Here is a 57,671-nt window from a genome sequence, read left to right as displayed (position 1 = left end):
GTAGCCGTTTGAATATTGTTGCTACCCGCACTGCTTTGGTTGTTCGCCGTATTACCAGTCAGCGCAGGCAATCGACGCAATGCAGAACTAACATCACTAATACCCAAATTGGTCAGTGCTTCTTTGCTCACAACTGTGATTGGCGAAGTAGATTCGACTTCGGCACGGGCGATTCTCGAACCGGTTACCATAATTTTTTCAACTTCTTTTAAGTTGTCGTCTGCCGCATGGACATTTGCGCTAATGCTGCTAACTGAAGAGATCACTGCCAGTGAAAGCGCAGAGAATTTGAAGGTTAACTTAGTTGTCATTATAAGCCTCTATTGTTGATGTTATTGTTCAGATTGCTGCACCTCACGCGCTAGCGACATAGCGCTCACTAACGACGCCTATCAGCGTGTGCCGACATACGAAAGCCCCCAGAACTTCGCGTAAGCTGTGCATTGTCCGTAAAATGCACAGTCAACATACGATATATTGCATACAATATACAATAATAGTTACCCAAAATCAGTAATTTTATTTTCCTTCGTGGTTTTCAACCGAACTTTTGCAGATTGTTGATTATGGGAATACGCCTTGGAGATTTAATTAACTTATTGAAGTTGTAGCTTATTTAATATTTTTGTTGAGTCTGAGCAACTCAGAAGTGAAAAAACTAATTTTTAGCGTTTGTAAAATTTTAATACATAGTACAAAATTCAAATCACTGTATATTTATCCAGTTAAATTTATATGAGCTTACTTAATCACTTAAACACTCATTTTTATCGTACAGAAGAACTTTGCCAGGCGCTTAAGGTTGATACTGAGCAGCTCACTCATTGGCAAGAAAGTGGTCTGTTCCCTAAGCCCAGCTACAGTATTCAAAATCAGATTAAATGTAGCTCTTTTCTCGGTTTATATGAATGTGAGGAATTCACTGACTATTATCCCCGAGGCTGTGTACAGTGGGGCCTAGATTTAATAAAACACAAAGTCAGCAACGCAGCACAAGCATATGAGCTATTTTTTCAGCAATACACGCAAAGCTTAAAAAAATGCCAACAACAAGGACTACATTGCCAAGATGAGCGCTTTAGTGATGACCTTTGTGAGCAGATACAAAACGCTTGGCAGCAATATTTATGCAGTAAGTATGGCGTTATCAGCCAAAATGGACTCGTTGAGGAGCTGGTGCATATAGAGCTCGGCCGAGCCATTGTTGATGAAATTACCGAAGAGCGCTGTACAGCTAGCATCAATGCACAACACCGTCCCGCTTTGCTACATGCCCTAAAATTGCTAAATAGAGCCTTTAGCCACCCCGCTAAACACGAACGCAATCACTCGTTACGAGAGCGCTATATAGATGCCTTGGTATGTAAGTATGATTTATCGATTAAGTAGCTGTACGACATGTTGAACACATCACATCACACATAGTTACTAAGGAAAGCTTTCGCGACCGATTAGCTAACGCTTTACGGATGTGCTCATGCTTCGTTAACCGAGGCATTTAGTTTATATTGGATTACTAAAATTAGAATACGCTAATCGAAATTTTAAACTCAGTGTCAAGATAAACTGGTGGGCTGCTTCACAAGGGAATCGTCAAGGCGGTGACCCACCTCAAGCCAAAATACATTTACCCGTGTTCTCACAACATAGCCAATATCACGACATTAGCCCACACCAAAGCACAGGCTGTTTAGAGTAAATTGCGAGAAATATAAGAGACTATTGATATTCCTGCTCAAAGTGTGCACGCATAACTTCGAACGCTTTTAGCACCTCTAACTGCGGCTTACAAAGTTCGTCGTACCATGCATCAAAGCGTTCATCGTCATCTTGATCGCTAAGGGCTTGATATTGAGCCAATAGCTCTATGATGTCGGTATGAGTACAGGCTAAAGCGTCTAGCTTCTCACTCAATGCTGAATGATCTTTGTTTTTCAATGTCGCAATGACGCTATTATCTAATTGTTGGTTTTGCTCCGTCATAGCGGCTCCCTTTTAAACATTACGCTCCTTATTTATAACAGTCTGGTAGCGAATAGCTACCCCTGATCGTACTAGTTGCGCAACATTCAAGCGGTTCTGTGAAAAAAATTAGAATTTTTCAACTAATTATTTATTCCACAAAATTGCTATTTACCGAATAGTAATTCCCAAATACTGGGAGGCTCATGGAGCTCATGATATTGTTTTCTGAGCGCATCAATCTTTTTCAGCTGTTCTTTTGCTTCCGCCAGCTTACCTTCTTTTGCCAATCGCTCACTGTTTGCTAGTACATTTGCGACCCTTTGTAAGCCCTCAGTGGACTTATCTTGAAGCTTTGGTTCAAAGCGGTGCTGTTGACTGACTAACAAGTGCTCTCGAAAGGCGTCTAAGCTTTCAAGTAATTGTTGCTGTGACTCGCTTTTCATAGCGTTTTTGTAGGCAAGTCCCATGTTTTTCATGGTCACTTCCAAATCACTACTTTGCTTAGCGGCGACTGACAGTGACATAACGAACAAAGCGAACAATAGGGTTCTAAGCATAAATCCTCCAAAAAATTTCAGGGCATTATAGTGGCCTTTGGATTATGAAAAAAGCAATAACGGACCATCCCAAGCAGGCAACTCAAATAATTTCAGATTTTTGTGCCATAATAACTACTTAACGAAATGACTGATGAGGTTAATGTGTTCAAAAAGTTTGCACTTACGTGCATTTTTTTGATGTTCGCCATCCCAAGCGCGGCAGCCGAGCTAAAAGTAACGTTTATTAACCCTGGGTTCTCTGACGACAACCCTACTGGGAACTTCTGGTTAAATGTTACAGCCTTTATGCAAGCGGCCGCAGAAGATCTCAACATTGACCTAAGTGTGATGTACGCTAACAGAAATCATATCGATATGAAAAAAATGGTCGACAAGGCACTCTCCAGAGATGACCATTATTTGGTATTGGTAGACGAAAAGTCCGTAGTCGCCCAAGCTTTGCTTTCCTCTCAAGAAACACACGATAAAATTATATTCTTGCTCAACGCGCCTACAAAACAAGAGCAAATTAGGCTTAGAAGTAAAGGCTTTGGTATTCTAGGAAGTATCGTACCGGACAACTTCCAAGCTGGAAGGTTACTTATCCAACAACTTGATAGCCTTGTTTTACGGTCAAAGAAGAATCCAGTCGTCAACTCACTGGCTTTACTGGGGGAAACCGCCACTGAAGCGGCTCGACAAAGAGAGCAAGGACTGCTCAGTCACAGTAATCGCTCCTACAATTTAAAACTGCAACAACGCATTGATGCTAACTGGTCACAACAAGAAGCCTACAGGATCACGAAGGGTCTGCTCAAGCGCTTCCCAGAAACTAAACTCATTTGGGCAGCCAATGATGCTATGGCAAAAGGTGCGGCAGAGGCTGCTACCAAATTGTCGATACGCCAGCAGATAAGAATTGGTGGGGTCAATTGGGATAAAGATCACCACAAAGTATTAGATGCATCAGTCGGAGGGCACGTCACACTGGGCGCCTTTACACTGGTGAAAATTGCAGATCATTTTAATGACCCAGCAAACATAATAGGTGATAACGAGCTGCCCATTTTTAAGGTTTATAACAATAAGTACGAGCCTTTATATAAAGCTATTCATTCAAAAACACTAGATAAGATTGACTTTCGATATTTCTCTATCACGCATACTTCGCCAACGCCAAAACCGTTCACACTTGACAATATGACAGCGCTAGTAAAATAATTTTTTATTTCATTTATATTAATTTTTTAGATAAAAAAATATGATTATAAAAATATTAGAGAAGAACAATCCAATTATTCAAATTTTAATAATTTGTATATTCCCACTTAGTTTTTAGTACAAAAAACACACTGTTGACACATTTCAATTTACCTGTTTTATTTACAGAGGTTAACAACATGTAATAAAGGTAACTTAAAATGAAAAAAATGGTTTCTAACAACGTAAAGCTTTCAGTTCTTTCAGCCTGTGTAGGCGCAGCCCTAAGCGCAGGACATGTATCTGCCAGCGAAGAGCAACGCGTTATCGTGACACTAAATGACAGCGCTGTAAAAACAGCCCCAGTGCTTGTATCAAGCGCCGATGTTGCACGCTACAAACAACAAACACTAACGACTTTTGCTCAGCAATTAAATGTCACTCCAATGACAGCGCTGCCAAGTGTTAATGCGGTCGTTATGAACGTAACACCACAAAAGCTTGCTGAACTTAAAGCAAACCCACAGGTTGCGAACGTCGAGGTGGATCCAAAGCGTTACTTAATGGCTGAGTCAACGCCTTACGGTATCAACATGGTTCAAGCAAACCAACTTGCAGATACGATGAGCGGTAACCGTAAAGTTTGTATCATGGATACGGGTTATACGCTTAACCACCCTGACTTACCTAGCACAGGCATCACAGGTAATGATGGACATGGCTCAAATGATACAGGCAACTGGTATAACGATGGTAACGGTCACGGTACGCATGTTGCCGGTACAATTGCTGCGATTGGCGGTAATGGCCAAGGTGTTGTCGGTGTAAACCCATCGGGCCAACTTGGTTTGCATATCGTAAAAGTATTTAACGATCAGGGCCAGTGGGCATATGGTTCGGATCTAATAAAAGCCATTGAACAGTGTGAAGCATCAGGTGCTAATGTCACGAGTATGAGCTTGGGTGGCAGCGGCAGTTCAACGGCAGAACGTAATGCATTCCAGCAAAGTTATGATCGCGGCGTGTTACATATTGCAGCTGCCGGTAACAGCGGCAACAGTAGCCTAAGCTACCCAGCATCTTACGATGCCGTGGTATCTGTTGCGGCAGTGGACAGCTCGGAAAACAAAGCATCATTCTCTCAGTACAATAATCAGGTTGAAATTGCGGCGCCAGGTGTAGGGGTTAACTCTACTTGGAACAACAATGGATATAAATCTATCAGTGGTACTTCTATGGCGACACCACACGTTTCAGGTGTTGCAGCGCTGGTATGGAGTCACTATCCAGAGTGTACTAACGATGAAATTCGTAAGGTGCTCAATGCTACAGCCAAAGATAAAGGTGCACCGGGTCGTGATACATCTTATGGTCATGGTATCGTACAAGCAAAAGCCGCTTATGATTATATCGCGCAAAATGGCTGTAGTGGCGACCCACAACCAGGTCCAATCGCAAGCTTCAGCTATAGCGTAAACGGTAAAACGGTTAAATTTACAAACACATCTAAGGATGCACGCAGCTACGCGTGGCAATTTGGTGATGGCGCAAGTAGCACAGAAGCTTCACCTAGCCATACCTATGCAGCAGCTGGCAACTACCAAGTAACGCTTACTGCCAAAGATGGTAACAAATCTAACTCCGTGACTAAAACCGTTACCATTGAGGGTGATGATCCTAAGGGATGTGATGGTATCGCCGCTTGGTCTTCATCAAAAATGTACTACACAGGTGACCTAGTTTCATATAAAAACTACAAGTATGAAGCAACATGGTGGTCTCGCTCTGCACAGCCTGATATTTTCAGCAACGTTTGGAAGCGTTTAGGTGCTTGTAACTAAGCTTTAAACGATTCATGAAAAGCGCCCGTCATATCGGGCGTTTTTTTATAGCAACAGTATAAGCGTGCTCAACAGCATAAAAATAATCGCCACTCTTTGCTTAATTGTTAGTTGCTCTTTGAAGACCCAAGCGCCCAGCAGCATTGCGCTAGTAATTCCTACCGAACGCTTTAATCCTTCAACAATCCCAGGTTGCATGAGCTCTATTGCCACAAGCTGAAGGATCACCGCACTGGAAAACACTAAAGCAGACAGTCCCCACCAGCCAACATGTTTTTGAATGTCAGCAGCCTTAACGCGCACACCTAACACCAAAGCCGTTGCACTCAACACTATGACAGTGATGTAGGTGGCATGAAACGCTTTATCACCGTATTGCAGCGCATACTTATCGATAACAATACTAAAGCCCCAACATAATGAGGTCAGTAAAGCATGCCAGATGCCGCTCTCAGTAGCTTTAAATCGTGTGCCCATGAGCCAAAACGATCCCCCAACTATACCCACAATCCCCAATACTTGCGCAGTTGTGAGTGGCTCATTTAGCCAAAGCCATGCAAGCAAAGCAGAACACACTGGTGTAAAGGACAGCATGGACAACACAATCGCGATTTTTCCAATTGCAAGCGCGCGAATAAATGAAACGCTCGCTACAGCTGCGAGCAATCCACTTACACTGGCGGGTAAAAAATATTCAACCGTCGGAAGCTGCGCGCCAGCGTACAACCACAGCACTAAAAAAACCGGTAACACACTGAGACTAAAAACAACCGACATCAATGGCGCACTGTAATAGGCAGCCAACTTCTTACGGCAAAAATCAAAGCCAGCCCAGCTCAGTGCACTCAACATTGCAAACAACATAACTAACCTCTGACTAGTCTTAATGTATTTTGTGACTGCTCGCACATATAGTCGTTAATCTTAAAATGATCCGGCTTCCACCCCAATAAAAAGCGGTGAAAGTCTGACCACACCACAGGCCATAACTCTCGCCAACAACTCACAATATCCCGAGAATTTTGCATACTATGTTTCGTAATTAGGTTATCAGCCAGCTTTACAAAGTAGTATTCAAGCAATTCGTCAGCATGAGTGTACAGACCATCATTATCAAATACACTCGTGAAATACAGCATGACATCCTGAATCCCCAACCCTGAACCCAGATATTGAAAATCATACCCCAGCACAGCTAATTCTGAGTTAAATACAAAATTTGCGATTTTGGCATCACCATGAATTTGTGTGCGATATGGACAATCTCGGATAAGCGCAGCAATGCTGTTTGCATGTGTTTTTAGCTCGCTATGAGCCATCCTTTGAAATTCATCGGGCCGTGTCGCCAAATGCCAGTACCCCCCCTCCTGCCAGCCAATGTCATTTTGGATCATAAAATAACTATGAAAATCTGCCAGCCAAGTTAGTACTTGATGATGATGTTCTGTGCAAGGGTCACTTTCTGCGCGAAATCCATCACCAGAGAAGTCCGACAATACAAGACAAGTCGTACAATCTCGCTGCACAGCGTGTATGGGCTTCGGTACTAAACAAACACCATCAAGTCGAGCCGCTTGTTGTTGATAAAACGCTAATTCTATTTGATATGATTTTAACTTACGCGCCAGTGCAAAATCAGTTTGTACAATGTTTCTATGGATGAGCTGTGTGGGGACCTGAGCAAATTTAACCACTACATCCATGCCATCTAAACACATTCTGTTTACACAGCCACAGCCACTCCAAAGCTGACTACTGCTTTCTTTATCTATAATATCATTGAACTTTTCACTTAGTATTTCGTAAAGCATACTTGGGGCATTCATTATCTATTTGCCTTAAACGCTAACATTTTCTGGCAATAAAAAAAGCCCCTGACCTAATGTTCAGGGGCTTTAAATGTAATTAAGTGCCGATACTGCTGGCACTTAAGGCATTGTTGAGCGTTAACTCGCTTGTTGAACCTTCTCAACAGGCTGTGCATTGTCATCTAGCAAATTCATATCAAAATCAAATTCATCCACACGAATCGCTTTTTCACGCTTCTTGTTATAATCAATCAGCTGAGCATATTCTTGTGAACTAATTAGATTTGCAGCAAGCGCATTATCAAGTGTTTCAGAGAAACGTACACCCGCTTTTATCTGTTTGCTACGAAGTGCTTTCTTCACTTTAGATAGCAAGTCTAAACATGCCATTTTAGCTTTGTAGGCTTGTTCATTAATATCATGACCATCACCAGCTGTTGGTTTAATCAAGTGCGTTAGCTGTGCTTTAAACGCTGTATCTAACTGAGCAGCTTTCGCAAGCTCACGTACTAGATCATCGCTGATTGCTGGCATTCTATGTGTGTAGTGCATTGTAATGACACGCATAAACTTGCGAGTGCCAGACGCTGGGAAGTTATCTAAGAACTTATGCAGTGCGTTTTCTGCATTTTGCAATGCCCAGCGTGTTGCATAGTGAAAGTATGGTGCTGCAGCTTGTCTATCAGCAACGGCTACTTTCTGCTCATAGTACTTAATCGATGCCATAGCCGCATATAAATAGCTCATCACATCACCTAAACGTGCTGACAACATTTCTGCTTGCTTTAATTTACCACCCAATACTAGTAACGAGAAATCCGCATAAACAGCAAGCTTGGCTGAGAGCTGGTGTGCAGCTTTTTCATAAGCTTGTACTTCTGGCAACTGTGACTTACTTCCAGCTGTAAATGGTAATAAGCCAAGGCGGAACGCTCGAAGACTGTTCGCAACGCTATAACCCACTGTTTTACGTAAAATCTTATTAAAGGTTATATCTGCATCTTTTTCTTGGCTGTGAATCGACTCAACCATAGACTGTAGATACGGGTGACAACGCATTACACCTTGACCAAAAATCATCAAGTTACGAGTAAGAATGTTCGCACCTTCAACCGTAATTGCGATTGGTTGTGCGACATAACCACTTGCTAGGGTGTTTTGTGGACCATTTTGAATCGCTTTACCAGCTTGAATATCCATTGCTGAGTCTAATACATCACGACCGATTTCCGTCATGTGGTATTTAGCGATTGCTGTAACTACAGATGGCTTAAGGCCCATGCCCAAACCTTCAGTGGTTAACACTCGCATCGCTTCTTGCAAATAAGTTTTACCCGCGATGTCAGCAAGTTTTTCTTGAATGCCTTCAAACTGACCAATTGATAGACCAAATTGCTCTCGCACAGCAGCATATTCTGAGGCTGATTTTAATGCAACCTGTGCTGTTGAAACACCTAACGCAGGAAGAGAAATACCACGTCCCGCTCCCAGACAGCTTACGAGCATTTGCCAACCGCGACCAATATTCTTCTGGCCACCAATGATGAAGTCCATAGGAATAAACACTTTATTGCCACGCGTAGTACCGTTATAAAAGCGAATACCCATAGGGTCGTGGCGGTTTCCTAGCTCCACTCCTGGATGTGACTTAGGAATCAGTGCACACGTGATACCTAAATGCTCTTTACCACCTAGTAGAGCATCTGGATCTTCAACTTTGAACGCCAAACCTAGTACTGTAGCAATAGGTGCCAAGGTAATATAGCGCTTATCCCATGTCACTTCTAAACCAATCACTTCTTCGCCGTTGTATTGACCTTTTTTCACGATACCAATATCAGGGATACCGCCAGCATCAGAACCCGCTTCAGGACTTGTTAACGCAAAACATGGAATTTCACGGCCATTTGCAAGACGAGGTAAATAATGTGCTTGCTGCTCCTCAGTACCATAGTGAAGCAATAGTTCACCTGGGCCTAACGAGTTAGGAACCATTACCGTCACCGCAACTGCAGAAGATTTTGTTGCAATAGTACCAACAATTGTAGAGTTCGCGTATGGGCTAAACTCAAGACCGCCAAATGATTTAGGAATAATAAGCGAAAAGAATCGCTCTTTTTTCAAAAACTCTAATATATGTTCTGGCAAATGTTTACTGTTTTGGATAACAGAATCATCGATCATTGCCATTAGTTCTTTAACAGGACCGTCTAAGAACGCTTGCTCATCTGCACTTAGTTTTGCTTCTGGCACAGCTCTTAGCGCGTCAAAATCAGGCTTTCCTTGGTAAATAGACCCTTCAAGCCATACATCACCAGCATCTAATGCTTCTTGTTCGGTTACTGAAATGCTTGGTAATACTTTCTTTAGTTGTGTTCTTAAACTCATAATCAACTCATCCGACCAGATAGATATACCTACATTACGGCATAAAAATGACAATAGATCAATCACTCTAGAAACATTTTTTACTAGTTTTTTACTACGGTTTCATTTGATTAAGAATATTTATAAGTAAATTAAAAGCTTACACGTGTACGCTGAAATATTGATTTTTGCAGTCTAGAAGGGTTAGTGGGTGAATTCTGTATATACGGCTTCAAACTTTTGAAGGCTGTAAAAAGGTTATAGTAAACAGGACAGACCTATTGGCTATCCCGCTTACTAATTTGAGGTATCAGTTTTAAGTTATTAGTATCAACTTAATGCCACATGTTTACTAAATCTGATATTGAGCAAGCCTATACCTTGCTGTCTTTTCGACAGTTCTCTTCCTGATTTTGCTGTTGCTGCACGATCAATGCTTTCAACTGTTGAATTTCGTTATGTAAATCTTCTATGGTCGGCACATTGCGAGCTTCATCTTTCGCCTTCTTGAGCTTTGAGCGCTCGTCTTCCATAACATTAACAACGATGCCTATAACCATGTTTAAAAATGCAAAAGCAGTGAAAAATATAAAGGTTAAGTAAAATACCCAAGACATTGGATAGACTTCCATTGTTTCATATTGAATATCTGTCCAATCTTCAAATGTCATAATTCTAAATAGAGTCAGCATAGATATTGCGATATCTCCCCACAATTTTGGGTTTATATCATTGAATACGAAACTGCCAATAGCCGCATATATATAAAAGATTATAAACATCAATAAAATAACATAGCCCAATTGCGGCAACGCTTTCAATAACGAATTTATTAATACTCTAAGCTCTGGTACGACAGACACCATCCTAAGCACCCTGAATACCCTGACGAGTCGCGCCAAAAGTGCCATTTCACTATCATTAACGGGGATCAAGCTGATCACCACAACTAACGTGTCGAAAACATTCCACCCTTTGGTAAAAAAGCGCTTCTTATCCTCATCAGCGATAAAGCGCACAGCTATTTCAAACAGAAAAAACAACGTGATAAAGATATCCAACACATGAGTAACAGAAACAGCGCCACTAGAGAGCGGAAAGGTCTTCGCCCCTATTTCAAGGGCTGAAATAATAATCACAGCAACCACTGAAAGCTCAAACGCTTTGTTGTTCTTCAAAGTGTTTAGTTGATATTTGATATTTTCGTACATACGCTACCAAAAATTTATAAGTGAGTTTTGAAACTTGCGTGATTATATCTATAAGGCGGCAGTTGAGGGAGCTATTTATTATTAAAACATAAAGAAAAATAGTGATGAAATATCAGCTTATAACCTAAAATTTCGATAGAAAAAACACCAATGGAGCGAGCACTATATACACACTATCACTAAGAGTATTTAAGAATGTAACATTGTCAGTGCGCTCTATTTTTTCCGTTGTGCCGTTTGTTCAAAACGGTCTAAATTGGGCATTGCACAGTCGAACTAAATCTTCAGGAGCAACTTCAACCTCCAGCCCACGCTTTCCAGCACTAACATATATTTTTCCAAATTTTTTTGCATCGCTATGGAGCAAAGTGTTAAGACGCTTCTTTTGCGCAAAGGGACTGATCCCACCGATTAAATAACCTGTAGCAGTTTGGGCTTTTTTAGCATCCGCCATTATGGCCTTTTTACCTTTACACGCCTTTGCAAATGCCTTTAGATCGACTTGCCTTGTTGCAGGCAAAATAGCCACATTCAATACTCCATCCACCTCCACAAGCAAGGTTTTAAAGACCTGCTCAGCGATCAGCCCCAATTTCTCAGCGGCTTCATTGGCAAAGCCATGTTGTGATGGTTCATGTTCAAATTTAAGTATTTGAAATTGAACCCCTTGTTTTTCCAATAAGTTAATTGCAGGCGTCATGATTTCCCTCTTAGTTATCCTAATTAAGTTACAACAAAGTAGACAAAACCACACATTAGACTAAAGTATTATATTGTCACTATGAACTAAAAAGATGTTAGCCATGTTTAAAAAGTATCTTTTTGTCCTATTCACAGTGATTGTTTTTCTGGTGCTACTAAAATTCTTGCAGGATGAATACTTGATGTGGAGTGACACGCTCGCTTGTAGCGCCAAATGTGAATTATTAGGTTGTAAAACAGGACAGTTGTTACTGGGTAGATATGACCAAACGGTGGCCTGTATATGTGAAAGCAAACATGATTACTTAGTGCTGCTTAATTAATTCAGCACAAACAAAAACGGCGCATAATGCGCCGTTTTTTAATGATTTATGATGCTATTTTGTTAGGTCATCAAAAAACTTTTTCACACCATCGAAAAAGCCCTGAGCTTTAGGACGATTCTTGCTGTTCTCACCCCCCATGCTCTCTTCAAACTCTTTCAATAGCTCTTTTTGACGTTCGTTTAAATTAACCGGAGTCTCGAGTACGACTTTGCAGATCAAGTCTCCCACAGCACCACTGCGTACAGACTTAACGCCCTTACCACGCATGCGGAACATCTTACCCGTTTGGCTCTCTGCTGGGATCTTTAGATTCGCTCGGCCATCAAGCGTTGGTACCTCAATTTCGCCGCCCAATGCCGCGGTGCTGAAACTGATAGGTACTTCACAGTACAAGTTATTGCCGTCACGAGTAAAAATCGGGTGCTCACGTACCGCTACTTGAACATATAAATCTCCCGCTGGCGCGCCGTGTAACCCAGCTTCCCCCTCGCCTGACAGGCGAATACGGTCACCAGTATCAACACCCGCTGGGATCTTCACGTTCAGAGTTTTAGTTTTCTCTACGCGACCTTGCCCGTGACACTTGTTACATGGATCTGAAATGATAGACCCCGTTCCTTGACAGGTTGGACAAGTTTGCTGAACTGCAAAAAAGCCCTGACGCATTTGCACCTGACCTGCGCCATGACAGGTAGTACAAGTTTTAGGTTTAGAACCTGCTTTTGCACCACTGCCATCACAAGGACTACAGCTAACCCATGTTGGGACTTTAATTTCAACTTCTTTACCACGCACCGCTTCTTCAAGTGAAAGGTCCATGTTGTAACGAAGGTCAGCACCACGCTGTTGACGAGATTGACGACGCCCACCGCCACCAAAAATATCACCGAATACGTCGCCAAAAATATCGCCAAAGTCACCATGACCGCCGCCGAAACCGCCGTGGCCACCGCCATTCTGATCAAAGGCTGCATGGCCGTATTGGTCATACATCTGACGCTTTTGGCTATCAGTTAGTACTTCGTAAGCTTCTTTTACTTCTTTAAACTTAGCTTCTAGCTCAGCATTACCCGCCGTTCTATCTGGGTGATACTTCATTGCCAAGCGTTTGTACGCCTTCTTTATGTCACGTTCGCTGGCATCTTTGCTAACGCCTAGTACTTCGTAATAATCACGTTTTGACATAGTTATCACATTACTCTAGTTAAATGATGTGCCTAAGCTCATCAACTGGCCTTGGGCCAAAATTTACATACACTAAGGGCGCGACAAGCGAAATTCGCCAGCGCGCCCTTACAAGTCAACAATTACTTATTGTCGTCTTTAACTTCTTCAAACTCAGCGTCAACAACATCGTCGTCTTGCTTTGAAGAACCTTGCTGAGCGCCAGCATCAGGACCAGGTTGGCCAGCCTGTGCTTTAGCTTGTGCAATTTCCATTAGCTTTTGAGATTTCTCCGCAAGCGCTTGTACTTTCGCGTCGATTTCTTCTTTGTTGTCGCCTTTGATAGCGGTTTCAAGGTCGCTGAGCGCCCCTTCAATCGCTTCTTTGTCTTCAGCTGGTAGTGCATCGCCTGCTTCTTCGATTTGCTTGCGCGTACCGTGAACCATTGCATCCGCTTGGTTACGTGAAGATACTAGTTCCTCGAACTTTTTATCTTCTTCCGCGTTCGCTTCTGCATCACGTACCATTTTCTCTACTTCATCGTCGCTTAAACCAGAAGAAGCTTGGATAGTGATCTTCTGCTCTTTACCTGTATCTTTATCTTTTGCAGATACATGTAAGATACCATCCGCATCAACATCAAATGTAACTTCGATTTGCGGTACACCACGCTGTGCTGGGCGAATACCTTCTAGATTAAATTGACCTAGAGACTTATTATCGCTTGAACGCTTACGCTCACCTTGTAGTACGTGAATCGTTACCGCAGACTGATTATCTTCAGCTGTTGAGAAAGTTTGCGACTTCTTAGTTGGGATAGTCGTGTTTTTCTCAATCAGTGCTGTCATCACTTGACCCATCGTCTCGATACCAAGAGATAGAGGACATACGTCAAGTAGTAGAACGTCTTTCACGTCTCCTGCAAGTACACCACCTTGAACCGCTGCACCTACTGCAACTGCTTCATCAGGGTTAACGTCTTTACGAGGCTCTTTACCGAAGAACTCAGCAACGGTCTTTTGAACTAGCGGCATACGTGTTTGACCACCAACTAGAATGATGTCGTTTACATCACCCACTGATAGGTCAGCGTCAGCTAGTGCACGCTTAAGCGGCTCAATAGACTTAGCAACTAGATCTTCAACCAGTGACTCAAGCTTAGCGCGAGTCAGTTTAACGTTCATGTGTTTAGGACCTGTAGCATCAGCAGTTACATAAGGTAGATTCACCTCTGTTTGCTGTGCTGAAGAAAGCTCAATCTTCGCCTTTTCAGCAGCTTCCTTAACACGCTGCATTGCTAGCGGATCAGTTTTAAGGTCAATGCCTTGGTCTTTCTTGAACTCTGCAACTAGGTAGTTAATTACACGGTTATCAAAGTCTTCACCACCTAGGTGTGTGTCACCATTTGTCGCTAGTACTTCAAATGTGTGCTCGCCATCTACTTCGTCAATTTCGATAATTGAAATATCAAATGTACCACCACCTAAGTCGTATACAGCAACAACATTGTCACCTTGCTTTTTATCCATACCATAAGCAAGTGCAGCCGCTGTAGGTTCGTTGATGATACGCTTAACTTCGAGGCCTGCGATACGACCAGCATCTTTAGTTGCTTGACGCTGTGAGTCGTTGAAATATGCAGGTACTGTGATAACCGCTTCAGTTACTTCTTCACCTAAGAAGTCTTCAGCAGTTTTCTTCATCTTTTTCAGTACTTCAGCTGAAATTTGTGGTGCAGCACGTTTTTCACCACGTACTTCAACCCAAGCATCACCATTGTCAGCCTTCACAATTTGGAACGGCATGATGCTGATATCACGCTGTACTTCTTCGTCTTCAAAACGACGACCGATTAAGCGTTTAATTGCAAATAATGTGTTTTGTGGGTTTGTCACCGCCTGGCGTTTAGCCGGCTGACCTACAAGTGTTTCACCTTCTGCTGTGTATGCAATAATCGAAGGGGTTGTACGATCACCCTCAGCGTTTTCGATAACGCGTGCTTTATCACCATCTAGTACTGCTACACAAGAGTTAGTAGTACCTAAATCGATTCCAATAATTTTACCCATGAATCTTCTCCGACTTCAAAATTCGTTGTTCTGTTAGATGCTTTGTAAATAGGGGCGACAAAATTGAATTCAAGCTTAAAAGTGAAAAAAATTTCGTTTTTTTTACTTTTATTTCATCGTGACCGCTTTTTAGTCAAAAAATAGGGACATTTATTGCCTCTTTTTAATCTCACTAAACTGGTCTGACCTCGCGGGTTGTGCTATAAACCCACTAAACAAAAGTCTTTAGGGGATGTTATGCATTTCGATCAATTATTGGCTCAAGCAGCGACTCTGGGAAGTGGCTCTATGCAATTTCCTGCAAACTGGTGTCAGGGTCGCACCGCATTTGGTGGGCTCTCAGCAGCACTGCTGTATCAAGCAATCAGACAGCATGTGGACAGCGATCGCCGTTTGCTGTCGCTGAGCACTAATTTTGTCGGTCCACTTTTAGCCGAACGAGATTTTACAATTCAAGTTGAAGTTCTGCGCACAGGCAAGAATAGTAGCCAAGTGATGGCTAAAATCACTCAAGATGAGCAAATTGTCGTGATCACACAAGCGTGCTTTGGTGCCAGACGCAGTTCAAATGTTCACGTTGATGTCTCAAAGAATATGACCTTAAAACCTGTTGATGAGCGTCATATGCTGCCGTATCAAAAAGGTATAATGCCTGAGTTCTTCCAACATGTTGCCTTGTGCCCACAACAAGGTGGGATGCCATTTAGCGGCGTAGACACTTCTCATCTAGGTGGCTGGATGCGCTTTAAAGACACACCACAGGGTATGAATGAAGCACACATAATCGCCTTAACAGACGCATGGCCTCCTACCCTATTACAAATGTATAAGCAGCCAGCTCCCGCAAGCAGTATGTCTTGGTACCTAGAGTTTGTTCGTGAACCACAGCTTAATCCAGACGATTGGTTGGGATTCGAAGCAATCACTCATCATTGTAAAGACGGCTACGGACTCGAGGATGGCTGTATTTGGAGCAGTCGCGGAGAGTTGCTGGCGCTTACGCGTCAAACAGTGGCTTTATTTGATTAGAATTGTTTTGAATTCAAACTGCTATAATCCTTGCCATCAAATTCCATGATGGCTTGGTACTGACCATTTTGTTTAATTTTTGCCAGCCCTTCATCAAATACTGCTTTTAATAATGCATCACTAAAGTGTGCAGGTCTTGGCGCTTCAGAAAAAATAGCATGAACACGAAAAGGCAAAACCTCATTACTGCGCTCATACAGGCTTAAGTAGTAAAGAAAAATACGCCGTTCCAATACGATTACATCCACTCTGCGCTTCATCAAGTGCGCAATTTGTGCCTCTTGATTAACCACTTCTTCATAGGAAAGCAATGATTTTGTTATCCGTTTAAAAGGCGCATCTAAAAACGCAGGCGCATTTTGAAAGGCCAGTACACTCTTGCCTTTTAGGTCGCTTACCTGATCTATCTTGAATGCATTTTCGCGTAAAGACACCGCGACATTTTGGTAGCTCAGTAAACTATTGCTTTGGTGAACTAACGCTTTTAAATTTGCAGGAAAGTTTAAGGCAATATCAACTTCCCCACTGAGCAACTGCTGCTCGGCTCTCTTGTTAGGCATATAAAGAACCTTTACATTCGTTATACCCTGTTGGGCAAAAGCCTGCTTAAGTATTTGAAGTTGAATCCCATCATCACCTTTTTGGATCACATAAGGCGGTAAGTGTGGACTTGCAGCAACGATAATCTGCTCACTGTGTTCTACCTTCACCGCAGACATCGCAACAAGGCAAAGGCTAAACCAAATAGCTAAAATTACTCGTGTCATATATCCCCTAGTCCAGCATTCAAATTCACTGCGTAGCATAAATACTAGTGTAAAATATGGGCTTTGAACACCTGTGTATCTGTTGTTGCGGGCACCAAAAACGCCGCCAATTAGCGCCAACATTGATGACACATTTGCACTCCCCTCATATTTGCCGCACACTAAGAGTAAGGTTCTGAATTTAGAAGATTAGTGTGTGATACTCGCTTGTAAACACTGCGACAAGATAATCAATGTTGGTCATATCGCAAAGCAACAACGTGCAATATGTCCATATTGTGGCTCGCAACTTCTTAGTTGCCGCAGCAACCAGCAACAATGGCTCAATGCGTTTAGTGTTGCCTCCTTGCTATTTCTTTTTTCTAGCCTCTACCCCTCATTTATTTCATTTAGCCAACACGGCCTCAAGCAACAAATCAGCCTTTGGGATGCAGTCGTGCTGCTGGGCGAGACATATAGTTCGATGCTGGCATTCGTTTTTATTTTTACGATTTTACTGATGCCACTTGCGGTGTGTTCATTGGTACTCATTACACAAAGCGCATTGTGGACGCGACTTAACACACATAATGCGCGGTGGATTTCAAAATCTTTGAGTTACATCATGCCTCTAAATCTTGCTGATATCTTTTTGGTGGCTGTGTTGGTAAGCGCGTTCAAATTAATGGCGTATGCCGAGCTAGAATTGGGCTATGGATTTTGGTCGTATGTGCTATTTGTGTTTTGTTTCATAGAGCTGCTGACCCTGATCGATGAAAATGAACTTTGGCAGCGTCAGCAACCTCAATTTGAACCAAAAACATTGCATTGCGGTAAAAGCGCTAAATCGCAAGCGCTTAAGCAGTGTAGTGTGTGCGGCCAGTTAACGTCTGACACGCATTGCCCTCGCTGTTATGCCAAAACTCACTTTCGAAAGCCACAAGCTAACGCCCGAGCCCTAGCATGGATGGTTACCGCCTTAGTGCTGATGATACCTGCAAACCTATTGCCTATCATGAATACAGTTAACCTTGGCCAGAATACCTTTGCTACAATTTTCTCTGGTATTGTTATTCTATGGCAAGATGGTTCATATCCAGTTGCCATTATTATTTTCGCTGCCAGTATTTGTATTCCAATCATCAAGGCACTGGCATTATTTTATTTGCTTATTGAAACCCAGCGCTGCAAAAAAGTAGAACAAGCATCAAAGCTTTACAGATGGTTGGAATGGATGGGTAAATGGTCAATGATTGATGTTTTTGTTGTCATCATTTTGGTCTCTTTGGTACAGCTGGGTACAGTCTTAACCGTTGAACCTCAGATTGGCATTGTATTTTTCGCGGTTATGGTCCTTTGTCAGATGATGTCAGTACATAGCTTTGATCCAAGAATTTTATGGGATAGATTGAACCCTCATGAGTGAACATGCATATATAGAGTCAAAACCTAAGTTTTCCGTTATTTGGTTTGTGCCAATTATCGCTCTATGCGTAACCATCTGGATGTTATACCAGCATCAATTAAATAAAGGCCATACTGTTTTTGTGAAAATGTCCAATGCTGACGGCATTATCGCAGGCAAAACCCAAGTAAGAGTGCGTAGCGTTAAAATCGGTCAAGTAGAATCGCTACGTTTACAACTGGACCAAAATGCCGTAATCGCTAAGGTTCAAATCGATACCATGTATGAACCTTTACTAACCTCCGATGCAAAAATTTGGGTAGTAAAACCCCGTATTGACGAATCCGGTATCTCAGGCATGAACACACTGCTGTCGGGTGTGTATTTAGAGCTTGAACCAGGAACGAGTAAAGTGAAATCTTCATTATTTACTTTGCAGGATGAACCCGCACTCATAGGCACTGATATAGAGGGTAAGCGATATAAGCTAAAATCCAAACATGCGGAGGTTTTAGACGTTGGTACTGGCATTTATTTTCGTAATTTTAAAATCGGCCAAATAGAGTCCGCTAACTTCAATATTGATAATCTTGCAATGGAATACGGGGTCTTCATTTTCTCACCCTACGACCAGCTCATCACGAATAATATGATATTTTGGGTCGCATCAGGGGTATCCATTAATCTATCTACAGAAGGCATAGATGTATCAACTGGCAGCTTATCGAAACTAATCAAAGGAGGTATTTCCGTTGACTATCCACCTGATCAGGCCCCATCTGAAATTGCTCAAGAGCAGGTGAGCTTCACTTTACACGAAAACTTTTCCACAGCTCTGGAGCAACGTTTTGATGACTATGATTTTTATCTGATTGAATTTGAACAATCCATTCGGGGTTTGCGCGCTGGTGCGCCTGTTGAATACAGAGGTATGCGTATTGGTACGGTTGAACAAGCACCTGCACAATTAAAGCGCAATGGCCAGCCTTTATATTTTCAACAAGATAGCACCTCAATACCAGTTTTGATCCGTATTGAATATGGTCGTTTATTTGAACGCAGCGCGATTGCCCGAGAATATTGGCAGCAACATATAGAAAAATGGATTAGAAATGGATTGAGAGCTTCGTTAAAAAGTGGCAATATGTTAACTGGTGCGATCTATATAGAACTAGATTTCTACCCTGATGCGCCAGACGCACGCGTGATGACATCTTCGCTTTATCCAACACTGCCAAGTGTCTCAAGCGGCTTCACCGCATTATCGGAACAGGTCACTAAACTATTAAACAAACTCAATGACCTACCAGTAAACAAGACGTTAGACCAATTAGATGGAACGTTGAGAGAATATAGGCAACTGGCAATGGAAATGAATGAATTAATTGGCTCATTTAACCAATCTGGTACTACTAACAAAGTGAATGAAAACCTAGATACTATCAAAGTCACGTTAACACAGTTAACATCCAGCTTAAGGCAGTTTGAAAAGACACTTACCCATTATCAGCAAGACTCAACCATGGTTGAACAACTGACTGATACCTTGGAAGAGTTAGAAAGTTTATCCAATACGTTAAAGCCGTTTGCTAAAGGCTTAAACGAACAACCAAACATGATAATTTTCAATAAACAAACACCTGACGACCCAGAACCAAGGAAAAAGTAAATGCGCCATCTTGGGACCTGTTTATTTATTTTGTTGTTGAGCGCTTGTAGTAATCCTACAAGCAAAACCAGCCAATATTATGGCTTTTCAATCGATCTGCCGCAAAAGCAAGACTCAAAGGCACATCAATATACTCATACATTAAAAGTAAATACCGTTAAGATGAGTGGCACTGCCGATCAGCAAGGTATTGTGCAACGGTTAGACAATAATATAGTTTCAGTCGCACAATATCACTTCTGGGCTGAAAACCCTCGATATATGCTTACACGCTCTTTGACTCATACACTTTCTGGGCAATTGCCGACGTGGAAAATTATAGATTCAGAAGTCCCTGCTACTCCACTCAACAGCTATACATTGTCGATTGTTGTCGACGATTTTGCAGGACATTATGCAGTCGGCTCGCTAATCAGTGGTCGTTGGTTTGTCTACACTTATCAAAACGGTAGCCCTGAACTACTCATGCATAGAAGGTTTACATTAACGGAACCACTAAAGGAAAACGGCTTTTCTCCTTTAGTGCAAGCACTACAAAATTCATGGCAGGAACTTAGCAAAGAGATAGCCTCTGAATTTATTGATATTACTCAAAGTCAAGGCGGTATAAATTAGCAGGCTCCTTACTACTATCTAGTATAACCTCCTGTTGAAAACTAAAACCACAAGCTTGCAACAGCTTTGCACTAGGTGCATTGTTTGGCGATGTTATCGCCAAGACAGTTTCTAACGCAAGTTTATCTCGCGCAAACTCTAATAACCCAATAGCCGCCTCAGTTGCATACCCTTTCCCTGTAAAGCCATCTAAAAAAGCATAACCAAGGTCCGGTACATTAAAGGTTGGCCGTTGATAAAAACCAGCAACACCGATGGCAGTGCCATCATCCAGTGTAACTATATATGGCGCTTTAGCGCTTTGAGTATAAGGCTCTAAGAAAGCTTTTTGAATATAATTGTGCGCGCTTTCAACTGTGCGTACGTCTTTGTCTGCAATGTTGTCGATAAAACTTGGTTGATTGAGCAACTGTAAAACAAAGTTAGCATCATCAAGAGTCGCTCGACGAAGTGCTAAACGATTGGTTCTTATTATTGTCATTGTAGGCTACCTTTAGTCAAATCAGGTGGGAGCACAGAGCACTCCCACCTTGAGTCCAATTTACTGTAAAGTAATGCGCTTATACAGCTCTTCCAAAGTTACAAGCTTTGTCTGCTTGGGCAGTTGTGCGAAGGGCTTCTCTGTAAACTTAGTCCCGCGCATCTGAATATTAAGCCTCGCAGCGTCAGGGTTTAACATTGTTTGTTGATAGTAACTTTGAACATCTTTAAGCTCTACCAGCTCAACTGCTTTTACCAGCTTTTCTTTTGAGTCGTATTCAAACCTTTCTCTATACCAATCTGTGAGTAAAGGTGATAGCTCATCGCTCAGGTTCTTGGGTTCTTCATTTAATGACACTAGGGCTGCGCTTTTCAGTTGTGCAAAAGTCGCTTCATCCAGTTGTGCAAGCTTTTTCGCGTACTCTTGTTTGTAGGTATCAAAACGCGCCTGCATTGACTGGACATCCATCACCGGTGTTTGAATATAAAAGCCCAACGCAGAATAATCATCTATATTACGCACCGTCGCTCCAACGGCGTAAGCGAGTTGCTCTTCAGTGCGTAGTGTATCAAAGATGTTAGTTTTCAAATGATTTTGTAAAATCAGCGCCGCCGCCTTTTGCTTATAACCTGGCTTTGGATGAACATGCATATCGATGATGGCAACATCGGCGACATCAATGTCCTGCTGCCAAACAAGCGTTTCTCCAGCTTTCGGCTGCCAATACTTGGTCATCACATAGTTGGTATGTTCTTTTTCTTCAGGTAATGCATCTGTGATCGCCTGTGCAACTTGATTTAAGTCATCCTGATTGTAATTTCCATAGCTGAATACTCTTACCTGATTTTCTCTTAGCACGCCATCTTGAATAGCATTGAACTGTTCTAACGTTAAGCTTTGTGCTGCATCTATCAAAGCTTGTGTATCGTATTGTCCTGCTTGGATCATTTTTCCTAGCTGGCCAAATGCCTGATAAATTGGAAACTGTTTACCTTCATTAAGTAATGATCGAACGTAACGGTCTACCGCTTGTGTGAAGTCATCTTCGGACACATTAACACGAATATGTTTCATACTCTGAGTGAGTAACTCAGACTGCTTATCCGTAAACCCTGCAACTCGCATTACCATGCCGTTACTTGGTGTTAATGACAAAGACATACCAGCCACTAGCGCTTCGGTTTGCAATTTGCTCTGTGCAATTGCAAATAAGTCTGACCACAGAGCTAAACTTATGTCGGTATTAATATCTGCCATGCGTTTTGGCGAATTGATATAAATATGCAGACTACCTTTAGGCTGATGTGAAAAACGCTCGCTCGGAGTATGCCAAATAGCCAACCCCGGTTGTTCATATGCTTTCTGAACACCTAACTTCGCCTGTTCTGCCGTTGTTTTGATTGCAAATTGCTCAGGTAACAGCCTATTAATACTTGGCAATTGTAGCGCCATTTGACTAGGCTCAGACCAACTCGCAATCTCTTGTTCAGGAATATCCGTAATCTTATATTTGCCATCATAAAAATGTAACTGGCTCTCGGTTGGCTCTTCTTTACTGATGTACCAAACACGCAAATGTTTGCTATCTAACTGATTAAGAACCTGTTTTACTGCCCCCTTATCAAACTCAGCATAATAGTAATTGGCGTTGATTGCGTGATTAACAGGGTATTTCTGCATACTGTCAGTCAAACTACTTACATAGCCAAATTCATCGCCTTTTTCTAGAAATAAAAATTGATTGTTCAGGGACGTGCGAATTTCATCGAAATACTTACTGTCTATCCCTTGATGCTTAATAAGCTCTATGTATTGCATCACTGTCGCGACAATAAGTTCTCTATTTTGCATTCCTTTATCTGTTAAACTTATATCAATACTCAGCACACCATAGTTGCCGTACAGGTCTGGACTGGCGCCCGCTGTAAGCGACGAGATCAACCCCTGCTCTTTTAGCACCTGTGCGGGGCTACCCTGCATTTCATTGCTCAACAGATAGGTGACAAAATAGTTAGGTTTAACCGCAAATTGGTCAATGTTATTCTTAATCGTAAAATCCAATTTTAGCTGCTTAACGTCTTCATTTGGCTTGTAATGGATGCGCTTTTGACCAATTTTTGAAAAGTCTAACTGAGCTGTAACGGTAGGTTTTTCAATATTTTTGTTTTCTATTGTGGAAAAATGCTCGCGTGCTTTTTTCTCCATTTCCTCTAACGGTTCACTAGAGATCATGGCTAACTTCATGATGTTGGCTGAATAGTATCGTTGATAAAACGCCACCGTTTCAGCATGCAGCTTACTGCCTTCCTTATCGCCTAAGGTTTCTAAGTTGCCTGGTAAAAATCGGTTTGCAGGGTGCTCACCCAGCATATTTCTAGCCAGTTTAAACTGGCCAAAAAAGTCCATTTCACGTCGCATTGACCACTCTGCATTTACAGCATTTTTTTCTTTTTCGGTGTACTCAGGGTAAAGTTTTGGTGATTTAAAGAAATCCGAGAACCTATCTAGCGCTTCATCATAGGCATTATTGTTTACTTTAAACATATAGTTAGTAATATCTAACCAAGTGTAAGCGTTATGAGCTCCGCCATTTTCTGTCATGAAGTCTGAGTACCCTCTGGAATCTGGAAAACGCTCAGTCCCTAAAAACAGCATATGTTCTAAATAGTGTGCCATACCTTGCTGTGTCATCGGGTCTTGTAATAACCCAACACCTACACTCAGCGCAGCGGCTGACTTATCTACACTCGGATCGGAAACAAGAATAACCTCAATACCATTTTCTAAGGTTAAGGTTTGATATGCTCGATCATCATTTGGGCTTACCACCAATTTTTGGCTTAAAACAGAAGGTGCAGGACGCTTCACGCCAGACTGACTATGGCTACTGCACCCTGTCATTACAGCAAGACTTAACACACTTATTGCAACAAGCTTTTTCATAACGATTCCATTTTAAATTTGCTTAACGACATCAATAGTCTTTACTATGGTGATGTTTTGCAACTAATTAACTATTGAGATTGTAACACTCTGTAAACCAAGGACTATATCACTATGCTCTTCACCCCAACTAAAATTATAATTATCTCTATGTTTTTACAAGTCTTTCTAACTTTTTCTGTGATGGTGATCATGGGAAGGCGCCGTTTTGCAGCCGCACGTAAAGGTGATATTCCTTTAGCATCATTTAAAACCATGCAGCTAGGACAAGCGCCTGAAAATGTACAGCTTGCGAGTAGAAACTTTGAAAATCAATTTGAAATTCCGGTGCTATTTTTTGTGGCTTGCTTATTAGGGTTGCATCTGCAAGTTACAGGCTGGTTTTTTGCAGTAAATGGCGCTCTATTTGTTGTTTCTCGCGTTGCACACAGCTGGGTTCATTTAACAAACAATCATGTTTTAACACGCTTTAGATTATTTATGCTTGGCTGCTTGTTCGTCTTACTGCAATGGCTAACACTTGTAGCAACATTTATATAACTAGTTATTATTAAAACTGCGCAGTATGTAACATAAAATTCTTTATCTAATGGTATATTTTGTTAGCATGTGTCCCCAGCAATCATAACGGGTGAATAGAATGAACAACGAAATGCCAATATGTGATTTTGGGCTCCATGCTGGAGAACCTTATACTAAGCTCCCTGCTAGCTTTCTTAATTGGATGGTTGAAGTCAACCACGATAAGTCACAACTAGCAAAGCAAGAATTAACACGTCGAGAAGATGCCGTGTTCGCAGCCTGCGCTAGCACTAAAAATTCATAATTTTTATCATTTCCATTTAGAGTTTTTAGTTTAAAATGGGCGCATATTTTGAATTTACCTGAAAAAGGTTTATATGCGCATTTTGCTTTCTGTACTTTTATGTATATTTCTTTCTTCGTGTCAGCTCACTTCTAATCGCGAAGCGCAATATTTAACAGTACTTCATACCAATGATAATCATGGTCGCTTTTGGCACAATGAAAAAGGCGAGTATGGTATGGCCGCCCGTAAGACACTTATCGATCGGTTAAAAAATCAAGCCGCCCAGAATGGTCATGCTGTTATACTGCTCTCTGGTGGTGACATAAACACAGGTATTCCAGAGTCAGATTTACAGTTTGCCGAGCCTGACTTCAAAGGCATGAGCTTACTTGGTTATGATGCCATGGCGATTGGTAACCACGAGTTTGACAACCCACTTCACGTGTTAGAAAAACAACAACAATGGGCAAACTTCCCGCTGCTGTCTGCCAATATTCTACACGCAAACGACCGAAGTCATGCATACCAACCTTATACGCTTATTGAAAAGCAAGGCTTGAAGATAGCCGTTGTAGGGCTCACCACAACAGACACAGCCAAAATAGCCAACCCTGAGTATTTAGGCGACCTCGTGTTTGTGAACCCAGCAGAGATCGTGGAATCAACCGTTGCTGCAATTAAAACATCACATGATGTCGACGTCGTCATCGCGGTCACTCACATGGGCCATTATCATGATGCTAATTTTGGTATTAATGCGCCTGGAGATGTGACACTAGCACGCAGCATTGCCCCAGATACTTTGGACATGATAATTGGGGGACATTCGCAAGAGCCAGTATGTGTCGACGCTCAAGGTAGACAAGATAAGCTATTTGCCCCAGGTGAAGCCTGTATGCCAGATAAACAAAATGGTGTTTGGATCATGCAAGCGCATGAATGGGGGAAATATGTTGGCAAGGCTGAGTTTAAAATTGAAGACGGTATAAAAACGCTTATTAGTTACGAGCTTATTCCAGTCAACTTAAAAAGTAACAACGGTGAATTTGTTAACGCATACATTGAGCCAGATGCGAAAATGAAAGCATTACTCCAACCGTATCAAGCATTTGGCGAAAAGAAATTAAAGGGTAGCGTGGGCTTTGTCGATGGTTACCTTGATGGCAAACGCAATACCGTGCGGTTTAAACAAAGTAAATTGGCAAGTTTAATTATTAAGGCGCAAATGGCGGCGGTAGGTGCCGATTTCGGCTTGATCAGCGGCGGCGGTATTAGGCACAGCATCGAAGCTGGTGATGTTAGCTACAAAGACATATTAAAAGTACATCCTTTTAAAAACCGTATCACTTTGATGCAGTGGCAAGGTGACGAGTTATATAAGTACTTAAATACGGTCACTCGTTTTCCTCCAGATTCAGGAGCTTACTTACAATATTACGGTCTGTCATTTGATTTCAGTGATGGCAAACTTAGCAATGTCATGATTAATGGCAAGCCACTTGATTTTAATGCAACCTATAAAATGAGCATTAACAGCTATAATGCATCAGGTGGAGATGGCTACCCGACGCTCGTAAATATGCCGGGTTACAAGCCAACGAGTTTAACCGATGCTCAGGTCCTAAAACAATATTTGCAGACCCATTCACCTATAAAAGTTAACTTGCTTTGAGCATATTGGGGAGCCGCTAGCGTCTCCCCTGCTACTTCCCTATAACTTGAATATCTTCAAGTTCAATATGTACCAGACCATAGCTGTGCAATTTTGAACGTGACCCTTCTCCATAAGCTTTTGGCGGATAATATTTCGTCTTGAGTTCAGGAAACTCAGCGAATACTTCATCTAAGGCTGCACGAATTTCACTTAACGTCTTTTCTAGACTATTGGAAAAGTTTGGCTTTTTACGCACTGTATGACCAAGTGTTGTTAACCGCTCAAAATACTTGTTAGCAATTGCAATCAATTCATCGGGTACTTCCTTATTTGGATTAAGGATCACATCAGGATTAGCCACACTGTATTCCACAAGCGCAATATAGAAACACAGAGGCTTATTCGCTAATTGAATTTGAACTTGCTGATCGGTACTTAAGCTTACGAACTTAGTGTTAAGATCAATCATCAAGTTCGGTACCACCGACTCTTGGGCCAAAGACATTTCTTTTATTTCTCGACGGCTAAATATAAACGCCCATAAGTAGGCTCCCCAGACCATGAGTGCTACCGCAACGGGCAAAATGTAACTCACCCAGGACAGATGCGTGTTAACCTCATAAATAAAGCCCACTTGGCGGTGTGCAGAGTTAAGCGTGTAGTAATGGCTGTTATGGAGCAGATTGATGTTACCTGAGCTGGTTAACTTCAGAAGTCTGACTCGCGATTTGTTAGTTTCTAGTTGTTGATTGATCGACGTGATGTATTGCGCGACCTTTTGTTCATTGCCACTATAGTTAAACAATGGATCTGCAATAGGTAGCATATCGAGATCAAGCGCGATACGCGTAGCTAATTTACTTATATCCAACTGGCTGTTTTGTCTTATCGCTGAATCTTTAGAAATCGTAAATGTGCAAACAAAGATAACGACAAATAACACCAAGCTAGAGAGCATATGATATTTAGTTCTCATCACTACTTCCCTCTATAAGCCCGTATGGTGCTGTACTACATTGCCAGTAATGTTTAAGAGAGTGGAAGTAGTTTGACTGCATATCGTTCACTACATCATTGACGCTGTTTTGCAATGAACAAGCCAAATCTGTATTTTCATCGCTCATTTTAATATACCACTTGCTACCACTTACATTATCCGCGATAGGCGTAATATAATTTTTTGAAAACCTCAGTTGATCATGTTCTTGCCAATATGAGGCAATGATGTCGACCTCTCCTTTGGAGAGTAGATCTCTCAAAGCGCTGTGAGAACTGGCGTAGACAATGCTCAAAGCTGAAACATCGATGTCCAGTTGTTTAAAAACCTGTTTGGGTAAAATATGCCCCGAGCGACTAGTAGGATAGTCAACCAAACCTATTTTCTTATCTAAAAAATATGCCTTCTCTATTTTGGGTTTTTCGCGACTGGATATAAAGAAAGCGGTATAACTGGGGTATCCAATTAAAGGCATGTAGTTTTGGGTAGATTCCGCCATCATAGCATCCATAATATTGTCTTTACTCAAAATGAGATCGGCAATCCCCTTCGCTAAAAACTCTATTTGCTCGGCTAAGCTACCACCCCAATAAACTTCAACAGCGCCAAACTGCTTGGCTAGCACCTCGTTATCACACAATGCGCTTTGTAGCCTGCTGGCTATGCCTTGTACTGGTACATGAACTCTGAACACTGCATCATTCACAGCAGAAGGAAACTTACATGTATATGAGTAAGAACTAACAGGTAGCAGTTTATTTAAATCGCTGTTAACCAATCGATGGGGTAGCGACCATGTCCCTATCAAACTCAGTAGTAGCACTAAAAAAAACGCTGTTTTTTTGTTCAGACGGTATCGAATATTCAAAACGGAAAACTTATTGGCCCAGAAACAGAGTCATTACAACAAGTTCCTTTACTTATTGCAATAGGTAACTTTACTTAATAAATATAACTGATTGTTTATAAAGCTTTATTAACAAGAAATTATGAATCTAATTGACTCCTTTTATTTTCTTGAAAAACACGGACAATTGACCTTATTGAAATAGCGGTTGAACACCGTGTTTTACTCAGAGTAAATAAGTCATGTTAATAAAAAATTTGTCAAAATTAGTGGCGGTTGCCGCACTAGTGAGCTCATCTCAAGCAATTGCTTGGGGCCAAAATGGTCATCGTATTGTTGGAGAATTGGCTGAGCAACATCTAACGCCTACAACCGAACAGGCGCTCACTCCACTACTTGAAGGAGAGTCGCTTGCTCAGATATCAACTTGGGCCGACGAAATGCGCTCTGACAGCAGCAAGTTTTGGAGCAAGACATCTTCTAAATGGCACTATATCAACGTTTCTGATGCCGACAACATGCACCAACATGTTCACCACAACATCTCTTCAAAAGAACAAGTAAAGAACATTCTTGATGGCATTTATTACGGCATCAACACGCTAAAGTCAGACTCCACATCAATTGACGAAAAACGATTTGCTCTACGCTTTTTAGTGCATCTAGTGGGTGATAGTCACCAGCCTTTCCATGCGGGCCGCGCAGCCGACCACGGTGGTAATAAAATTGATGTTACATTCTTTGGCGACAAAACTAACCTGCACAGCACATGGGACACTCGCCTCATTGAAAACGAGCGCCTTTCTTACACTGAGTTTACAAGTTTCATAAAAACGTCAAATAGCGCTATCATTGAAGACTATTTGAACAGTGAGCCTGCAGACTGGTTGCTTGAGTCGCACCATATCTCTGAAAAAATTTATAACTTAAATGAAACTGACATAAGTTACCGTTACATTTACAAATATATGCCTACAGTTAAGACTCGCTTACAACAAGGCGGTATTAGACTAGCAGGCCTATTGAACCAAATTTTTGATAAAAAGGCGCAGCCATTAAAAGAAGCGCTTAAGACTTCTAAAACTGCTGATTAAATAACTAGTAAGCTCTAAATTATACGGGAAACAACATAATGAAAACTCTTTTGCGCAAAACTTCGCTATCCCTCGCGATTGCTGCAAGTTTAGCTACCAGCGGTGTTGCATTTGCCAATGACACGGCATCAAGCCTTAAAGGACAAGTCGTAGGTCCACAAGGCAACCCAGCAGCTGGTACTAAAATTACCATTATTCACACCCCTTCTGGCTCAGTTAAAACAGCCGTAGTTAATGAAAGTGGTGTTTTCTCAGCAAAAGGCCTTCGTGTAGGCGGTCCATATCAAATCATTGTAGACTCAGATAAATTTGAAGATACGATGCTTGAAGACATTTACCTGTCTCTTGGTAAGACCTACCCTGTTTCTGTGCAGTTGAAGTCACAGCAAGATATGGAACAAATCGTTGTAACAGGTCGCCCTATTACAGCCCAATCTGGTGGTACAGGCCCTGCAACACACTTCTCACTGGCTGAGTTGCAAAGCAAGCCTGCAATCAACCGTGATATCAAAGATATTGTTCGTACAGACCCTCGTATTTATGTAGATGAAAGCAGCTCTGGTGCGATTCAATGTGCCGGCGGTAACCCGCGTTTCAACAGCTTAACTGTTGATGGTATGCGCATGAATGATAACTTTGGTCTAAACAGCAATGGTTACCCTACTGAACGCATGCCGTTCTCATTTGACTCTATCGCACAAGTGGCGGTAGAGCTTGCGCCATTTGATGTTCAATATGGTGGCTTTACATCATGTAATATCAACGCAGTAACAAAGTCAGGTACTAACAGCCTAACAGGTGGTGTGTTCTTCGATTACACCAACGACTCACTCTCAGGTGACACAATCGAAGATCAAAAACAAAATATCGGTGACTACAACGAGAAACGTTATGGTTTCAATGTTGGCCTGCCGCTAATTGAAGACTCACTGTTCTTGTTCACCAGCTATGAAAAGCTAGAAGGTTCTGAAATCTTCGAATATACGCCTTACGCAAACGGTAAAATCTCAAAAGCAAGCATTGACGAGATTGTAGCTATCACTAAAGATCTATATGGCTATGATGCAGGCTCTATGATCCCAAGTATGCCTGTTGAAGACGAAAAGCTATTGGTGAAGCTTGACTGGAACATCAATGAAGACCACCGTGCAAGCTTTGTTTACAACTATAACGATGGTTACTCACTGTCTCAATCAGATTCAGGCTCAGATAGACTTTCACTATCAAACCACTTTTATGAACGTGGTGCAGAACTACAATCATTTGTTACTTCTATCTACTCAGATTGGAGTGATGTATTCACCACTGAAATACGCATCGGCTACTCAGAGCTTGATAACCGTCAAATCTCTTTAGACCGCGCATCTGGCTTTGGCGAGTTTCAGGTTAATGTTGGTGACGTAACAGTTTACTTAGGCCCTGACGACTCTCGCCAAGCTAACAAACTAAAGTATGACAACTTATCACTGAAGTTCGCAGGTACTTACTACTTAGACGATCATGAGCTTTACTTTGGCTATGAGCGTGAAGAGTTAGACGTATTCAATATGTTCATACAGCACAACGAAGGTGAACACCGCTTTAGCAGCATCGATGCACTTCGTGACGGTGTAGCCCGTGTATACTATGGTAACGCCTCAACTCACAACCCTGCTGATGCAGCCGGTGAGTTTAAATACGCGTTGAATACTTTGTATTTCCAAGATAAGTTTGACCTTATCGACTACGATATGACCATCACAGCTGGTCTTCGTTATGATTGGTACACAAGTGATGACGTACCAGCCCATAACCCGAACTTCCAAGAGCGTTTTGGCTTTTCTAACCAGCAAAACCTTGACGGTGTTGACTTGTTACAACCACGCTTGGGCATCAACTGGGTGTATAACGATCAGTTAGAACTGCGCGGTGGTATTGGTCTGTACTCAGGTGGTAACCCGAACGTTTGGATCTCAAACAGCTATTCAAATGACGGTGTTCGTAACATTCAAGATAGCGCGCGTGACGTTCAGCTACTTGGCCCAGATGCTGTTGCTTTCGTAGATGGTGGCAAGCCAGGTTACGCTATTCCGCAGTCACTATATGACACGATCAGCGCAGGTGGTGTAGACGATAGCACAAACGTGACTGACCCTGATTTTGAAATTCCTTCAGAGTGGAAGTTCTCGCTAGGTGCTACATATATCACAGAATCAGATTATGTATTCACAGCGGATTACTTGTACACAGATAAGCAAGATTCAGCGATTATCAAAAACATCACTTTGGCGTCTGACGAAACAGCACCGGATGGTCGTCCAATTTATAACGACTCGCTACACTCTCGTGAGTCTGACTTAATGCTGACCAATGTGAAAGGTGATGATGGTTACAGCCATGTTCTATCATTCGGTATGAACAAGTCGTTCGATAACGGTATTGACCTTGCGTTGTCTTATGCATACACAGTTGCACAAGATGTACACCCAATGGGCAGCTCTGTTGCGTTCTCTAACTTCCATAGAATTGCAGCGTATGACCCACAAAACCCAGGTGTTTCTCGCTCTGATTATGAAGTGCCTCATCGTGCAACTATGTCTTTGTCATATAGCCATGAGTTCTTTGATGGTCTAGACACCAAGTTCAGCCTATTTGGTCAAGCCAGTGTTACAAACCCTTACTCATATACGTTTAATAACACAGGCATGTTCGGTTACGCCGATGAAAAGCGTGACTTGCTGTACGTACCAAATGCCGACGATGCATTGGTGGCATACGGTGCAGACTTCGACAAAGCAGCATTTGACAAATGGGTTGAGAGTGAAGGCTTGAAACGCGGTCATATTCAAGGCCGTAACTCACAAGAAGGTGAATGGTGGGTAACATTTGACCTTAAAGTTGAGCAAGAATTTGGTGGTTTTGCAGAAGGTCATAAAGGCTCAGCGTTCTTTGTTATTAAGAATGTTGGCAACTTGCTAAACGACAATTGGGGCACATTAGAAACCGGTAGCTCGATGCAAAACGCGGTAACCGCTTCTATTAATGACAATGGCCAGTATGTATTTGAAAAGTTCAATAACCCATCAGGTACAGACTTTGAAATAAAGCCATCGTTATACGAAATTCGCTTCGGTGTTAAATATAACTTCTAAGCGCTAAACCCTATCGATTGAATGATTAATACATCAGTTAAACACGGTTAGTATCCCTTTCGGAGCTAATCGTGTTTTGTTGTGATTAATTTACTTCAGTTAATAGGTACAATAGTTTTACAGCTAAATATTGCTTTGTTCAGGGACGCATCAAATTAGCTTTTATTAATTGAAATCAACATAACCTAAACACACGGGAAACAACACAATGAAAAACGTTCGCTTAACAAAAGTGGCCGGCGCTTTAGCATTAGCTCTTGGCGTATCAGCAAGCGCATTCGCTTCTGACACTTCATCTGCAATGCGTGGTAAAATCACGACTCCTTCTGGAGACGCTGCCGCAAACGTTAAAGTTACTGTTATTCACGAGCCAACAGGCACAGTCAGTACTTTTACTACTAACGAATCTGGTGCGTTCATCGCAAAAGGTCTTCGTGTTGGCGGTCCTTACCGCGTAGTACTTGATTCTGACAAGTTCTCTGATGCGCAACTTGACAACATCTTCCTTGAACTTGGCGATACTCACCGTATCGTTAACCAGTTAGAACCACTACAACAAGTAGAAAAAATTGAAGTCACTGGTTATAAAATCGTTCAGCAAGCTGGCGGGTCAAACAGCGTATTTGGTGCTGACACAATCGCTAACGTACCAAGCTTTAACAATGACATTAAAGATGTTGCGCGTTTAAACCCATTAGCAAGTATCAACGGTAACGGCGAGCTAAGCATTGCAGGTGGCAACCCGAGAACCAACGGCCTAACGGTTGACGGCATTGGCCAAAACGATGACTTCGGTTTGAATTACGGCGGCTACCCAACTTCTCAGCCTCCAGTTGCACTGGATGCAATTGAACAAATCTCAGTTGATAGCTCTCCTTTCTCGGCTAAAAAAGGTAACTTTGGCGGCGGTACAATCAACGCTGTTACTAAGTCAGGCTCTAACGAATACACCTTCACTGGTTTCTACGAAACGAGTACACCAAGCCTGGCTGGCAAAGTAGACAATATCTCTGAAGCAACTTACAAAGAAGATGTTCTAAACGCTGATGGTGAAGTAATTCACGAAGCTGGCGACAATATCTATGACGATGTAGGCCATAAAACATTTGAAACCTCAAGCACTGACCCTATCATCACTGAAAAGCGCTTTGGTTTTAGCACTGGCGGCGCTATCGTAAAAGACGAGTTATTCTACTTTGTAAACTATAACTCTTGGAAACAAGAGATGGATATGGATTACGGGTTTGACGGCTCTGGCACTGCGCACGAGTTTGACGTAAAACAAGACGATTATAACCGTTTCATCAACACGCTAAGTTCGGTGTATGGGGTAGAAGACAGCTTCGGCGGCAACCCAGAAGATACCAGTGATAGCTTACTTATCAAATTAAGCTGGAACATTAATGACCTGCACCGTGCAGATTTCACTTACCAGTGGCAAGATGAATCAGACGCACGTGGTTTCTCAACGGGTGGTAGCTCAATAACAATGGCGTCAAGCCGTTATGACTACACTACTAAGTTTGACAACTTTGCAGCAAAGCTTTATTCAGATTGGTCTGATGATTTCTCAACTGAAATTGGCGTTGCTTACAAAAACGTATCTAACGACAGTGTTACAAATTCAGATTTAGGTACTATCAAAGTGTATGTTGACGGTGGTCGTGGCGATTCATTTGAGTTCGGTCGTGATGTTTATCGCCACAGAAATGAAGCTGAAACAGAAACGCTTGCACTTACTTTTGATGCGACTTACTTGATGGGTGATCACGAGATTACTTTTGGTGCTCAGCTAGAAGACCTACGTCTTTACAACCTGTTTGCTGAGAACTCAATGGGTTCATGGACTTTCGGTAGCCTAGAAGACTTCGAAAACAAAAAGCTACACATTAACCGTGACAACTATCAATTTACATATGCCAACTCATACACGGGTGACGTAAATGATCTTGCCTATGATGCAACACGTAGCCAGTTAGCGTTATACATCGAAGATAAGTTCTACCCTACTGATGATTTAGAAATGACAGCGGGTTTACGTTATGAGCGTCTATCTTCAAGCGATAAACCAACGTTAAATACCGCTTTCCAAGAAACTTATGGATATACCAACCAAGAAAACCTAGACGGTATTGATATCATCTTGCCACGTGTTGGATTCAAGTACTACGCTACTGAGTCACTAACCGTTAACGGTGGTATTGGTCGTTTCCAAGGTGGTATTCCAAACGTTTGGTATAACGCACCATTCCAAAACGACGGTATTACGTTTGTTGAAGCGTCGCAAAATGCGATCAACGATTACTTCTCTGGTGTTGAGCAAGTTGACTTCACTCGCGTACCGGGTGAAATCACAGGGTCTTTACAGCAAGGTGCAGGTAGCACAGCTTACACAGACCCAGACTTCGAACTTCCTTCAAGTGTTCGTGCACAGCTTGGCTTTGAGTATGATTTCGACTCAGAGCTACTAGGCGATGGCTTCAAGTGGACCGCTGAACTAGCTTACCACAAAAAAGAGAACGAAGCCGTATGGCGTAACACTGCTATCAAACCTGTAGGTGAGAGTGCAACTGGTCGCATTATCTATGAAAGCATCTACGAAGGTGACTTAAGAGACAACTTCGATATCATGATGACTAACGCTGATGAAGATGGTCGTTCAATCATTCTTTCTACGTCAATTGCAAAAGAATGGGATAACGGTTTATATGTTTCAGCGAGCTATGCACACCAAGACGTAGAAGATGTAAACCCTGGTAGCTCGTCACGCGCAGAAAGTAACTACAAGCACGCGGCAGTACATAGCCGTAATGTAGACCTAGTAGGCCGTGGTCACTATGAAGTTGAACACAGCTTCAAGCTAAACTTACGTTATAACACTGAATTCTTCGAAGGTTATGCGTCTAAATTTAACGTGTTCTTCGAACGTCGTTCAGGTCGTCCATTTAGCTACACTATGGGCTCATACCGCGATGGAGACTTCGGTGATACACGTAGCTTTAACAGCACATCTGCATATCTTGCATACATCCCAACAGGCGCTGATGATGCAAACGTAAACTGGGAAGAGTCAGGTTTATCTTGGGACCAATTAGAAGCGTTACTTAACCGCGCAGGTATCTCAGAACGTGGTCAGTTGCTAGACCGTAACACAGGCACACAGCCTTGGGTTACAACAATGGATGTAAGCTTTAAGCAAGAAATCCCTGGTTTCTACGAAGGTCACAAAGGTGAGCTTTACATCATGGTTGAAAACTTCGCCAACTTGCTTAACAGCGATTGGGGCATTGAAAAGAAAATTTCTTACTCAGACCAGAAGTTGTACGACTTTGGTGGTTTAGATGACAACGGTAAGCTAATCATTGATGAGCGTTACCAAGGTTCCGACGTTCGTAACTACTCAGAAATCGTAAAGGGTTCTTCTGCGTGGCAAGCGAAAATCGGTATCCGTTACACGTTCTAATCACCATTTGATTAGCGCATAAATTTAAAAGGCCAACATCATGTTGGCCTTTTTTATTGTTTATCCACTTGCTGCTCTATTTTATCCATAACATGTCGTAACACCTGTTTTTCATCATCAGAAAGCTCACTTAACAAGCCTTCTTCCCACTCAAGTGCTTTTGGCGAAAGTTGCCCGTAAAGCGCCTCTCCGCCTTTGGTTAAGCTTAAGAGCTTTGCTCGCTTATCATTGGGGTCTGCACAAAGCTCAATAAGTTGTTTATCTGTTAACTGCTTCACCGCCCGCGACATGGTGGATTTATCAATCTCTGCAAGATCACATAAGCGCTTTGCAGAGCACTGCTTTTGCTGCGCCAAATGCGCAATCACCCGCCACTGAGGTACAGTTAAACCTGCCTGTTCAAAATAAACCTCAGAGAAAGCAGCACTCACTTTATTTGCCAGTTTCACCAGTCTATAAGGTAAAAATTCGTCTATTTTTAGTGACATCTCACTCAACTCTTAGCCATACGCCCATACACGCGTAAACAATTATATACAAAAGGATCATTGAAAGACACTTGATAATGCTCTCACATGAGAGTATCTTAACCCTATCTACTAAGGAGTCAAAGACTATGAGCAACGAATTTCAATACCTAACAGGCTTTGGTAACGAGTTTGAAACTGAAGCACTACCAGGTGCTTTACCAATCGGCCAGTTTTCGCCACAGAAAGTAAAATACGACCTATACGCAGAACAATATAATACCACCGCGTTTACAGCCCCACGTGCAGACAACCGCCGTAACTGGTTTTATCGAATTCGTCCTTCGGTTGTGCAAGGTGACTACCAGCCAATGGATAATGGCTTATTACGCACAGCGCCTATCACAGAGGTCCCAACACCACCTACTATGCTTCGTTGGAACCCTATCGAAGTGCCAGCTGAGAAAACCGATTTCATCGACGGTTTAGTTACCATGGCAGCCAACGGTAGTGCGAATGGTCAATCCGGTATTGGTATTCACGTATACGTGGCAAATGCTTCAATGGCAGGTCGTTACTTCTACAATGCCGATGGTGAACTCCTATTTGTACCGCAACAGGGTGAACTCGTGCTTCACACCGAGTGTGGTAAGTTGGCCATTCGTCCAGGTGAAATTGCGGTGATCCCTCGTGGTATCAAGTTCTCAGTAGAGCTTATTAGTGATCAGGTTCGCGGTTATATTTGTGAAAACTATGGTCACCCATTGGTGTTACCAGAGCGTGGCCCAGTTGGGGCCAATGGTTACACGAACGAACGTGACTTCCAGTACCCAGTAGCTGCGTTTGAAGACAAAGAAGGTGATTTTGAGCTAGTTGCTAAGTTCAACGGTAACCTATTCCGTTGTGATATCGGCCACTCACCGCTTGATGTTGTTGCATGGACAGGTAACAGCGCACCTTATAAATATGACTTAGCACGTTTCAACGTCATGAATACGGTGAGCTTTGACCACCCAGATCCATCAATCTTTACTGTACTGACTTCGCCATCTGGCACAGCGGGCGTGGCAAACGTTGACTTTGTGATCTTCCCACCACGCTGGATGGTGGCAGAAAATACTTTCCGTCCACCGTATTACCACCGTAATATTATGAGTGAATTCATGGGCTTAATAGAAGGTGTTTACGACGCAAAAGAGCATGGTTTTGTACCAGGTGGCATGAGCTTACATAACTGTATGTCTCCGCATGGCCCTGAAGCTGATGTATTTGAGAAAGCGTCAAATGCGGAACTTGAGCCGCAGCGCTACGAAAACACGCTAGCGTTTATGTTTGAGTCTCGCTATGTTATCTCTCCAACTAAGTATGCCCTTGAAGGCAAAGAGCGTCAGCCAAATTACGCCGATTGTTGGAAAGGCATTAAAAAATACTACAAAGGCGCGTAAGCTAAGCCTGATAGAAAAATTCACAAGGCACTCATAATGAGTGCCTTTTGTCGTGATTAAGGAACAAGCAATGAAACTATATACTTACTTTCGCTCATCCGCAGCATACCGTGTACGTATTGCTCTTAACCTAAAAAACATCCCTCATGAGTTGGTAGGTGTAAACCTACTCAAATCAGAACAACAAGGTGAAGCGTATACGAAGAAAAATCCACAGGGCTTGCTGCCAGCACTTGAAACAGAACAAGGTGTGCTAGCGCAATCTCTTGCTATCTTAGAATGGCTAGAAGAAACCCACACAGATACTCCACTACTGCCAAATGATCCTTGGCAAAAGGCACAAGTACGTAACTTCTGCTATGCAATTGCTTGTGACATCCACCCTATCGATAACTTGCGCGTACTGAAGTATCTCAGCCAAGAACTAAATGTCGACGATGAACAGAAGAATACTTGGTATCGTCATTGGGTCATTGAAGGGTTTAAGAAGCTTGAAGCTATGCTAGGTGATTCACCGTTCTGTTTTGGCGATAAACCAACGCTTGCTGATGTTTGCTTGGTACCACAGGTATTTAACGCATTACGCTTTAAAGTGGATATGACACCATTCCCGAAAATTGCCGCTATTTACCAGCGCTGTAATGAAATGGCTGCATTTAGTGACGCTGCGCCAGAGAACCAACCTGACGCGCAATAGAGTTTACTGTAAAGCACAGTGAACCTGATCTAAGTGCGAGATCAAGTCCAAGCCCAGATCGGTAAGATAACCACCATCTGGGCTATCTATTATGCCTTTGTCATAAAGCCTTTGCGCCGCATCACGCAAACTTTGCTCCGCATTACTATGTATTTTAATCCCTTGATGCATACTGGTTCTGGGAAACTTCGCCAGTAATGTTAGCTCTGCCATCATATTTTGATCAAACGCCATTGCGATCCCCTTCTTTTATTTTAATCTTGTTATATAGTTAGCGATATAGTGTCATGCATAGCGTGCACTGAATTGCGTTAATTTAAGATTAGCCAACTCTGGGAGTTCTGCCATGAAATCACTTATTTATATCGCGCTATTTACATTATTATTAACAACAACTCAGGCGCGTGCAGTTGATACAAATCACAAAAATGTGACTCTACTGGAGATGCCGTACAACGTTTGTTGGTATCAAGGAGTACAGTACAGTGAAGGGTCGCTCATTAAACAGTTAGAGCATACTTTTGTTTGTACACATAAATATGTAAACCAACCGCAAAGTCAGTTGGTGTGGCTAAAGGCCGATAAAGAAGGACAACCCATTAGGCTAGACCCAGTAAAGACAATCAGGGTAAAATAGGCGTTTTAAGATTTAGGTGATGTAATGACACAACAACAGCCCAATAACCCTCTTCATGGCGTAAAACTAGAAGATATCATAGTTAAGCTTGAGCAAGAATTAGGCTGGAAAGCGATGGGAGAAGTGGTCAACATTCGCTGTTTTACTCATGATCCGAGTGTCAAATCTAGTCTGAAATTTCTACGCAAAACGCCTTGGGCAAGAGAAAAAGTAGAGCAATTATATTTAGATACTTTTCATGGTTTTGTGTGGCCAACCATAAAGAAGTGAACAATCTCATTAGCCTGCGCACAGCTTATTTATACAAGGCATCGTGCGCGCGTATGATTTTATTTTTCGTACTCGTTGATAGCTCTTTATTACACGCAAAATACAGCTGAGAACCGAAGTTTGGCAAGGTGTATAACTTTTCAAGTTCTTTAGCGAGTGGTTCCGTTTTACTCTTATACTCAAACTGGATATCACTCAAAATCACTAAGTCGAGCAAACCTTTACGCGTAGCCAGCAATTCAAACACATTGTCGAACGTAGAGATGATCAGCAAGTGCTGCTCATCTACAAAGCCGTTTTCTTTTAAATATAAATGACTGAAGTTTTGCCTAATCACCGCTGTTTTATATTGCTTTGCATCTTCAAGCGAATTTATCGAGTATTTTTTATCCCGCAAGCCATAGAATGACACGCTAAACTGTCCTAAAGGAAACAACCAATCAAAAAGCTTTTCACGGGATTGTGCACGAGCAATAGAAAAAATACAGCTGTTGGAGTTTCGTTGGGCTGCATTGTATGTAACTGACCATGTATCTACATTGATACTGTAGTCAATTTCTGCATTATTCAGCACCCTTCTCACTTTATCTGCGGCGGAGCCAACAAGGTCACCACGTTCATCAGTATACTGAAAGTAAGGAAATTCTTCAGTTAACACATTGAGTTCACTTGCACTAACTGCGTATGAAAACACTGTCAATATGATTAACCATGCACGCATGTAACAACAACCTGTAACCCTGTGGACTAAAAAGAAATATAGCGTATTTACCAGAATTACAACAGAATTGGCTAAGGAATGTAGCTGTTTGGAACAGGTAATGCTTAAATCACTACCTGTTCAAAATGCGAGAATGAATTATCAAGCGTTGTTGATTGCATCAATTAGAAATGCGGATATCTTAGCGCCTTCACGCAACGTAGTCTCAGAGCTAGACTGACCAACTAACGAGCTATCTGTAAATGGCGCAATTTCCATCATATCAGCGCCTGTAATAGGAAACTCAGCACGCAGCGCACGTAAAATAGTCATCGCTTCATCTGGGGTCATACCATTCCCCTCAGGCGTGCCAGTAGCAGCAGCAAACTCTTCATCAAGTGCATCAATATCAAAGCTCACATATAGCTCATCTACTTTATCGACTTTAAGCTGGGCAATCACTTGCTGTACTATCGCATCGGCTCCCTGTTCACGAATTTCATGCGCCCAGTGTTGTTTCACTCCAAAGGTAGACTCCCAGTGTAACTTATCTTTACCGCTTGAACGTATGCCAAACTGGATCAAATGGTGGGGCGCAGGAAGGTACTCTAGTATATGTGTACACCAAGAACCAAAACACAAATCAATGCCCAAGCGTTCTACCAATAAATCCGTATGCGCATCAAAATGAATAATAGCAGTACGCTTACCCGCATCTCTTTTGGCTTTTAGATAAGATTTGGTCAACGGATAGCTTATTGAATGATCCCCACCAATACCAAAGATACCTTTGTCAGGGTGCTGTTGATAAAAGCCATCACAGACATCTTCGGTAATCGACAACGGAGAGACGTAGTAATCGCTGCTAGCGTCTTGGTAAAGTGCTTTTTGACAGTTGCTGATTGTCGCTTCATTCAGATACTTATCGTGAAGCAAATGCGGAATAACACGCACATCACCTAAATCAAAAGCATTGATATCAGGGTGTTGCTCGATGAGTGTTGAGCGTAAAAATAACGGTCCCCAGTTGGCCCCACGCAAAATCCCCCCACCACAGTCAGAGCTAATGCCCAAAATTGCCGCTTTGTATGCGCTATTCTCTAGTGTGGTTAAAGACTCTTTCCAAAGTGCATCAACACCGTCTGTTTGACCATATAGTTTGGTTCTTAATGCGTCTTTTCTTTCTTTTGCTGTATTAACGGTAAATACGCCGTCCCCAGGAGGACATAAACAGTGTTCGAGTTTCTGTTGGAATTGTTGCTTTGTAATTGTCATTTAAAACCTCCTAAGATAACGATTCTTGCATATTCATGCGTTTAGCTGCTTTGACTAATATTATGACTGACTGTGATGATTACCCGCTTTAGTGCGTCGTACCAAATTTAGCTTTATTTTCATGAATTAATTAAAGCCATATAAAGCAATACGTTAAGCAGATTTCATTTCTTCACTCAATGATAAAACGCAATGAATAATGTGAACTTGCAGGAGGTATAACATCGTTGTGAACAAAGTCAACCACGGTCAAAAGCCTAAACTTTTCGACCGTGGTTTTATATTCACAACTGATGAATAGTTAAGGGTTATTCATACCCTCTGGGCTTTTTGGTTTTAATAATTGCAATATAGCCATGCCAACTGGCATAACTCAACAACGGCATAATCACGATAAAGCCAGCTGTGCCAGTTAGAAAGCCAACTAATACGAGTGTGACAATGATTGCGCACCAAACAAGCATCGCACCAACATTGGATTTAACTGCGTGAATTGAGCTTACCACTGCGGTCATGATATCGACTCTACGCTCCATCATAATTTGTGGCGTAAATGCCGAAATAGCAAATACAGATATCATTAGTATGCCCCCAACCAAAGTGCCAAGCGTCAGAAACGCAGATAACTGCTCGAAGGTTGGGTTTGATACATTTGGATATAGGGCATGGATCAATGCCGCCAATCGCATCCAAACGATCATAATCACCATCAAAAGTACTGCAAAGCCCCATTCGCCCGCTGGGTTTCTAAACATAGATTTTAAGCTGTGAGTAAAGGTAGGTGTATGGCCTTTTTCTAGCTCCCACGCTACATCATACAAACCCGCAGCAAAAGCTGGACCTATCAATGCAAATGCTACGACCGCAGGTAGTATCACAAGATGCGTACCAGATTGATACACAAGCCACATTATGGTGGCGGGTATTAGGGTAAATATTAGCCCGTAAATTAGACTTAGCACCGGCGCTCTGGCAATATCTTTTAACGCTAGAGCCAGCCAATGAAAGGGAGCAAATGTACTTATTTTATTACTTTCAAAACAACGCGCAAATTCCGTATGTTTATCAATCGGTGCTGATGTAGGCATAGTGGTTCCTCTTATTATTGCTACACTTTAGGTTTAGAAGATGAGCCATAAAGTTGCAAGTAAGCGAGTAGGCACATAAGCTAAATCGGACATCTGTCCTGTACTTTAATGCTGTTAATAACAAACATTACGCTTTATACAAAAATAAGGTTTACTATGGACAAGGTATTTCATTTAGGGCTAAACAAACAAGCACTTAACGGTGCGACTTTAGCCATTGTACCAGGCGATCCTGAGAGAGCTAAACGTATAGCTCACAAACTAAGCGATCCTATCTGTTTAGCACAAACACGTGAGTTTCATGTGTACTTGGCAACGCTGCGTGGTCAGTCAGTGGTGATTTGCTCAACAGGTATTGGTGGACCTTCTACCTCTATTGCCGTTGAGGAGCTGGCTCAACTTGGGGTTCGGACATTCTTGCGAGTAGGAACAACCGGTGCCATTCAACCACATATTAATGAAGGTGATGTGCTAGTTAGCACTGCGTCTGTAAGATTGGACGGTGCCAGCCAACATTTTGCACCTTTAAGCTACCCAGCTGTTTCTGATTTTCATTGTACACAGGCTATGGTTAACGCGTGTATTGAGCTGGGCGTTGACCATCATATCGGCATTACGGCTTCAAGCGATACATTTTATCCTGGTCAGGAGCGTTACGATACCTACTCAGGCTATGTGAGTAAAGCCTTTCAGGGAAGTTGCCAAGAGTGGCAAAACCTTAATGTTATGAATTATGAGATGGAGTCTGCGACTTTATTTACCATGTGTGCGGCGTTAGGACTCAAGGCAGCCTGTGTGGCAGGTGTGCTAGTTAATCGAACCCGTCAAGAAATTCCAACGGTCGACCATGCTAAAGTTGAGAATGACTCTGTAGCAGTGGTTATCAAAGCGGCTGAGTTGTTACTATAACTTAGCGCGTCACAGTCGCCTCAATGACTTATAAAGCCTGAGGCGACTGAACATCTAATCTCACTCCATTTCCGCCAGTACGTGTAGCAACACCGCATCCGTAGCATAGCTTTTCAATACTGCATCAGCCACAGCTTGCTGATTCTCATATCCCTTGGTCTCGACTAGAGTAATCGCGTTTATCGCTACCTCATCAAGCTTTAATCCGGCTAAGGCGAGTTGACTCAATGCCCCCTGCATAGGTGACAAACTTGGACTATAGGCCGCATTCTCCGCATAGCGACCGTAAAATTGTCCGTGGGATTGCGTGCTTATTTCTACCGCTGATAAATTGCCTGAATACGGCGCATACGCGTTTTGTAGATGTGTTTTAAGCGTATCACTAATTTCATGAGACAAGCTTTTAATATTGCTTTGAGTGCTTGCTAGTAAACGCTGGGAGTTGTCTAAATCTTGTGGACCAAAAGCACTGGGCAATAATTCTTTCAAGCTGGTATTCAAGGTTGGCAACATGATGGCAAGTTCTGCACACTTATCTAGTTCATTCATAAACTGTCGGCAATAGCCACATGGGGCATCACTGATGGCCATACGACTGATCTCATTGGCACCATTTAGCCAAGCATTATTTATTGCTGATTGTTCAGCGTGTACCACCAAACTTAATGCCTGATGAGAAAACTCTAAGTTTGCTCCCAAGTACGCACCTCCAGTTGCCTTATCATAAGCAACTGCTCCAACGTTAAAATGTGAAATAGGAGCCTGAGAAAAGGTAGCAGCCACAGGTAATAAAGCTTTTAGAAGTGTATCTAGATCACAACTGAGTTGCGCTTGTAGCTCATTCAGTTGTGCGTGAGAAAAGTGACCGCGATTGCGTTTTGCTTGCTGTTCTAGTTTTTTTAATTGTTGCGGATTAAATACTGCCATTATTAAAACATGATTGATTAATGGCAGCACAGTTTAAGCAGATTCTACAAATTACACAACCATTGCTTTGCAGATTTAAAGCACTCAAAATTTTCTGCATTAACGTTGTAGCGCCTTGCTTTTTGCAAAAATAAGTCATGCATATAGCCTTCGAAGCCAACGACTCGAGCAACAGTGAAATCACGCAGGTAATGGGCAACTTTCGGCATAAAGTCAACAATATCTATTGCCGCAAAGCAATGCTCTACGTCACTTAAGTCAATTAGAATCTTCGAGCTGTTATGCACTTTTGCATAATCGTTCGCTATTTGATAGACATTCACCACGTCCTCTGCATTAACGCGGCCACGTAGCGTCATCAAGATCAAAGACGTCGTATCATCGTAAGTGATACTGGTAGAAAGAGTAGACATTGAACCTCTAGTCAAAAAATGCCCCTGCGTCGGAGCAATAAAAAAGCCATCTGGTATAACCAGTGAACGATTTTATGTTAGCTAGATACAATGTCAATAAATTAACCATAAAAAACGATACAAATACAAATAAACAACCCAAAAGGATGAGTTTTACCTCACCCTTTTGTCAATGACCGTTAATTATTTGTGATTAGCCCGTGTTACGCATACCTGCGGCTATGCCAGTCATTGTGATCATCAGTGCATTGTCTATGTCTGCACTGTGACCTGTTCGAGCTCGATTTAGCAACTCCACTTGTAATACATTGAGTGGGTCGGTATAAGGGTTGCGCAATGCAATAGACTCTTTTATCCATGGTTGAGCCGATAGCAACGTTGAATCTGGGGCGAGTCTTTGTACCAAGTCCCGCACTTGCTCAAGTTCATTTCTAAGCTTTTGGCCTAGAGGCTTTAATTCGTCATCCACAAGCCCCTGCTCGTAATGTTCACTGAGCCAGCTATCCGCTTTGCAAAATACCATTTCCAACATTTCTAGACGAGTTCTGAAAAATGGCCATTGTGTGCTCATATGTTTTAGCGTTTGTTCTCCATAGCGATCCACCGCTGCTTGTAAACCTTGTAATGCCCCTAACCACGCTGGCAACATCAAACGGTTTTGACTCCAAGCAAAGATCCAAGGGATCGCTCTGAGGCTTTCCACACCACCTTGCGGGTTACGCTTAGCAGGTCTTGACCCAAGTGGTAGCTTGGCCAGTTCAACCTCAGGTGTTGCCATTCTGAAATACGGTACAAACTGCGGATCTTCGCGTACGATACTGCGATAATGCGCGCAAGATGCCTCTGTAATTAGCGCCATAACCTCTTTCCAACTCACCTCAGGTTGTGGTGGTGGTAAAAGGTTACTTTCAATAATGGCACTACTATATATCGCCAAGCTTTGGGCGGCCACTTTTGGCAAACCAAACTTAAAGCGGATCATTTCACCTTGTTCTGTTACCCGTAGCCCATTTTTAAGCGAGCCTGGCGGCTGAGAACGAAGCGCTTGTGCGGCAGGCGCCCCACCGCGACCAATTGTACCGCCACGCCCATGGAACAAATTCAGCTCTATGTCTTGCTTATCGCACAGTTCCACCAGCTTTTCCATGGCGCTGTACTGCGCCCATCCTGCTGCCATCATCCCAGCATCTTTGGCGGAGTCTGAGTAGCCAATCATAACAAACTGTTTACGGTTAATGTGTTGACGATACCATGATTGCGCAAACAGCTGAGTCATCACTTCCGCGCTGCGATTAAGGTCATCTAATGTTTCAAACAACGGCGCAACAGGCATTTTGAACTTACAACCACTTTCTTGTAATAGTAATTCAACCGCCAATACATCAGATGCATTCTGCGCCATAGAAATAATGTAGATACCCAGCGCCTGCGCATCTTGATTGGCAATAACCTCAAAGGTATCTAACACTTCTTGCACATTACTACTTGGGCGCCAATGTTTTGGGAGCAAGGGGCGTCGAGAGTTAAGTTCAGCAAGTAAAAACGCCTGTTTGTCTTGCTCTGACCAATCCGCATACTTGCCCAATCCCAAGTAACCGGTGAGTTCACTGAAGACTTCAGTATGGCGAGCGGAATCTTGTCTTATGTCTAATTTACACAGATTTATGCCAAAACAATTGAGACGGCGCAAAACATCTAGCAGCAGGCCATTGGCTATCACTCCCATGTTCACCTGCGTCAATGAGCGGTAGATAAGCTCCAACGGTGCTTTTAATTGTGATACATGAGTTATTTTGTCTTGCTTTTTACTCGGCTCCTGTTTGATTTTATGCTCCAATGCTGCGATGGTTTCGCTCACTTGCGCTTTGAGAATTTTGAGTAAATATCGATATGGCTCATTATGTGAGCCCACTTGCTCTTTCAATTCATCGCTTGCGCAGTGCATTGAGAGTTCGGCACTGAGTTTATCTAAATCTCTGTAGTACAAATCAAGCGCCATCCAGCGTCCATGGTCTAGAACCGTTTGGGTAATTTGAGCGGTCACAAAAGGATTGCCATCTCTGTCTCCTCCCATCCACGATGTGAAAGAAACGGGAGAAAAGTCTTGTGGCAAATTAAGCTCAAGAATTTCATTGCTATAACGATGAAATTGCCTGATAAACAAAGGTACGGCATGCCACAGGCTGTTTTCAATAACAGCAAAACCCCATTTTGCTTCATCGAGAGGGGTTGGTCGCTTGTCTCGAATGTCATTGGTATGCCACGCCTGACTGATCAGTTGTTCTATTCTATTGTACAAATAGTCCTTGTGATGTTCGTCAAGCTCGTGCAGTTCTAAGGCCTCTAAACACTCACTCAATTCAACGTGTTTACTGATAATGGTGCGCCTTGTTACCTCCGTCGGATGGGCTGTAAGCACAAGATCCATTTTCAAATTGGCAACCGCATCCGCCACCTCATTGAGGTTAAGTTTACCATTATTAACTTGCACTTTAAGTTCGCTTAGCGTGTGCTTCAACGCACTCAGTGCCCCTTGCGGTGCGCCTTGTTTCGAAATGGTATGGAATTGCTCAGCGACATTCGCAAGATTCAAAAAGTGGTTAAAGGCACGCGCAACAGGCAATAATTCTTCATCGGTAAGTGCGTGTAAAGTTTCGATAAGTAAGGCTCTATCTTGCTCGTTGCCACTGCGAGATGATTTTGAAAGCTTACGGATTTGCTCAACCTTATCGAGCACTTCTTGGCCTTGGGCTTGCTTGATAGTTTTTCCTAGCAACTCCCCCAACATACTGACATTTGTACGTAATGTTTGATATTGCTCAGTCATGATGCATCCTTTGTCGATATTTTATACTACTCACTATACCGAGATTAATTCGATTTACGAGCGATCTGTTTGTTCGTTTTTAACGTAAGTTACTCTAACAAAGTTAGTCAACGATTTGATATGAAAATATTTTATGATGGTCGGTGCCCATTGTGCGTCGCTGAAATGAAGAAACTACACCAGTTCGATCACCACAAAAAAATCATGCTAATTGACTTGCATGACGAAAATTTTGCAACTCACTATCCACACATAGATAAATGCAAAGCGCTACGCATATTGCATGCGCAAAGCGATGATGGACAGATTTTTCTGGGCCTAGATGCGACATATCAAGCCTGGAAAATCGTTGGCAAACATCGCTGGCTTAAAGTGTTGCGTATTCGGCCCATACGTTGGATTGCCGATAGCTGTTACTGGCTTTTTGCCAGAAATCGTATGCGTTTGTCTCACCTGTTATTACCAAACCGCTGTCAGAATCAAAGGTGTGATCTCAATGACTAACTCTGCAATCATCATTATTGGCGCAAGCAGTGCTATTGCCAAAGCATTTATAAGCGAGCAACATAAACGCTATCCACAGCATCCTATCATCACGATTAGTCGAAGCGCGCTGGAAGATCTAAGCGAATATGATGACGCATGCCAAAGCGAATCTTTTAAGGCGTTTCATGAGCATATCGTTTGCGATAACTCGCCAGTTGAAATTACCAAAACCGTCAAAACCATTGCAGCCCAAATTACCAATGCTCAAAGCGTCACTATTTTCAATGGCCAGCTTCATAATGCCCACTTCAAACCAGAAAAACGCTTGGAAGACATTCACAGTGACTATTTGCAGTGGCTATTTCAAGTGAACACCATCACCCCACTGCTTTGGCTTAAATATATTGGTGAACACTTGGGCCACTCCAGCAAATGTGTGCTCACTTGTCTCAGTGCGCGAGTTGCCAGTATTGATGATAATTCACTCGGAGGCTGGTATGGTTATCGCGCGAGCAAAGCTGCGTTAAACATGGCGGTAAAAACCTTCGCTATTGAGCTGGCTCGTCGTGCTAAACATTGTAAATGTGTACTCTTTCATCCGGGTACAACCGACACCCCTCTGTCTAAACCCTTTCAAAAAAATGTCCCTAACGGCAAGTTGTTCGACCCACAATTTGTAGCTGGGCAATTAAGCGATTTGCTCACCCAACGAGTTATCAATGGCCAAGTTGACTACATTGACTGGCAAGGTAAAGCGATTAATTGGTAAAAGTGGTTCTCTCGATTCTTACAGGAAAGTTTATGCATATTTGTTCAACCGATATCGACAATCTAGACAAGTTAACCCGTGTAAATTTAATTAACTCACTGAGTGGTTTTAAAAGCGCAAACCTCATCGGTACTGCTGATAAGCGTGGGCAAGAAAATCTATCCATTGTCAGTTCTGTGTTCCATATTGGTGCGAATCCGCCACTGATAGGTATGATCATTCGTCCCCATTCTGTGCCTAGGCATACACTAGAAAATATAATTGAGACAGGTGTTTATACTATCAATCATGTACATAATGAAATAATTGAACAAGCACACCAAACCTCCGCTCGTTACGACAAGCATATTTCTGAGTTTGATGCCGTTGGCTTGCAGGCTCAATACAAAGGTTCATGTAAAGCGCCCTTTGTTTTGCAAAGCAAACTAAAAATTGCAGTTAAACTTATGAGCACTCAAACCATAGAGTTAAACCAAACAGAACTGGTAATAGGTCAAATCACAGATATTTACTTAGAAGACGACCTTGCATACTGTGATGATGGCTTTGTAGATTTAGAGCGTTTAAATACCGTGACACTCAGTGGGCTAGATAGATACCACAGTACAAGCGCCCTTGCGCGTTTAAGCTATGCAAAGTGTGATAAACCACTATCGCATGTAGCTGTATCACCCAAACTCAAGGCTCAAAAAGAACCTTGATACAGAGTGTGTATAAATATGGCTAATAAAGTACCAAATGCGCCCTGAAGCCATGTTTTAACAGCTAAGGTTTTAATCTTTACTTGCACTTAGCTTACGATTAGTGGTCCAATATATTACTTTGTTTGTATTATGGTGATCCAAACTTTTATTGAGTTTTGGTATTCTAAATACAACCAGCATTATGAAATATTCAGGAGGCATAACATGTGGTATTCAAGAGTGAGACTCGCCGTATGTATCGGCATGTTAGCTTGGGCAGCACCCAGTAGTGCAAGCCTAGAATCAGGGATTGAAGCCGCTAACAGTGGTCAGTTTGAGGTAGCGCTTAAGGAATTTCGATACCTAGCAGATATGGGCTATGGTCCAGGTATTTACGAGTTGGCCAAAATGTACCAAGGTGGTCATGGGGTTCCAAAAGACCTTCGTAAAGCAGCGCAGCTATTTCAAGATGCCGTTAATACGGGTGTCGCCGATGCCATGTTTGACTTAGCTGTTATGTATGAAAATGGCGACGGGGTAAAACAAGATAAGCAAAAGGCTGTCGAACTCTATACGCGTGCAGCTAACAAGAACTTAGCAGCAGCACAATTCAATTTAGGCGTAATGTATACCAACGGTGATGGTGTCATTAAAGATTATCACATTGCGATGGACTGGTATGAAAAAGCCGCAGCGAGCAATTATACCCTTGCCCAGTTCAATTTAGCCTTGATGTATTATCAGGGGCTTGGTGTTAGCAAAAATATTGAAAAGTCTTATATTTGGAATACTGTTGCTGAATATAACGGCAGCCGTCAAGCGGCCAAAAGCCGACAATTGGATGAACAACAGTTATCTCCTTCACAAATTGAGCGAGCGACTGAAAAAGCCACTGATATTTACTATAAAATTCAAGAACGTAAGTACATCCCAGAAGCAAGGCCCCGCAAAGCTGCTTACTAGAATTAAATAGTTAGTCAATGGCTTTGCCCATTGACTAACTATTTAAGCATCAACTTTTTAACTAAATTAATCAGTATCTTAGATTGCTTCACCATAAGCTTGGTTCGTAGCTGAGTTTTTCTATCGCTATGCAAAATGCTTTTCGCGTGGCTCACAGTCAAGAACCCTTCTTTTGCATGGTATTGACCCATACCAGAGTTCCCTACTCCACCAAAAGGTAAATCTTCAACGGTAACCTGAAGAACAACCTCATTGATTGCAAGAGAGCCAGTACGTATGGTTTTGTTCGCCCTATCTATTAAGTTGTCATCATTGCTGAACAGGTATGTTGCCAGTGGCCGCTCACCTAGCTCCACTTTTCGCAAAGCGGCATCAATATTATCTACAATCACAATCGGTAAGAGAGGCCCAAATATCTCATTTTGCATCACGGCCATATCTTCTTTGACGTCTGTGATTAAATGTAACCCCATCCTTTGAGGCTGATACTGCGTCTTAATTGGCGGCCATATAGTCGCAGCCTTTTCTTGCGCATCATGTAACACCTGATGCAGACGATTGAATTGCTTTTCATTGATGATGCTGGTTATCTTTGAGTCATTTTCCTGATCTGGATAGTAGGCTTGGTAACACGCCTTTAATTCATTAATCAGCGGCTGTGCGCATTGCTTTGTAACCATGACATAATCGGGTGCTACACATATTTGCCCCGCATTGAGTAACTTACCAAACAATATGCTTCTAGCTGTGTGGGCAATATCTGCGTCATCAGCCACAATCACCGGCGATTTACCACCAAGTTCTAATGTCACAGGCACCAAGTTTTCAGCGGCTGCAGCCATGACCTTTTTGCCGATTTCACTGGCACCTGTAAAAAATAGATGATCGAACTTCAATTTTGAAAATGCCGCAGCAACGTGATGATCTCCTTCCACCACAATACAATGCTCTTGTACATCAGCAAATATATCTTTAATGACCTGATTTACGTTAGGTGTAAATTCACTGAGCTTTAGCATCACTCTATTGCCCGCTGCCAGTGCCGTAATGACAGGCGTTAATGCCAGTTGTATTGGGTAGTTCCATGGCGCAATCACACCCACAACACCTTTTGGCGTATATTGCACATGTGCTTTTGACGGCCACAGCAAAAAGCCGGCTTGCCTTTTGTCAGGCTTCATCCATCTTTTTAGGTGTTTTAAAATGTAGTCAAACACACTCAGTGTTGGAATTACATCCCCAAAAATGGAATCAAACTCAGTTCTGCCATTAAAGTCTTTATCAGCGGCTGCAACCAAGGCGTCACTGTTATCAACAACACGACGCCTAAGTGTGTTCAACAACTCACACCTTGCTTGATAGCTCCTGTAGGGCTCTTGCAAAAAACCAGCCTGCAGTGACATAAGTTGTTTATTTAGCTCTGATAATGACTCTACTTGCATATGCTATATATCCATATTAGTGATTAGACCACTATAACAAGCGCTCAAAAGAACGCAATATATTCACTTTATATGGCCATACACACAAAGGTGAGAGTGTTACACAGGGTGAGGTTTTCAGATGTAAACCTACAACTAGCTCGTTTCAACACATGATTTGATTACTTTTATTGTTAGATATCGGATATGTGCCGGAAGCGGACATTTTGGTTTAGCTCGTTTCTGCCCCAAGATGGGTTAACATTTTTATATCAAAGGTCTGTTTTGAGCGAATTGCAGACATCGGACTTTCCGACCCTAAAAGGTAAACTCGCTTGCATGGCCGAAATAACAAACTGTTTTGAATATTTAGCCAAGGAGCTTTTTAGTGTTGGATATAGCCAAAAGAATCGAACTCATAAATGCACTTTTAGAACAAGATACTGAACAGAGCCTTACTTATGCTGCTTTAGAATGTAGACTTACATTAGAATACCTGTGCTACGAACGGTTTAAACTCTACCTATCATACCTATCATACCTATCACAAAATGACTTAAAAACTGGCAGCCCAAACACATCATTAAACAAATTTCAGATCAAATTGATGACCATGTTTCAAAAGAGTTCTCGATATCAATATCAACTGAAAAAATAAATGGTAGATCTCCAGAAACGAGAGAAGAATTTGAATCGATAGAATACACCCCTTTGGGTACTCAATCGGAACTTAAGTTTAATAGACTACATAGCCTGTGGAATGGTGTATCTAACGTTGCTTTACATATTCCACTGCCAAGCATATCCTCTGGAAATATTGATATTTATGGCGAAAAAGGCCGTATCAGAAAGAAAGTCGTAGACGTTATTTCATTTCTTTCTGATATTAAAGGCAACCTATTGATGGGAGGCTCTTTCGGAGAAGAATATAGCTTTAATTGCTCCGCATGTAAGACCAAACTAAAACGACCTGTAAAAAGCTTGCTCGGTAAAACAGTTTTAAGCTGTATAAACCCAGAGTGCAAAGAAAGCTACGTCATTCAAAAGAATAAAAATGATGGCTTTGAAGTGATTAGAAACATTATTAAGTTTTCATGCTCAGGCTGCGATGAAAACTTAGAAGTTCCTATCAGATACTTTCAAGACTTGCGCTTCAATCAAACGCTGAATATTAAGTGTGCTAAGTGCGATATGTTATCAGAGGTGATTATGAGACCTCTGATGAAAAGCACTAAAATGCGATAAGCCGATTTGTTTTCTAAATACGATAGGTCAGGCTCTTTCTAAGCAAACTCATCATTTTTGTCGGATGGCGGCGCTGCGCGCCTTATGCCGACCTACGCCAACTGGTAGGTTGGTTAAGCCGAAGGCGCCACCCAACAGAGTTTCATGTTCGCGCCTTGTAGGTCCGTTTTTGGCACAAAGCCGTCCTTCACCTCTAACACATCTCTGTCCAAAAATGTGTTAACTCGACTATCTGTTTTTCGCTCATAACAGCCTCCACGGGTTAAACCTACATAGCTATTAGGCCGCGAAGCCTAAGCTTGATTTAACCAGCAAGCTTAGAAACTCTTTGGCAGCACAAAATAGCTATGTGAAGCACATATGGTTGACTCAGTAACCAAACAGCCATGCACCACATGTCATGGTAAGCGCGGTGATAAGTACAATTGCTAAAATATTCATAGCAAAGCCCGCTTTGATCATTTCTCTAATTTTGATCTCACCGGAGCCAAATACAATCGCATTGGGTGGAGTTGCAACGGGCATCATAAACGCGCAACTGGCGGCGATGGCGGCCGGGATCACCCAAATTAATGGTGTACCTGCTATTTGTTCCGCAATGGGGCCTAACAAGGGTAAAAACCCTGCTGCTGTTGCCGTATTGCTGGTAAGCTCGGTTAAGAAACAGATTAGGGCAGCAACCAACAGCACGCCGATAATAAGAGGAACCGCAGAGGCGCCAGCCAATGAGTTTGCAACATAATCGGCCAAACCAGAGCTCTTAATTTGCGATGCTAGCGTCAATCCGCCACCAAACAGGAGTAAAATCCCCCAAGGCAGCTGATTTGCTGATTGCCAATCCATGATTTTTTGCCCCTTGGAACCTGAGGGCAATACAAATAGTAACAATGAGGCGGCGATAGCTATGCCAGTATCCGTGATATTCAACCCCGTCCATTGAGCCAAGTAAGGACGTAAGATCCAACTAGCCGCGGCGAAAACGAATACCGCAAACACGTTTTTTTCAGCAACAGACATTTTACCCAAAGAATCTAACTGCTTAGCAAACAACTGCGCTAAATCAACGTCGCTTGAGGTTACTTTTATCTTAAATGCAAAGCGCGTCAGCCAATACCATGACAGCACTATCATCAGTACACTAAAAGGCGCAGCGAAAGCCATCCATTGTGCAAAGCCAATTTTTATCTGATAGCTTTCCCACAAATATGCCGCCATCAGCGCATTAGGCGCGGTACCTATTAATGTCCCTACCCCACCGATACTGGCGCTATAAGCGATTGCTAATAACAGAGCTTTACCGTAGTTATCACAATTGCTTTTATTTTCCTGAAGAACATGGATAACAGAGAGCGCGATGGGTAGCATCATCAAGGTGGTTGCCGTGTTGTTGATCCACATAGATAAAAAGCCACTCACTAGCATCATTGCTAAGATTTGCACCCGAGCATTGTTGCCACAACGCAGCATAGTGTGCAGCGCAATTCGTTTATGTAATTGCCATTTTTCCATCGCGATAGAAATCAAAAACCCACCTAAAAACAAAAATATAAGTGGGTGGGCATAGAGACTGGTTGCCGCTTTGATATCGTTGATCCCAGCCAATGGCACCGCTAAGATAGGCACTAAAGAAGTCACAGGAATGGGAACTACTTCACTCACCCACCAAATCGCCAGCCAAATCGCCAACCCCGCCGTACTCCACGCTTGTGGACTCAATCCCGTAGGAGGTTGTGTGATACAAGTGATTAAAAACAAGGCTGGTGCAAGCCAGAGCAACAATATATTGATATTAAAGTTATTATTTTTTATTTCTGTCATAAAAGGATAGCCAACTACTTTTTCTTGGCGCTAGTGTATAAGCACATTTTGGACAAAGTATGAAGGAGCAAGTAGCTGACAACAAGCCTAAAAGTGAATAAATCGTTAAAGAAAAATACGGGCGGTGTTTCTGCCCGTATTTATTGTGCAATGTAATGCAGCGCTACTGAGCACTAATTGTGAGTGTCACACCACTACTGGCGCTATAACCTTTAATACCTATGTACCAAGTGCCTGAGGCTGGTGCATCAAAACTACATGACTCTGAATTACCATTTTTGTATGGTCGGCAGTCATACACCGTATCGGAAACCTGACCATTGTGTTTCACATACAAGTCAGCGTCACCTGAGCCACCAGAAATACTTACCGTCAGATTCGAATAGCCTGCATCCAGTGCTTGTTCAAAGTTCAACCAGCTACCGCGGTTAACGCTTAGGTTAGTTTCTTCGCGGTTAATTGGTGTTGGACCATCGCCATTGGTTTGATAACTGCCAGTGAGGCTTACACCGCTAATTTCATTCCAAGCTTCCACCATCACGTGATAAGTACCCACCTGAGCATTACTGATATCACAACGCTCGTTGCTGCTGGAGGTCGTGCTCTTGCAATCATAGCTATTTAACGTCGGTTGCGAGGCAAACTTCACATACAAGTCCGCATCACCTGTTCCACCTGCTGTCACAAAATTTAAGTTACTGCTATTTTCAGGTACTTCTAAGGTATAAAACATCTGTGCTTTAGCAGCGCCTGAGATGCCTGTTTTTGCCACACCATTTTCTAGCTTATTGTCCGGCTCTGGGTCAACGCTACCCGCGTCTTTGGCTAATTCAGCTAAATAGGTAACGGCAAGTTTTGCAAATTTACTGGCATGAGTGGAATCAAACTCCGTGTCATTAATAGTGTGTATTTTACGGTTGACGTCTGACATGGATGATTCAAATGGCATCGAGGCAGCATAGCCTTGTTGGTACCAAGAGGCATGATCAGAACAACCATAACCACATTGGTCGTAGCCATAACTAATTGCAGGTAAATATGTATCTATCAATTGGCCTAGAAATTGGTTTTGCGCACTGTTGGTGTAGTCGGTCATCATAACGATGTCTTGTACGCTACCATTTCGGCCCGTCATATCAAATTGCACCATGCCTACAACATTTTTATTTTGTGATTTGTAAGCTTGAGCTATCGCTTTAGAACCTCTCAGGCCCACTTCTTCAGCAGCAAAGCCCATGATCTGAATGGTACGTTTTGGTTTAAAGTCAGTCGCAACCACCGCCCGCAGAGCTTCTGTTAACACGGCAATACCCGACGCATTGTCATCTGCACCGGGTGCTCTACCTGAGCTTGGGCTTGAAGAGTTAATTGAATCCAAGTGTCCACCAATTACAACGATTTCATCTGCTTTTTCACTACCGGGAATGGTTACCACAACAGAAGACTGAGACCAACTGTGCGCGTAGGAATCTACGCTAATATCGCTGCGTGAAGCACTAAGTTGTTGCCAATGGTCTTTTAGCCACTGGGCAGCATCAACACCGGTTTGTTGCGTGTAATAACGGTTATGAAACGCACTCATAGTATTAACCGTGTTGGTTAAGTTGTTGGCTGTGATTTGCCCTAGCATCGCGTTCACACGATCAGGGTTATCAATACTGTAAGCAACGGTTTGTGCGCTCACTAAGCCTTGATCGACCAAAGACAATTGTTTTAGATATTGTTGTGCTTCGTCATATGATTCATGAGCAACAAAGCCACCACAGCGATGGTAGTTATCATGCATGAAAGTACTTAGCTCGTTAACTTTATTTAAGTTAACCTGCATCAAATTTACCGTGCTTAATTCGGTGGCATATTTTTTTACTGTATCTCCATCAAGCATGCTTTTTAACTGAAAATGTCCAGCTGCTTGTGGACCTATTGTCACCCATACATTGTCGTTTGGCTGCTCAGCCATCCCTACAAAGCTTGCAAAAATGCTGGCGCCAATAAAGGGCAGTTTCAATGCGGTTTTCATGTTTATTTCCTTTACAGTTGCATAAAAAAGGGAGCCGAAGCCCCCTGTGTCACTTTGTAGATTAATTTGCTTTGATATTCAGCGTAACACCGCTTGCAGCGTAGTAGCCACGTAGGTCAATGTGCCAAGTGCCCGCTTGTGGGTTGGTAATAGTACAAGTCTCTTCGTTGCCATTTTTATAAGGACGACATTGGTAAGTTGAGGTTGTTGACTCAGAGCCGAAGTTTACATACAAGTCAGCATCGCCCGTACCACCTGAGATTGTTACTTCTAACGATGAGTAACCAGCTGTTAGCTCTTGGGTATAACGCACCCAATCGCTACGAGCAACCGAAATATCAGACTCTGTACGATTGATTGGCGTTGGACCCTCACCATCACCATAGCTACCTGTTAGGGTAACGCCTGAGATTTGGTTCCAAGCTTCTACCATGACGAAGTAAGTACCTTCTTGGGCCGCACTGATAGCACAAGTTTCAGTTGAGGTAGAGCTAGTGCTCTTACAGTCATAAGTATTTAATGAAGGACGTGAGCCAA

General features: G+C 42.4%; 50 protein-coding genes (2 of these 50 cut by a window edge). 23 read left to right on the top strand and 27 right to left on the bottom strand.

Annotated features, from left to right (window positions below; all coding sequences use genetic code 11):
- A protein-coding gene (locus L1070_RS02240) for a TonB-dependent receptor (protein ID WP_237124307.1) crosses the window boundary here: on the bottom strand, window positions 1-311 show its 5' end (the start). Its footprint begins 2,404 nt before the window's first position; 311 of the gene's 2,715 nt are visible here — the first part of the coding sequence; the start codon lies at window positions 309-311; its stop codon lies off the left edge, out of view.
- 424 nt (window positions 312-735) lie between these two features.
- On the opposite strand from L1070_RS02240, the gene L1070_RS02235 reads away from it, so the two are divergent.
- Entirely contained in the window at window positions 736-1,389 is a 654-nt protein-coding gene (locus L1070_RS02235; RefSeq protein ID WP_237124306.1) for a DUF6058 family natural product biosynthesis protein, read from the top strand.
- A gap of 330 nt (window positions 1,390-1,719) precedes the next feature.
- On the opposite strand, the gene L1070_RS02230 is transcribed toward L1070_RS02235, so the two are convergent.
- Together L1070_RS02230 and L1070_RS02225 are read right to left on the bottom strand one after the other, a co-directional pair.
- Window positions 1,720-1,983 (bottom strand): hypothetical protein, encoded by a 264-nt coding sequence (locus L1070_RS02230; RefSeq protein WP_237124305.1) that lies wholly within the window; start codon window positions 1,981-1,983, stop codon window positions 1,720-1,722.
- Between the two features lie 146 nt (window positions 1,984-2,129).
- Complete coding sequence (locus L1070_RS02225) at window positions 2,130-2,522, bottom strand: cytochrome b562 (RefSeq protein WP_070983010.1); 393 nt, start codon at window positions 2,520-2,522, stop codon at window positions 2,130-2,132.
- 144 nt (window positions 2,523-2,666) lie between these two features.
- On the opposite strand from L1070_RS02225, the gene L1070_RS02220 reads away from it, so the two are divergent.
- Both L1070_RS02220 and L1070_RS02215 read left to right on the top strand, forming a co-directional pair.
- Window positions 2,667-3,725 carry a substrate-binding domain-containing protein gene (locus L1070_RS02220; protein WP_237124304.1) on the top strand — a complete coding sequence of 353 codons (1,059 nt, stop codon included), beginning with the start codon at window positions 2,667-2,669 and terminating at the stop codon, window positions 3,723-3,725.
- Window positions 3,726-3,925: 200 nt separating this feature from the next.
- Window positions 3,926-5,545, top strand: a complete 1,620-nt coding sequence (locus L1070_RS02215; protein WP_237124303.1) for a S8 family serine peptidase — start codon at window positions 3,926-3,928, stop codon at window positions 5,543-5,545.
- Between the two features lie 45 nt (window positions 5,546-5,590).
- Here L1070_RS02215 and L1070_RS02210 read toward each other — a convergent pair whose 3' ends face one another.
- From L1070_RS02210 to dnaK, 7 genes are all read right to left on the bottom strand, one after another.
- On the bottom strand, window positions 5,591-6,409 hold the full coding sequence (locus tag L1070_RS02210; RefSeq protein WP_237124302.1) for a DMT family transporter: 819 nt from the start codon (window positions 6,407-6,409) through the stop codon (window positions 5,591-5,593).
- A 2-nt stretch (window positions 6,410-6,411) separates the two neighbouring features.
- Complete coding sequence (locus tag L1070_RS02205; RefSeq protein WP_237124301.1) at window positions 6,412-7,371, bottom strand: aminoglycoside phosphotransferase family protein; 960 nt, start codon at window positions 7,369-7,371, stop codon at window positions 6,412-6,414.
- Between the two features lie 120 nt (window positions 7,372-7,491).
- Window positions 7,492-9,741, bottom strand: a complete 2,250-nt coding sequence (locus L1070_RS02200) for an acyl-CoA dehydrogenase (RefSeq protein ID WP_237124300.1) — start codon at window positions 9,739-9,741, stop codon at window positions 7,492-7,494.
- 353 nt (window positions 9,742-10,094) lie between these two features.
- Window positions 10,095-10,931: an ion transporter gene (locus L1070_RS02195; protein WP_237124299.1), complete on the bottom strand. Its 837-nt coding sequence runs from the start codon at window positions 10,929-10,931 to the stop codon at window positions 10,095-10,097.
- Between the two features lie 241 nt (window positions 10,932-11,172).
- Complete coding sequence (ybaK, locus tag L1070_RS02190) at window positions 11,173-11,631, bottom strand: Cys-tRNA(Pro) deacylase (RefSeq protein WP_237124298.1); 459 nt, start codon at window positions 11,629-11,631, stop codon at window positions 11,173-11,175.
- A gap of 379 nt (window positions 11,632-12,010) precedes the next feature.
- On the bottom strand, window positions 12,011-13,144 hold the full coding sequence (gene dnaJ, locus L1070_RS02185; protein ID WP_237124297.1) for a molecular chaperone DnaJ: 1,134 nt from the start codon (window positions 13,142-13,144) through the stop codon (window positions 12,011-12,013).
- A gap of 122 nt (window positions 13,145-13,266) precedes the next feature.
- On the bottom strand, window positions 13,267-15,192 hold the full coding sequence (gene dnaK / locus L1070_RS02180; protein ID WP_237124296.1) for a molecular chaperone DnaK: 1,926 nt from the start codon (window positions 15,190-15,192) through the stop codon (window positions 13,267-13,269).
- A 237-nt stretch (window positions 15,193-15,429) separates the two neighbouring features.
- Between dnaK and L1070_RS02175 the strand changes: the two genes are divergently transcribed.
- Window positions 15,430-16,221 (top strand): thioesterase family protein, encoded by a 792-nt coding sequence (locus tag L1070_RS02175; RefSeq protein ID WP_237124295.1) that lies wholly within the window; start codon window positions 15,430-15,432, stop codon window positions 16,219-16,221.
- Here L1070_RS02175 and L1070_RS02170 read toward each other — a convergent pair.
- Window positions 16,218-16,988: a transporter substrate-binding domain-containing protein gene (locus tag L1070_RS02170; RefSeq protein WP_083330390.1), complete on the bottom strand. Its 771-nt coding sequence runs from the start codon at window positions 16,986-16,988 to the stop codon at window positions 16,218-16,220. The genes L1070_RS02175 and L1070_RS02170 overlap by 4 nt on opposite strands.
- 196 nt (window positions 16,989-17,184) lie before the next feature.
- On the opposite strand from L1070_RS02170, the gene L1070_RS02165 reads away from it, so the two are divergent.
- The 3 genes from L1070_RS02165 to L1070_RS02155 are packed head-to-tail and all read left to right on the top strand — an operon-like array spanning window position 17,185 to window position 20,656.
- Window positions 17,185-18,393 carry a PqiA/YebS family transporter subunit gene (locus L1070_RS02165; protein WP_237124294.1) on the top strand — a complete coding sequence of 403 codons (1,209 nt, stop codon included), beginning with the start codon at window positions 17,185-17,187 and terminating at the stop codon, window positions 18,391-18,393.
- Window positions 18,386-20,041, top strand: coding sequence for an intermembrane transport protein PqiB (gene pqiB, locus L1070_RS02160; protein WP_070983022.1), 1,656 nt, complete (start codon window positions 18,386-18,388; stop codon window positions 20,039-20,041). Before L1070_RS02165 ends, pqiB begins: the two co-directional genes overlap by 8 nt.
- Window positions 20,042-20,656, top strand: a complete 615-nt coding sequence (locus tag L1070_RS02155) for a PqiC family protein (protein ID WP_237124293.1) — start codon at window positions 20,042-20,044, stop codon at window positions 20,654-20,656.
- Here L1070_RS02155 and L1070_RS02150 read toward each other — a convergent pair.
- Together L1070_RS02150 and L1070_RS02145 are read right to left on the bottom strand one after the other, a co-directional pair.
- Window positions 20,628-21,137, bottom strand: coding sequence for a GNAT family N-acetyltransferase (locus L1070_RS02150; protein WP_070983024.1), 510 nt, complete (start codon window positions 21,135-21,137; stop codon window positions 20,628-20,630). The genes L1070_RS02155 and L1070_RS02150 overlap by 29 nt on opposite strands.
- Before the next feature lie 60 nt (window positions 21,138-21,197).
- Window positions 21,198-24,080, bottom strand: coding sequence for an insulinase family protein (locus L1070_RS02145; protein ID WP_237124292.1), 2,883 nt, complete (start codon window positions 24,078-24,080; stop codon window positions 21,198-21,200).
- Between the two features lie 114 nt (window positions 24,081-24,194).
- Here L1070_RS02145 and L1070_RS02140 point away from each other — a divergent pair, with 114 nt between their 5' ends.
- The 3 genes from L1070_RS02140 to ushA all read left to right on the top strand — a co-directional run bounded on the left by L1070_RS02140 (window position 24,195) and on the right by ushA (window position 26,560).
- On the top strand, window positions 24,195-24,620 hold the full coding sequence (locus L1070_RS02140) for an MAPEG family protein (protein WP_275423227.1): 426 nt from the start codon (window positions 24,195-24,197) through the stop codon (window positions 24,618-24,620).
- A gap of 100 nt (window positions 24,621-24,720) precedes the next feature.
- Entirely contained in the window at window positions 24,721-24,906 is a 186-nt protein-coding gene (locus L1070_RS02135; RefSeq protein ID WP_070983027.1) for a hypothetical protein, read from the top strand.
- A 73-nt stretch (window positions 24,907-24,979) separates the two neighbouring features.
- A complete protein-coding gene (gene ushA / locus L1070_RS02130; protein WP_237124291.1) occupies window positions 24,980-26,560 on the top strand; it encodes a bifunctional UDP-sugar hydrolase/5'-nucleotidase UshA in 1,581 nt (526 codons plus the stop codon).
- Between the two features lie 31 nt (window positions 26,561-26,591).
- Here the strand turns inward: ushA and L1070_RS02125 are convergent, their stop codons facing one another.
- Window positions 26,592-27,518 (bottom strand): hypothetical protein, encoded by a 927-nt coding sequence (locus L1070_RS02125; protein WP_237124290.1) that lies wholly within the window; start codon window positions 27,516-27,518, stop codon window positions 26,592-26,594.
- Entirely contained in the window at window positions 27,508-28,245 is a 738-nt protein-coding gene (locus L1070_RS02120) for a PhnD/SsuA/transferrin family substrate-binding protein (RefSeq protein WP_237124289.1), read from the bottom strand. Before L1070_RS02120 ends, L1070_RS02125 begins: the two co-directional genes overlap by 11 nt.
- 383 nt (window positions 28,246-28,628) lie before the next feature.
- Here L1070_RS02120 and L1070_RS02115 point away from each other — a divergent pair, with 383 nt between their 5' ends.
- The 3 genes from L1070_RS02115 to L1070_RS02105 all read left to right on the top strand — a co-directional run bounded on the left by L1070_RS02115 (window position 28,629) and on the right by L1070_RS02105 (window position 36,074).
- A complete protein-coding gene (locus L1070_RS02115) occupies window positions 28,629-29,480 on the top strand; it encodes a S1/P1 nuclease (protein WP_237124288.1) in 852 nt (283 codons plus the stop codon).
- A 38-nt stretch (window positions 29,481-29,518) separates the two neighbouring features.
- Window positions 29,519-32,611, top strand: coding sequence for a TonB-dependent receptor (locus L1070_RS02110; protein ID WP_237124287.1), 3,093 nt, complete (start codon window positions 29,519-29,521; stop codon window positions 32,609-32,611).
- Between the two features lie 208 nt (window positions 32,612-32,819).
- On the top strand, window positions 32,820-36,074 hold the full coding sequence (locus L1070_RS02105; protein ID WP_237124286.1) for a TonB-dependent receptor: 3,255 nt from the start codon (window positions 32,820-32,822) through the stop codon (window positions 36,072-36,074).
- A 53-nt stretch (window positions 36,075-36,127) separates the two neighbouring features.
- Here L1070_RS02105 and L1070_RS02100 read toward each other — a convergent pair whose 3' ends face one another.
- A complete protein-coding gene (locus tag L1070_RS02100; protein WP_237124285.1) occupies window positions 36,128-36,562 on the bottom strand; it encodes a MarR family winged helix-turn-helix transcriptional regulator in 435 nt (144 codons plus the stop codon).
- 128 nt (window positions 36,563-36,690) lie between these two features.
- Between L1070_RS02100 and hmgA the strand changes: the two genes are divergently transcribed.
- The gene (gene hmgA / locus L1070_RS02095; protein WP_237124284.1) at window positions 36,691-37,986 is read left to right on the top strand and encodes a homogentisate 1,2-dioxygenase; all 1,296 of its coding nucleotides are present in this window, start codon (window positions 36,691-36,693) and stop codon (window positions 37,984-37,986) included.
- A 70-nt stretch (window positions 37,987-38,056) separates the two neighbouring features.
- Window positions 38,057-38,683 (top strand): maleylacetoacetate isomerase, encoded by a 627-nt coding sequence (gene maiA, locus L1070_RS02090; RefSeq protein ID WP_070983035.1) that lies wholly within the window; start codon window positions 38,057-38,059, stop codon window positions 38,681-38,683.
- Window positions 38,684-38,686: 3 nt separating this feature from the next.
- Here maiA and L1070_RS02085 read toward each other — a convergent pair whose 3' ends face one another.
- On the bottom strand, window positions 38,687-38,917 hold the full coding sequence (locus L1070_RS02085) for a TIGR02647 family protein (RefSeq protein ID WP_070983036.1): 231 nt from the start codon (window positions 38,915-38,917) through the stop codon (window positions 38,687-38,689).
- Window positions 38,918-39,029: 112 nt separating this feature from the next.
- On the opposite strand from L1070_RS02085, the gene L1070_RS02080 reads away from it, so the two are divergent.
- Window positions 39,030-39,320: a DUF1496 domain-containing protein gene (locus L1070_RS02080; protein WP_070983037.1), complete on the top strand. Its 291-nt coding sequence runs from the start codon at window positions 39,030-39,032 to the stop codon at window positions 39,318-39,320.
- A gap of 24 nt (window positions 39,321-39,344) precedes the next feature.
- Window positions 39,345-39,590: a VF530 family protein gene (locus L1070_RS02075; protein WP_070983038.1), complete on the top strand. Its 246-nt coding sequence runs from the start codon at window positions 39,345-39,347 to the stop codon at window positions 39,588-39,590.
- Between the two features lie 25 nt (window positions 39,591-39,615).
- Here L1070_RS02075 and L1070_RS02070 read toward each other — a convergent pair whose 3' ends face one another.
- The 3 genes from L1070_RS02070 to L1070_RS02060 all read right to left on the bottom strand — a co-directional run bounded on the left by L1070_RS02070 (window position 39,616) and on the right by L1070_RS02060 (window position 42,653).
- Window positions 39,616-40,311 carry a transporter substrate-binding domain-containing protein gene (locus L1070_RS02070; protein ID WP_070983039.1) on the bottom strand — a complete coding sequence of 232 codons (696 nt, stop codon included), beginning with the start codon at window positions 40,309-40,311 and terminating at the stop codon, window positions 39,616-39,618.
- Window positions 40,312-40,452: 141 nt separating this feature from the next.
- Entirely contained in the window at window positions 40,453-41,565 is a 1,113-nt protein-coding gene (locus L1070_RS02065; protein WP_237124283.1) for an arginase family protein, read from the bottom strand.
- 308 nt (window positions 41,566-41,873) lie between these two features.
- The gene (locus L1070_RS02060) at window positions 41,874-42,653 is read right to left on the bottom strand and encodes a DUF2189 domain-containing protein (protein ID WP_237124282.1); all 780 of its coding nucleotides are present in this window, start codon (window positions 42,651-42,653) and stop codon (window positions 41,874-41,876) included.
- A 156-nt stretch (window positions 42,654-42,809) separates the two neighbouring features.
- Here L1070_RS02060 and udp point away from each other — a divergent pair, with 156 nt between their 5' ends.
- A complete protein-coding gene (udp, locus tag L1070_RS02055; protein ID WP_070983042.1) occupies window positions 42,810-43,562 on the top strand; it encodes a uridine phosphorylase in 753 nt (250 codons plus the stop codon).
- Between the two features lie 60 nt (window positions 43,563-43,622).
- Here the strand turns inward: udp and cdd are convergent, their stop codons facing one another.
- The 3 genes from cdd to ppc form a co-directional block, all read right to left on the bottom strand.
- On the bottom strand, window positions 43,623-44,489 hold the full coding sequence (gene cdd, locus L1070_RS02050) for a cytidine deaminase (RefSeq protein WP_237124281.1): 867 nt from the start codon (window positions 44,487-44,489) through the stop codon (window positions 43,623-43,625).
- Window positions 44,490-44,533: 44 nt separating this feature from the next.
- Window positions 44,534-44,902 carry a hypothetical protein gene (locus L1070_RS02045; RefSeq protein WP_070983044.1) on the bottom strand — a complete coding sequence of 123 codons (369 nt, stop codon included), beginning with the start codon at window positions 44,900-44,902 and terminating at the stop codon, window positions 44,534-44,536.
- A gap of 193 nt (window positions 44,903-45,095) precedes the next feature.
- Window positions 45,096-47,729, bottom strand: coding sequence for a phosphoenolpyruvate carboxylase (ppc, locus tag L1070_RS02040; RefSeq protein WP_237124280.1), 2,634 nt, complete (start codon window positions 47,727-47,729; stop codon window positions 45,096-45,098).
- 120 nt (window positions 47,730-47,849) lie between these two features.
- Between ppc and L1070_RS02035 the strand changes: the two genes are divergently transcribed.
- From L1070_RS02035 to L1070_RS02020, 4 genes are all read left to right on the top strand, one after another.
- A complete protein-coding gene (locus L1070_RS02035) occupies window positions 47,850-48,233 on the top strand; it encodes a DUF393 domain-containing protein (RefSeq protein WP_237124279.1) in 384 nt (127 codons plus the stop codon).
- Window positions 48,226-48,984, top strand: a complete 759-nt coding sequence (locus tag L1070_RS02030) for an SDR family NAD(P)-dependent oxidoreductase (protein WP_237124278.1) — start codon at window positions 48,226-48,228, stop codon at window positions 48,982-48,984. Before L1070_RS02035 ends, L1070_RS02030 begins: the two co-directional genes overlap by 8 nt.
- A 32-nt stretch (window positions 48,985-49,016) precedes the next feature.
- Complete coding sequence (locus L1070_RS02025; RefSeq protein WP_237124277.1) at window positions 49,017-49,685, top strand: flavin reductase family protein; 669 nt, start codon at window positions 49,017-49,019, stop codon at window positions 49,683-49,685.
- A 207-nt stretch (window positions 49,686-49,892) separates the two neighbouring features.
- On the top strand, window positions 49,893-50,630 hold the full coding sequence (locus L1070_RS02020; RefSeq protein WP_237124276.1) for a tetratricopeptide repeat protein: 738 nt from the start codon (window positions 49,893-49,895) through the stop codon (window positions 50,628-50,630).
- A 38-nt stretch (window positions 50,631-50,668) separates the two neighbouring features.
- Here the strand turns inward: L1070_RS02020 and L1070_RS02015 are convergent, their stop codons facing one another.
- A complete protein-coding gene (locus tag L1070_RS02015) occupies window positions 50,669-52,072 on the bottom strand; it encodes a coniferyl aldehyde dehydrogenase (RefSeq protein WP_237124275.1) in 1,404 nt (467 codons plus the stop codon).
- Between the two features lie 690 nt (window positions 52,073-52,762).
- On the opposite strand from L1070_RS02015, the gene L1070_RS02010 reads away from it, so the two are divergent.
- A complete protein-coding gene (locus L1070_RS02010) occupies window positions 52,763-53,296 on the top strand; it encodes a hypothetical protein (RefSeq protein WP_237124274.1) in 534 nt (177 codons plus the stop codon).
- 369 nt (window positions 53,297-53,665) lie between these two features.
- Here L1070_RS02010 and L1070_RS02005 read toward each other — a convergent pair whose 3' ends face one another.
- The 3 genes from L1070_RS02005 to L1070_RS01995 all read right to left on the bottom strand — a co-directional run.
- Window positions 53,666-55,114, bottom strand: coding sequence for a DASS family sodium-coupled anion symporter (locus L1070_RS02005; RefSeq protein ID WP_070983052.1), 1,449 nt, complete (start codon window positions 55,112-55,114; stop codon window positions 53,666-53,668).
- 163 nt (window positions 55,115-55,277) lie between these two features.
- Entirely contained in the window at window positions 55,278-57,134 is a 1,857-nt protein-coding gene (locus L1070_RS02000; RefSeq protein WP_237124273.1) for a M28 family metallopeptidase, read from the bottom strand.
- Window positions 57,135-57,195: 61 nt separating this feature from the next.
- Window positions 57,196-57,671 carry the 3' portion of a pre-peptidase C-terminal domain-containing protein gene (locus tag L1070_RS01995; RefSeq protein WP_237124272.1) on the bottom strand. 1,714 nt of this gene lie beyond the right edge of the window, so the window shows 476 of its 2,190 coding nt (coding positions 1,715-2,190); its start codon lies beyond the right edge, outside the window; it ends in the stop codon at window positions 57,196-57,198.

This window comes from Pseudoalteromonas sp. MMG022 (assembly GCF_021654245.1).
Classification (GTDB): Bacteria; Pseudomonadota; Gammaproteobacteria; order Enterobacterales; family Alteromonadaceae; genus Pseudoalteromonas; species Pseudoalteromonas amylolytica.
This window is presented reverse-complemented; position numbering and strand designations above follow the sequence as displayed.

What these genes read in the sequence shown, in the direction of transcription:
- L1070_RS02235 (WP_237124306.1), top strand. Translation starts at nt 736, where the DNA reads ATGAGCTTACTTAATCACTTAAACACTCATTTTTATCGTACAGAAGAA.
- L1070_RS02230 (WP_237124305.1), bottom strand. Translation starts at nt 1,983, where the DNA reads ATGACGGAGCAAAACCAACAATTAGATAATAGCGTCATTGCGACATTG.
- L1070_RS02225 (WP_070983010.1), bottom strand. Translation starts at nt 2,522, where the DNA reads ATGCTTAGAACCCTATTGTTCGCTTTGTTCGTTATGTCACTGTCAGTC.
- L1070_RS02215 (WP_237124303.1), top strand. Translation starts at nt 3,926, where the DNA reads ATGAAAAAAATGGTTTCTAACAACGTAAAGCTTTCAGTTCTTTCAGCC.
- L1070_RS02210 (WP_237124302.1), bottom strand. Translation starts at nt 6,409, where the DNA reads ATGTTGTTTGCAATGTTGAGTGCACTGAGCTGGGCTGGCTTTGATTTT.
- L1070_RS02205 (WP_237124301.1), bottom strand. Translation starts at nt 7,371, where the DNA reads ATGAATGCCCCAAGTATGCTTTACGAAATACTAAGTGAAAAGTTCAAT.
- L1070_RS02200 (WP_237124300.1), bottom strand. Translation starts at nt 9,741, where the DNA reads ATGAGTTTAAGAACACAACTAAAGAAAGTATTACCAAGCATTTCAGTA.
- L1070_RS02195 (WP_237124299.1), bottom strand. Translation starts at nt 10,931, where the DNA reads ATGTACGAAAATATCAAATATCAACTAAACACTTTGAAGAACAACAAA.
- ybaK (WP_237124298.1), bottom strand. Translation starts at nt 11,631, where the DNA reads ATGACGCCTGCAATTAACTTATTGGAAAAACAAGGGGTTCAATTTCAA.
- dnaJ (WP_237124297.1), bottom strand. Translation starts at nt 13,144, where the DNA reads ATGTCAAAACGTGATTATTACGAAGTACTAGGCGTTAGCAAAGATGCC.
- dnaK (WP_237124296.1), bottom strand. Translation starts at nt 15,192, where the DNA reads ATGGGTAAAATTATTGGAATCGATTTAGGTACTACTAACTCTTGTGTA.
- L1070_RS02175 (WP_237124295.1), top strand. Translation starts at nt 15,430, where the DNA reads ATGCATTTCGATCAATTATTGGCTCAAGCAGCGACTCTGGGAAGTGGC.
- L1070_RS02170 (WP_083330390.1), bottom strand. Translation starts at nt 16,988, where the DNA reads ATGACACGAGTAATTTTAGCTATTTGGTTTAGCCTTTGCCTTGTTGCG.
- pqiB (WP_070983022.1), top strand. Translation starts at nt 18,386, where the DNA reads ATGAGTGAACATGCATATATAGAGTCAAAACCTAAGTTTTCCGTTATT.
- L1070_RS02155 (WP_237124293.1), top strand. Translation starts at nt 20,042, where the DNA reads ATGCGCCATCTTGGGACCTGTTTATTTATTTTGTTGTTGAGCGCTTGT.
- L1070_RS02150 (WP_070983024.1), bottom strand. Translation starts at nt 21,137, where the DNA reads ATGACAATAATAAGAACCAATCGTTTAGCACTTCGTCGAGCGACTCTT.
- L1070_RS02145 (WP_237124292.1), bottom strand. Translation starts at nt 24,080, where the DNA reads ATGAAAAAGCTTGTTGCAATAAGTGTGTTAAGTCTTGCTGTAATGACA.
- L1070_RS02140 (WP_275423227.1), top strand. Translation starts at nt 24,195, where the DNA reads ATGCTCTTCACCCCAACTAAAATTATAATTATCTCTATGTTTTTACAA.
- L1070_RS02135 (WP_070983027.1), top strand. Translation starts at nt 24,721, where the DNA reads ATGAACAACGAAATGCCAATATGTGATTTTGGGCTCCATGCTGGAGAA.
- ushA (WP_237124291.1), top strand. Translation starts at nt 24,980, where the DNA reads ATGCGCATTTTGCTTTCTGTACTTTTATGTATATTTCTTTCTTCGTGT.
- L1070_RS02125 (WP_237124290.1), bottom strand. Translation starts at nt 27,518, where the DNA reads ATGAGAACTAAATATCATATGCTCTCTAGCTTGGTGTTATTTGTCGTT.
- L1070_RS02115 (WP_237124288.1), top strand. Translation starts at nt 28,629, where the DNA reads ATGTTAATAAAAAATTTGTCAAAATTAGTGGCGGTTGCCGCACTAGTG.
- L1070_RS02110 (WP_237124287.1), top strand. Translation starts at nt 29,519, where the DNA reads ATGAAAACTCTTTTGCGCAAAACTTCGCTATCCCTCGCGATTGCTGCA.
- L1070_RS02105 (WP_237124286.1), top strand. Translation starts at nt 32,820, where the DNA reads ATGAAAAACGTTCGCTTAACAAAAGTGGCCGGCGCTTTAGCATTAGCT.
- L1070_RS02100 (WP_237124285.1), bottom strand. Translation starts at nt 36,562, where the DNA reads ATGTCACTAAAAATAGACGAATTTTTACCTTATAGACTGGTGAAACTG.
- hmgA (WP_237124284.1), top strand. Translation starts at nt 36,691, where the DNA reads ATGAGCAACGAATTTCAATACCTAACAGGCTTTGGTAACGAGTTTGAA.
- maiA (WP_070983035.1), top strand. Translation starts at nt 38,057, where the DNA reads ATGAAACTATATACTTACTTTCGCTCATCCGCAGCATACCGTGTACGT.
- L1070_RS02085 (WP_070983036.1), bottom strand. Translation starts at nt 38,917, where the DNA reads ATGGCGTTTGATCAAAATATGATGGCAGAGCTAACATTACTGGCGAAG.
- L1070_RS02080 (WP_070983037.1), top strand. Translation starts at nt 39,030, where the DNA reads ATGAAATCACTTATTTATATCGCGCTATTTACATTATTATTAACAACA.
- L1070_RS02075 (WP_070983038.1), top strand. Translation starts at nt 39,345, where the DNA reads ATGACACAACAACAGCCCAATAACCCTCTTCATGGCGTAAAACTAGAA.
- L1070_RS02070 (WP_070983039.1), bottom strand. Translation starts at nt 40,311, where the DNA reads ATGCGTGCATGGTTAATCATATTGACAGTGTTTTCATACGCAGTTAGT.
- L1070_RS02065 (WP_237124283.1), bottom strand. Translation starts at nt 41,565, where the DNA reads ATGACAATTACAAAGCAACAATTCCAACAGAAACTCGAACACTGTTTA.
- L1070_RS02060 (WP_237124282.1), bottom strand. Translation starts at nt 42,653, where the DNA reads ATGCCTACATCAGCACCGATTGATAAACATACGGAATTTGCGCGTTGT.
- udp (WP_070983042.1), top strand. Translation starts at nt 42,810, where the DNA reads ATGGACAAGGTATTTCATTTAGGGCTAAACAAACAAGCACTTAACGGT.
- cdd (WP_237124281.1), bottom strand. Translation starts at nt 44,489, where the DNA reads ATGGCAGTATTTAATCCGCAACAATTAAAAAAACTAGAACAGCAAGCA.
- L1070_RS02045 (WP_070983044.1), bottom strand. Translation starts at nt 44,902, where the DNA reads ATGTCTACTCTTTCTACCAGTATCACTTACGATGATACGACGTCTTTG.
- ppc (WP_237124280.1), bottom strand. Translation starts at nt 47,729, where the DNA reads ATGACTGAGCAATATCAAACATTACGTACAAATGTCAGTATGTTGGGG.
- L1070_RS02035 (WP_237124279.1), top strand. Translation starts at nt 47,850, where the DNA reads ATGAAAATATTTTATGATGGTCGGTGCCCATTGTGCGTCGCTGAAATG.
- L1070_RS02030 (WP_237124278.1), top strand. Translation starts at nt 48,226, where the DNA reads ATGACTAACTCTGCAATCATCATTATTGGCGCAAGCAGTGCTATTGCC.
- L1070_RS02025 (WP_237124277.1), top strand. Translation starts at nt 49,017, where the DNA reads ATGCATATTTGTTCAACCGATATCGACAATCTAGACAAGTTAACCCGT.
- L1070_RS02020 (WP_237124276.1), top strand. Translation starts at nt 49,893, where the DNA reads ATGTGGTATTCAAGAGTGAGACTCGCCGTATGTATCGGCATGTTAGCT.
- L1070_RS02015 (WP_237124275.1), bottom strand. Translation starts at nt 52,072, where the DNA reads ATGCAAGTAGAGTCATTATCAGAGCTAAATAAACAACTTATGTCACTG.
- L1070_RS02005 (WP_070983052.1), bottom strand. Translation starts at nt 55,114, where the DNA reads ATGACAGAAATAAAAAATAATAACTTTAATATCAATATATTGTTGCTC.
- L1070_RS02000 (WP_237124273.1), bottom strand. Translation starts at nt 57,134, where the DNA reads ATGAAAACCGCATTGAAACTGCCCTTTATTGGCGCCAGCATTTTTGCA.